Raw genomic sequence first — 56564 nt, forward strand, 5'->3', positions numbered from 1 at the left:
AGTTCACAAAGAACAACATTCTTTCTCAAGCATCTCAAGCAATGTTAGCGCAAGCAAACCAGCAGCCACAAAACGTACTTCAATTATTACGTTAATGAAAAAGCCCCTTTGAGAGGGGCTTTTTTTATTTCATTCAAATGACAGCAAGTGCTTTAGACGAAAGTCAGGAACCGCTTCATGGAAAAAAGCTCGGTTGCCTTCATCGTTCTTTTGATCCCATTGCTTCCACCATTCACCGGTTTCTCCTGAGGTGTCAGCTTGAATCATGTCGTTCAGCTGTTCTAAGTTGATGATTTCTCTCGGTTCTGTTAAGAAAGAATGCATCCGGTGATACGCTTCAAGTCGTTTGGGCTGTTTTGTCACAATGGCGAATTGTACGTAGCGATTTAAAAATTCCTGTACGAACGTCAAGTGGGGGATGGTTGCTTCTCCTTTTAACTCGACACCGTCCCACGCCATATCAGCAATCGCACAAAGCCACCAGCCAAGTTCACTCGCTTGCTGCATTTGTTGTAATGTGTCCTTTTCAAAAGACAGCCGCTCATTTTTTTGTGCTAGTTTGAGCATACGGTCAAGTGTTTCTGCTTCGAGGGCTGCCTTTGTCATGCCCTGTCCATGAATGGGATCTAACGTACACAAGGCATCGCCCATCACCAATAATCCACTTGGCCAATCCTGCATGTGTTCATAGTGATGTCTCACGCAAGAAGGAACTCTAAATCCTTTTGGTTTTGTAAAGGGCGTTAAATGGGTGATGGCTTCTGCTATCGCGGGGTGGGTCAGTGCAGCGGTTTCTGAATCAAATTGATCAGCATCCGTTGTTGGATAATGTGAACCGCCAGCTGCAGAAAGAAGAACAGCCACTAAATCATGATCTACCCGTTCAAACAGTCCTGTTGGGATTTGCTTGTCTGGCTGGCCAACTACGACCATTGATTGCAGGGGTGGGGCCCCTGATGGTATGTGATAATATCTTGTGCTGTAGCCTAGAAACACATGTAACTCATCAGTCTTTGGTAAGGTCCATCCAGCGTCTTTCAGCCATTTTGGCAATTTGGACATTCTTCCAGACGTATCGATCACTAAGTCTGCTTTCATTTTATGAATGCTTCCAGGTTTTACTTGCCGGTCTTTCACAATGAGCCCCATGACCTGATTTGTTCCCTCTTTAAACTGAAGAGAGATGGCTTCATGTTTTTCTAAAAACTGCACACGTTCCTCTTTTACTATTCTTTGCATCAGCACCCACTCTAGCATTGCACGTCTTGTGACGGCGGTTTCTTCTCTATCAGTGAGCGTTAATTCGCCATCTTTTGTGATAAATCGAGAGGTTTGATGCATGGTATTAAATCCGCCCATTGCCAGTAACTCTTTTGTATAACCAGGGAATAGACGTTCAACGATTTGCTTGCCAAGTGGCAGCATTCTATGTGGATGAAAGGCTTGAGGAGTGCCGAGACGATTCTCAGGAGCGTCTGGCAGTTCATCCTTTTCAATCATCAAAACTTGATGATAAAACGTTGATAAAACTTTTGCAGCGAGCATCCCGGTGATACCTCCGCCAATGACGATTGCCCGCTCATATTTCATGGGTTGTGTCACAACATGCGCCTCCAATGAATATACAAAATGGTTACATGACCATTTCATCATATGTCGATTCATTAATTATAGCAAATTTACGTTTGAATATAGAAAGGAAAAGTACTTCTTTTTACTCGTAAATAAGAAGAATTTCTTCTAATCATTATCATTATTTTAAAAAGTAACTATTAATTTAAGAAGAACGACCGATAAACTATATAAGGGGGTAGAGAAATTGGATATACTACAGAGTATTGTGACAGCAGCACCTTATATGATGCAGATTTTAAAAAACGAAGTGACGATGGGTGTCATTGATCGAGAGAAATTCTTGCTGTATTTGCCATCGAAAGATGTTGATTTTCAAATTCGAGCTGGAGAACTTATTAAGCCAGATGATTTAAATATGAAAAAAGCGCTCAGAGGTGAGACATCAAGTATGTTTGTGCCTGAATCGGTTTACGGAATACCGTTAAATGCAATGGGTCTGCCAATTTTTGATGAAAATCAACAAGTTATCGGCGCACTCGCTTTAGGTTTTCCACTTAAAAATCAATTAGAGCTTGAAGCATATATGGAGTCATTAAATGACATCATTCAAAGTATTCAAGAAAAGGTGCATGTGGTGGCGGCACATTCAGAAGAGCTTTCTGCGACAAGTGAGGAAATGACCTTACAAACGCAGCAAACACTTGAAAGCTCGAAAAAAACATCTGATATTACAAAAATGATTAAGGGCATTTCGAAACAAACAAGTTTGCTGGGATTGAATGCGTCAATCGAAGCAGCCAGGGCAGGAAAAGAGGGGGCTGGATTTAGTGTTGTAGCCAGTGAGGTTCAAAAGCTTTCAAGTGAAACTTCACGTGCAACAGAAAATATTGAAAGTTCACTGCAAGGGATTTCCTCTAATATACATACATTACTTGAGAGTATGGACCATATGAAAGGTTCATCATCAGAGCAGGCTTTACTTGTGACAGAGTTTAGTGAAATTGTGGAACGGCTGACGAGCGTAAGTAAAGAAATGAAAGAATTCATGCAGCATGTGATGTCAACGTAAAAAACGAATCCAAGAGGGATTCGTTTTTTTTGATCGCTATTTTCTTTTGTTCCGGTCAAAGCGATAATCGTATGTTTCTCCCTTTACCACATTTAAAAATTCATGCCCAATTTGAACAAGCTGTCCATTTTTCCATTTGATGAGAGGGTCTTTATCAGGGTATTTCCAGTAAATCGTTTTCTTTCGGTGGGTGAGTTTGTTTTCAATTTCTGCTCTAACTGCGTTCTCCTTTAGTTTCCCTCCGCTATGTCGATAGGTGTTGATGATATATGTTCCGTCAGGTGATGTCATCGAGCGGATAAAGGTTCCGTGAGATACGCCTTGAAGAGAAAAGCATTTCCAGTAAATGATGCCAGCGAAGCTAAGGATTAAGATGACAAAGGTGATGGTGGTTTTCTTTTTTAACATGAATTCCTCCAGATGTAGATCACAATATTTCTAATTTATGAGAGAGAATACAAAAAGATTCATATAGTCCAAAAGTTCTATTCATTTCAATTATCGGTCATTTTTTCTCAAAATTCAACAGATAGCCGAAAAGATAAGGAAAATTTAAGGATGTATTAAGTCGATAGGTCATGCGAAATCCCTTTACAAAAGAATTTAAGATCAGTAGACTTATGCTCATATAGAGAAATGGGGAAGATGGAATGACGCAAATCATTGATACATATCAAAGTTATGAAGAGCTTTCCGCTCATGAAAGAGAGGGAATCGACTATCAAATTCTTCACGAGCGGAAAGGAGACCAGCTTTTGGTTTTGTCCCCTCATGCTGGGGGAATTGAATCCGGCGTGAGTGAGCTCATTCATGAAATCGCAAGTGATGATTCTATGTATTTATTTGAAGGCCTTAAAGTGAAAGGCAATCATGTGCTTCACATTACAAGCACACGTTTCAATGAGCCGGTCTGCCTTTCTCTAGTGCATGCCCATCATTACACGTTTGCGCTCCATGGCTACGGGGAAACGGAGGTGCTTCAAACATTAGTGGGCGGGACAGACAGAGAAAAAGCGGCAGAAACAGTGAAACGTTTAACGCTTAATGGATTCCCCGCAGTGCTGCTATCTGAATCTGATCGCTATTCTGGAACACATCCTCACAATATTAATAATCAATGTCTGACTGGAAAAAGTGTACAACTTGAAATCAGTCAGGCGCAAAGAAGAGCATTCTTTCAAGACTTTAGACGGCGCTATCGCCGTGAAACGCAAAATGAGCAATTTTATCGGTACACAAATGTACTCAAGCAAGTATTAAATCTTTATGGATAAACCCTGTCGCCCTATGCAGAAGAGGCTTACGTTTGATAAACAGCTTCTTTTTCCGCGACCTTCTCGGCTTTCATTAAATAAGATGTAAACTCTTGTTGGAAGCGAATGCCTGCTTTCCGCTGTTCGAACAAGGCCAGCCGCTTTTCAGCGAAAGCCCAGGTGACATGAAATGTTTGCGCAATGTGCAAAATGGCTTGCTGCCGAAGGTTTGGAAGCTTCATTTGCATCAGCATAAAGGTCGGCACACAAAAGTGATACATGAATTGTTTAGCCTGAAACTCTTGCAGTTCTCGAAAGAGTTTGTGCATCTTGAAATGATTGCCTGCATGCTTCAGCACATGACAAAGCTCGTGGGCAAAATCCTGCCATTGTTCCTCTGACGATAGAGATCTGTTTAATATAATACTGTAAAGACCTTGATGTTTGATCATCATGCTGCCAGTATCCTCATAGTGGACCCATACATGAAATTCAGAAGCGATCCTTTGCATGTCTCTATAAGCAGGACCGCTTATTTGTAATTTGGCATATAACCGCTTAATCTCTTCTTCTAAATGGGTTAAAAAACCAGTCATTTAAAAACCTCCATGCAAACGTATGTTCTGTTTTTGGCGTAAAAGAAAAGTCCATATAGGACTAAATAGCTAATGAAGCTATTACTTACTTTTAATATCGGCTTATTTTTAACAATTTTAACATAAAATCAAGGAAAAATGGAATTAATTCCTGTTTTTTTCTTCATTTTTGCGTTTTCATTACTAAAAAGAGTGGATTGAATTCAAATTTTACCATAGTCTTATCACTAAAACAAACCCAAGTTGTCTTACGAACGCCACCAATTGATGAGAAAGATCAATTCAATTTAGCAAAAGGGAGTGCAGAACATGGTAGAAATTTATCAAGATTTTATTCCAGTTGGAAACGGGAACCGCCCAGGATACGCCATGACACCGATGTATGTGACGGTGCATAACACAGCAAACACGTCAAAGGGAGCGGATGCGAAAAGTCATGCGGCATATGTGAAACGCCCAACGACAGCGGAAAGCTGGCACTTTACAGTGGATGATCATGAAATCTTTCAGCATCTGCCGTTAAATGAAAATGGCTGGCATGCAGGGGACGGACATGGAAATGGGAACAGAAAGTCGATCGGCATTGAAATTTGTGAAAATGAAGATGGAAATTTCCAGCAAGCGGTCAAACATGCGCAATGGCTCATCCAAAAGCTGCTGAAAGAGCATAATATTCCACTAGCGAATGTGGTCACACATCAGCACTGGTCTGGAAAAGCATGTCCGCGCCTGCTTCTCGCTACATGGGATGAATTTAAAAAAGGAATTGAAACGGCAGGAGACCCTGAGACGGTCATCACGTATGTCGTCAAAAGCGGGGATACGTTAACGAGTATTGCCAAAGCTCATGACGTCACAGTTCAAGATCTTCAGAAGTGGAATAACATTAGCGACCCGAATAAGATTCAAATTGGACAGGTTCTCAAAATTTATCGAAATGATGGAAAAATGATGTATGAGCTGCCAGATGGGATTTTAAAGGTGACTTCGCCTCTAACGAAGGGAGAGCACGTACGCCTCGTCCAAAAAGCGCTTGCTGCTGTTTATTTTTATCCTGATAAATCGGCTGCAGATAAAGGCATCGATGGTGTTTACGGAGAAAAAACGGCGAATGCCGTAGCGCGCTTTCAGCTGGTGAACGGTTTGACAAGTGATGGAATATACGGTCCTAAAACGAAGGAGAAGCTGCTTAAACTGTTAAATCAGTGAGTGTTTCTGTTTGTATGATTGGATGGCTGTTTCACTCTTTTCAATTAAACGCTTAGTATATGGGGACGGCTGATATTCGGCAAACTGAACATATCTCAGTTGTTTGATTTTCTTTTTCATTTTGGCACCTCAATCGTTGCAGCGTATAGTGTATTGTATGCAAGTCTATGTGAAAATGGAAGCAGGACGCGGATTTCGTTCCGCGTCCTTTAGTGTAATCAAGCCTTTTTATTTTTATACTCATCCAGAAGCTGTTCATTCTTTTTAAAAATTCGCTCAGTATGGGGGCTTACCTTATAATCGGCCATACTGATATGGCGTTTTTTCTTTAAAATCTTAAAAGGGTTTTTCTTAGGATTGTTGTTATCCCCTTGAAGTGCGTGGTCCATCTTCATCACCTTCCTCTTCGTCAGGCAAGATTAGGTCATAAATTGTTGTAAGTGATGTCATTAATAAATAGTCGAACTCCGTGACAATCTCATCGGAGGTGAGCTTAATGACAAAATGAGCATCTGCTACAGAAAATGGGATGAGCACCAAATGACCGAAATCATCGTAATATACTTCCTGCCTGTCAAGCTTCGCCTGAATAAGAGCCCGCTGGTCAAGTGTCCGAAGCAGGTCGTCTTTTTGTTCCTGCATATCGTATGGACAAAGCACCGCTTGAATATTCATCTTGTCGGCAAAAGAATAAATCAGCCGCTCAATTCCCTCTATATATGCCTCTACACTTCCATAATATACATGGATCGGTTCATTTTTCAATAGGTATTGGTACGTTTTTAGTTTATTGAGGTAAGAATGAAGCAGATCGTTATTTTGTTCAAGGAGTTGATGGGTGTCGGTTTCCAGCTCATGATTTCCGAGTTTTTTAATATAGGAGCTAAGAAAGATGAAAGTATCAGTTAATGCGAAAAATACGGCAATGATCAAGTAGTGCATCCAATCAGTGAAGATAGAAGAGGGGTCATTTGTCCAGTACACAACAGCACCCGCTACATAAATCCAATACCACGTTTTACGAATGGCAAACATCTTTTCTTTTACTTTTTGTTCAAAGCGCCAAACCGCAAATACATACACAGCAAGAGCACCTAGCAATAACCATACAGTCAATTGAAAAAATAATAGCATGTTCTTCTCTCCCATAGACAGATGAATACTTGTTTATTTCTATGGATATGATTGGAAACCCTGCTTCATGAAAAAATGTCCTGTAGAAGGACGGTTTTAAGTGTGCGGGCAAATAAAAAAAGACCTGTCAGACAGGTCTTTGATATTAGAGAATCGCATTTAACACAAAGTATATAAGAGCTCCTAGAGTTCCTGAAATCGGTAATGTAATCACCCAAGTGACAAGCATACGTTTTGCTGTACCCCAGTTAACCCCTTTGACTCTGTGTGCAGAACCTACACCTAGAATAGAAGATGAGATAACGTGAGTCGTACTAACAGGTAAGTGAATAAACGTCGCACCGAAGATAATAGCTGCACCCGTTAAGTCTGCAGATACTCCGTTTACTGGACGAATTTTCATAATTTTACCGCCGACTGTTTTGATAATCTTCCAGCCGCCGATAGAAGTACCGAGTCCCATTGCAAGCGCACAAGAGAATTGTACCCAGAAAGGAATGTCGTCTGTTGTATGCAAATTACCTGCAATTAAAGCCATCGTAATAATTCCCATCGCTTTTTGCGCATCGTTTGTCCCATGGGTATACGATTGCAGTGCAGCCGTTAAAATTTGAACACGTCGGAATTGTTTATTTGTTTTTGCGAGATTGTTGTTTCTAAATATAATTTTGATAATGGTATACACGATATATCCCAATACGAAAGCTAGGATAGGTGAAAGCAAAAGTGCTTGAATGATTTTAATGAATCCCGAATAGTTTAAAGCGCCAAAACCGGCAGAAGCAATAACCGCACCTGCAATTGATCCGATTAATGCATGTGAAGAACTACTCGGAATCCCGTAATACCAAGTAAGCAAGTTCCATGTGATGGCGGCAATTAAAGCAGCCAAGATCACAACAGAGCCGTTTTGAAGCGTAAATGGATCTGCGATATCTTTTGTAATGGATTTTGCCACACCTGTAAATGTCATTGCTCCTAAGAAGTTCATGAACGCTGCCATGATGATCGCATGTCTAGGCTTTAATGCCTTCGTTGAAACTGAAGTCGCAATGGCATTTGCTGTATCGTGGAACCCGTTAATGAAATCAAAAGCAAGTGCACAAATGACAATAAGTATGGTAAGGATGAGTAATGTGTCCATGTTTAACTAACCCCGTTACGCATTCTTCATAATGATTGTTTCTAGATTGTTGGCAACACTTTGACAGGAATCAGCGATTTCTTCAAGTGTTTCGTAAATTTCTTTGTATTGAATCACTTTAATTGGATCTGTTTCTTTTCCAAACAAGTTCTTTAATGATTTACGATGAAGATTGTCACAATTATGTTCAATCTCTTTGATCTTGATTGCGTGCGGATGAATATCTTTCAAGCGATTTTCAGCTAGTAGATCAATTGTGATTAAAATTTCTTTGGCACACTCTCTGATGTAGTGGCTGAATTTGTCGATATGTTCGTCAGAGCTTGTAATTGAGTAAATTTCTAATGTTGCGGAAAAATGCTCAATTCCATCTAAAACATCATCGAGGCTATTCGTCAATTGAAGAATGTCTTCACGTTCAATCGGTGTAATAAAGGCTTTGTTCAGCTCTTTAATCATGGTATGAACATGATTATCACCTTTTGTCTCATATTCCTTCAATGTGTCAGAAAATTCTTTCAGAGTGGTTTGATTTGTTACTTTATAGCTAACAAAATACTCAGCAGTTTCATCTAAATTTTTAGCAATTTCCGTTAACAAGACGGAAAACTTGTCTTTTTTCCTTTTTAACATGTAAAAACCCTCCATTGTATAAATGAGACAATGCACACATCAAATAATTATATATTCTTTTGTCGAAAAAAAACAGGTGTAGTCGAAAATTTCTTCACTTTTTCTATTTGATCTTATTCTGACCTAAAGATGTGATCTCAACACACCTTTTTCTAAAAGGGGAAAAGCCACGAAAAAAGCGGGCCATATTTGGCGCCGCTTAAAGGCTAAGAAGCTGAATGAATCAGCTTAAACCGTTCACAAACAAGAAGCATATCCTCTTTGAATTCTAAACCGTATGATTGGAGTGCTTCTGTGAAAAATTCTTTATGTTCTCTGTACCAATAGTCATAAGATAAGTCGCCTTCACCCTCTGCTTGTGCAAATGATACGGGGACTTCATTCATTGGCATGACATCTACATGTGTAATTTCAATGATGGCTTTTGGCTCTTCTTGGCTGTCCAAAATGACCGCATATTGTCCGGGTTGTGGAAGCGGCTCCTGTTCCTTTTCATAAAAAAGGTGTCCAGAACAAGTGGCTGTTTTTTTTCCTTGCTTTACAAGATCAAGCAAATGATCAGGATCTGAGCCGAATGCCCACGCCGAAACAAACGCGTCAGCAGGTGCTTTTTCTGATTTCTCTTTCCAATAGTCTTCCCAAAATAATCTGCATTTGTTGTTCAATGCTTTTCCCCCTCTTTGTTGTGTTTATTATACCTTGAAGCTGAATCGTTGGAAATGATGTGTCTTTATTCCTAATGAGTGAGTGCGTCATATGTTTTGAAAAACAATGTTTGATTTGGGAAATGTAGGATGATAGGATGAAAATTTTTGAAATTTTAGAATAATCTATTGTATTCTGGTCAAGAAGTCGGTAAGGTCAAAGTAAGAATATGGAAGGGGTGTTGTTCATGAAACGCATTTCTCTAACTGTTTTGTCCATATGTCTGTTTGTTTTCTCGTTTTTTCTGCCTGTCAGCCAAGTCAATGCGAACGAATCTCATGGGAGTAAAGTAGCTGTTGGTAAAGATGGCATGGTGGCTACTGCTCACCCGCTGGCATCAGAAGTAGGTGCTGATGTATTGAAGAAAGGTGGAAACGCAGTGGATGCTGCTGTTGCCATCCAGTACGCACTGAATGTGACAGAGCCAATGATGTCTGGAATTGGCGGCGGTGGTTTTATGATGGTTTATGATGGAAAGACAAAAGAAACATCCATCATCAATAGTAGAGAACGAGCACCACAGGGCGCAACACCTGACATGTTTTTAACGGATGAGGGAAAAGTCATCCCATTTGCTGAGCGGTCCACACACGGTAATGCGGTTGGTGTCCCAGGGACAGTAAAAGGTCTCGAGGCAGCATTAGATAAGTGGGGAACCCGTTCGATGAAGGAATTGATTGAGCCTTCCATTCAGCTTGCAGAGGATGGATTTGAAATCGATTCTGTTCTGGCAAAAGCCATTGAAGATCATCAAGAAAAGCTGAAAAAAACGGCCGCAGCGCCAATCTTTCTTCCAGATGATCAGCCGCTCAAAGAAGGCGATCTGCTTGTACAGCCAGGTCTTGCGAAAACATTTAAGCTGATTGCAAAAAAAGGAAGCAAAGCATTTTATGAAGGAAAAGTAGCAAAAGCACTTGCAAAGACAGTCCAAGATTTTGGCGGAACGATGACAACTGATGACCTTGGTCGTTATGAGGTCAAGACTGACAAGCCTATCTGGGGGGACTATAAAGGATACCAGCTTGCAAGTATGCCTCCACCAAGCTCAGGCGGTGTGTTTATGCTGCAAATACTCAAAATACTAGATCACTTCAATCTATCACAATATGACCCCAAATCATTCGAAAAATATCAGCTGCTAGCTGAAACAATGCATCTCTCCTATGCTGACCGTGCTGCATATGCAGGCGACCCCGAATTCGTAGATGTTCCACTAAAAGGACTACTAGACGATGATTACATTTCAAAAAGAGCTTCTCTCATTCAATTAGATCAAATGAACAAAAACCCGAAAGAAGGAGATCCATGGGCGTATGAGGATGAAAAAAATCCATCCCCAATTGTCCCGCAGCCAGAAGATAAAACCATTGGCGAGACCACTCATTTTACTGTTGCCGATCAGTGGGGAAATGTCGTGTCATTCACAACAACCATTGAACAGTTATTTGGTACAGGAATTCTTGTTCCGGAATATGGCTTTTTCTTAAATAACGAACTAACAGATTTTGACGCAAGACCAGGCGGAGCAAATGAAGTCCAGCCAAACAAACGTCCATTATCCAGTATGACCCCGACCATCATATTCAAAGATAACGAGCCGGTCATGACTGTGGGCTCACCTGGAGGAACGACCATTATTGCTTCTGTTTCACAAACGATCCTAAACTTGCTTGAATACGACATGGAGCTGCAAGATGCGGTAGAAGAGCCGCGGATTTATACAAACAGTCCAACTTCTTACCGTTACGAAGTAGGTGTTCCCCTTGATGTGAGAACGAAGCTAAATGACATGGGTCACCGTTTTGGCAGTTCACCTATTGATATAGGAAATGTGCAAGCCTTACTCATTGATCGGAAAGCAGGGACATTTACAGGAGTAGCTGACTCCTCAAGAAATGGAACCGCTGTTGGTGTCAATTTAAAGCTATCTGCCGATTAAGACCATTTCCCGGGAAAAGAAGCGCCTCTTCAAGATGGCGTTTCTTTTTTTGTTTAAATGAAAAAACATAGTTGACACCTGTGAATAGTTTGAATAATATATAGACTAACATCAATCATACATAGCTGATCGGACAACCGAAGGCTCTTGGCAATTTGAAGTACAGAACTGTGATGTATTTCAGGTGGCTAAGGGTCTTTTTTGCGTGTGAAACGGCAAGGTTGGTGTCACTATTATTTGATAACGGGGAGCGGGATAACATGAAAAAGTGGAAATGGGTCTCTATCGTGACCATCATATTAGTCTTGGCTGTGACGAGTACTGCATGCTCAAACGCAAACGAAGCTTCAAAGCAAAAGGGAAAGGTTGAGCTGTTAAATGTTTCGTATGATCCTACACGTGAATTGTATCAGGAATACAATCAAGCCTTTCAGACGTATTGGAAAGACAAAACTGGTGAGGATGTCACGATCAAGCAGTCTCACGGTGGATCAGGAAAGCAGGGAAGATCGATTATTGATGGACTCGAGGCAGATGTGGCAACACTGGCTTTAGGGTATGACATTGATGCGATTGCAGATCGCGGACTGCTTTCAAAAGATTGGCAAAAAGAATTTCCAAATCAGTCCACACCGTATACATCGACCATTGTGTTTCTTGTGAAGAAAGGGAATCCCAAAAACATTAAAGATTGGGACGATTTGATTCGGCCAGGTGTGTCCATCATTACGCCAAATCCGAAAACGTCCGGCGGTGCGAGATGGAATTACTTAGCTGCATGGGCCTACGCCGATAAAACATTTCATGGGAATGAAGAAAAAACAAAGGATTTTGTCAAAAAGCTATATGAACATGTCGAAGTCCTTGATTCAGGTGCACGGGGAGCCACAACGACCTTTGTTGAACGCGGACTTGGGGATGTGTTAATTGCATGGGAAAATGAAGCCTATTTAACGCAGCAAGAACTAGGCAAAGACAAATTTGAGATTGTCACCCCATCAATTAGTATTCTAGCGGAGCCGCCTGTTGCGGTTGTTGATCAAAATGTGAAACGTAAAGGAACAGAGAAAGTGGCGAAGGCTTATTTAGATTATTTATATTCTAAAAAAGGGCAGGAAATTGCGGCGAAAAACTATTATCGCCCTAGAAATCAAGAAGTCCTAAACAAATATAAAGACCAGTTTAAAAAGATTGATATGGTGACGATTGATCAAGCGTTTGGCGGGTGGAGAAAAGCGCAGAAAAGATTTTTTGATGATGGCGGCTTATTTGATCAAATATACAGCGGACAAAAATAGGGGGCGATGTGATGAAGAAAACACATGCAGCCGCCAATAAAAGAAAACGTATATTGCCTGGATTTGGTCTGAGCCTTGGGGTGACGCTCGTTTATGTGAGTGCGATTGTCGTCATTCCTTTATCCATGGTATTTATTTGGACGGCTTCATTAGGAGCAGAGGGGATTTGGAAGGTATTTACCGATGCAAGAGTATTGAAGTCGCTTCAGCTGACCGTGACGACTTCCTTTGCAGCTGCTCTCATCAATGCAGGGTTTGGTGTACTGATTGCCTGGGTTCTCGCCAGGTACACATTTCCTGGAAAGAAAATCTTAGATGCTCTCATTGATTTGCCTTTTGCTCTCCCAACCGCTGTTGCGGGTATTGCCCTCACCACCCTTTATTCTCCTAATGGATGGATTGGTCAATTTCTGCATATAAAGGTGGCGTACACACCGATTGGGATTATTTTGGCACTGATTTTTATTGGCATTCCATTCGTTATCCGAACCGTTCAGCCTGTGATAGAGGGGCTGCAGCAGGAAGTGGAAGAGGCTGCGGCGATTCTTGGTGCGACAAGGAGACAGACCTTTTTTCACATACTGCTGCCGGCCTTGTTTCCTGCGGTGATGACTGGATTTTCACTTGCGTTTGCAAGAGCGCTAGGTGAATATGGCTCTGTTGTGTTTATTGCTGGAAATATTCCGTTTAAAACAGAAATTACACCGCTGATGATCATGTCCAAGCTTGAACAATATGATTATCATGGTGCAGCAGCAATTGCATGCTTGATGCTGCTTCTTTCATTTTTCATTCTGTTATTGATTCACGGCATTCAGTGGTATGTTGAGCGGAAAAAACAAGTATACGTGAGGTGAAACCATTGGAGAGAAAGTTTAGTCATCAGCACCATGTTCGGTATAAAAGTCCTGTAACCGAATCTAAAGCAGTGAAAATCCTATTGATTACGGTCGTGTATGCTTTTTTGATTTTATTTTTACTTATACCGCTGATCGCCGTTTTTTCAAAGGCATTTGAGAAAGGGTGGAGTTCATACCTTCTGGCCATCTCACATCCAGATACACTAGCGGCGATCAAATTGACCGTTTTCATTGTCGTCGTCACCTTGCCGCTTCAAATGATCTTTGGGGTGAGTGCTGCATGGCTTATCACAAAATTTAACTTCCGCGGAAAACGTTTGTTAACGACTGTGATTGACCTCCCGTTTGCCGTTTCGCCTGTGATTGCTGGACTTGTATTTGTGCTTTTATTTGGTTCAAACGGGCTTTTAGGACCTTGGCTTATGGCGAATGGATGGAAAGTCATTTATTCTGTACCAGGCATGATCCTAGCCACCATATTCGTTACATTTCCGTTTATTGCTAGAGAATTAATCCCGTTTATGCAGCATGAAGGCATTCATGAGGAGGAAGCATCGCTCACACTTGGTGCAAACGGATGGAAGACTTTTTTCTTTGTGACACTGCCGAATATCAAATGGGCTCTTTTTTACGGTGTCATTTTAGCCGGGGCAAGAGCGATTGGTGAATTTGGTGCCGTGTCGGTTGTATCAGGTCATATTCGAGGCATAACCAATACGATGCCGCTTCATATCGAAATTTTATACAATGAGTACCAATTTCAAGCCGCTTTTGCTGTGGCGTCTCTCATGGCGTTTGTGGCAGTCATTACTTTAATCATTAAGCAAATCATTCAGCAGAGGGATCACCGGCTTGGCAAGCGGTCAACATAAATGGAGGGATCGGCCTTGGGGATTACAGCAAAACAAATATCAAAACAATTTGGCCAGACAAAGGTTTTGCAAAACGTGGATTTATCGATAAGAAATGGTGAATTGATCTCTTTATTAGGACCGTCTGGCTCTGGGAAGACGACGTTATTAAGAATCATTGCAGGTCTTGATTACGCCAATAACGGGCAGATTTTATTCGGAGATCAGGATTACACACACATTCCAGTACGAAAACGGCAGATCGGTTTTGTGTTTCAGCAATATGCGCTTTTTCGAAATATGACGGTTTTTGATAATGTGGCATATGGACTGAAAATTAAACCTAGAGGAGAAAGACTGCCTAAAAAAGACATCAAAGAGCGGGTACATGAGCTTTTAGAGGTTGTTCAGCTTACGAAGTTTGAGCAGCGGTATCCAGAGCAGCTGTCAGGCGGGCAAAAGCAGCGTGTAGCACTGGCGCGCGCACTTGCCGTTCAGCCGAAGGCACTCCTCTTAGATGAACCCTTTGGCGCACTTGATACAAAGGTGAGGAAAGAATTAAGGCATTGGCTGAAAAAAGTTCATCGTGACTTTCAAATGACCACCATTTTTGTGACACATGATCAAGAAGAAGCATTTGATATTGCTGATCGTGTTGTGGTGATGAATGAAGGAAGAATCGAAAAAATTGGCACAAAGGAAGAAATGGCAGTGCAGACAGACAATCTATTTGTATCTGAATTTTTAGATATAGGAAGCCACATTTAACAAGCAGTATAGAAGATTAGAAGGAAGAGACGCGGTGATGACTGCGTCTTTTTTTATTTAAATTTCCCTAGGGACATTGACTTATAATTTTGAATATTATAATATCTTTACAAAGGTAACGGTATTGAACATTTTTTAGAACGCATAATTGTAAGCGCTTTATAAAAGGTTCTATTCTAAAAATGTTCTTTCTTTTGTTACATGTGTTCATATTTATACCAAATGAATGGGGTGGTTGTTTGAACAGCTTGTTTGAGTTAGATGAACAACTGATTAAGCTGCAGTTCGAAGCATCTTCGAGAGAGGAGGTGACCACATATTTAGCAGGGCGGTTAGAAGCTGGAGGGTACATTAAATCGAGCTTTTTACCAGCAGTGCTTGAAAGAGAAAAAACATATCCTACAGGCCTTCCACTTGCAGCCTTTGGGGTAGCGATTCCGCATACAGATCCTGAGCATGTGAACAAACCAGCGATTAGTGTAGCTACTTTAAAGGAACCTGTCATTTTTCATAAGATGGGAAGCCCTGATGAAACAGTGCAAGCCAAAATTGTATTTGTCCTAGCAATCTCTGAGCCTAGCAAACAGCTTGTGATGCTGGAGAAGCTGATGACACTTTTTAGAAAAGAAGAAGTGATGACGAAGCTCTCTTATATGACATCTTATGAAAAAGCGGTTGACGTGCTTCAGCAAGAACTAAACCAATAGTCACTCACGAAATTATGTAAGCGCTTTATCTGAAAAATTCAGGAGGTGGATGTATGATCAAGCAAGCCGTCGATTTTATATTAGACCTTGGACCAACTATTATGCTCCCGATTATTATGACGCTTTTCGGTATGATTTTAAGGCAGGGCTTTAAGAAATCCTTCAGGGCCGGTATTACGATCGGAATTGGATTTGTTGGTGTCAATCTTGTCATTAATTTGCTCGTGAGCGGACTTGGGCCAGCAGCAAAAGCCATGGTTAATTCCCTTGGGCTAAAGCTCGATATTTTGGATGTTGGATGGCCGATTGGAGCTGCCATATCCTTTGGTACACCCGTTGCCCCGCTCATGATTCCTCTTGTGCTTTTATTAAATGTCATCTTATTGTCTGTAAACTTTACGAAAACGCTGAATGTGGATATTTGGAACTTCTGGCATTTGATTTTCGCAGCCTCTGTTACTTACTACGCTTATCATAATATGTTCTTGGCTCTTGCTGTTGGCTTGATCGTCTCTGCGATCACGCTAAAGTTAGCCGATTGGACGGCGCCGACAATCGAACACCATTTCGGATTAAAAGGCGTATCGATGGCTCATGCGGAAACGGTCAACTTCGCCCCGCTCATGTATGCGTCCAACCGCGTCATAGATAAGATTCCTGGTTTAAACAAAATTCATGCTGATCCAGAAACATTGAAGAAACGCTTTGGCATTTTTGGCGAACCGCTTGTGATGGGTCTCATACTTGGTATCATTATTGGTCTTCTCGGCGGCTATGATGCAAAAGGCGTGATGACGCTCGGTATTCAAATGGCGGCAGTTCTTGTCTTAATGCCAAGAATGGTTGCTTTATTAATGGAAGGGCTCATTCCAATCTCTGAGGGCGCTCGTTCTTATATTCAAAAGCGTTTCCCAGGGAAAAATGTCTATATTGGTTTAGATACAGCGATTGTGATTGGTCATCCAGCGAATATGGCGGTAGCCCTTTTAATGGTGCCGATTACGATTTTGCTCGCAGTTGTTCTGCCTTACAATGGCATGCTCCCGTTTGCTGACTTATCGGTTCTGCCATTTACAGTTGTCTGGGCAGTAGCAGCCGCTCGTGGAAATATTATTCGCGGCCTTATTAACAGTATTTTTACATTAATGATTGTCTTCTTTATCGCAACGAACCTTGCTCCGCTTGCGACAACCATGGGGAAAGCAGTCGGCTTTGATTTCCCAGAAGGGGCAAACATGATTTCAGGTATTGATCTTGGTTCTCACGTCATTCCTTGGATCATGGTGAGACTTCTTGATCCGAGCAACCCTTACTTTATTGCAGCCATCATCTGTGCTCTGGCTTATGGGCTTCTATGGTACTGGGTGCGAAATGATATTAAAAAGCAGTATGCAAAAGAAATGGGCTTAGATCAGAAAGAACAATAAATGAGCTGGAGGGATTCTAATGGCGAAGAAAATATTAGTATCATGCGGAACGGCAGTTGCAACATCAACGGTTGTCGCTAAAAAGGTAGAAGAGACGTTAAAGGAAAAAGGATATGATGTCGTGGTGGAACAGTGTAAGGCATCTGAAGTCCCGCAAAAAGCGGAAGGCGCCGATTTAATTGTGACGACAACGCCTGTAAGTGATACAAAAGGGACACCTGTGATTCAAACATTATCCTTTTTAACTGGATTTGGTATTGAAGATGATATCGAGAAAATCATTGATCATATCAAGTAGAGGGCTATTTTCTGAAGGAGCTTTTCCGGCTCCTTCTAGTGATTTGAAAGGAGGAAGTCTTATGCAGCATCATGCTTATAGCCGAACGTCTGCAGTGTTGTCTATTTTTCTTCCGGCTGTGCTCATCTGTCTGTTTTTTCTCTGGTCTCTTTATACGTTATGGTCAGCAGGACCTGACCCGTTAGCTGTGTTAGGCGTTTATACGCTGCCTATTCTCATGCTCTCTAGTATTACAGGACTGAACCAGCCGACAAGCGTCATCATTAGTGAAGATCAACTGAAGATAGGCGCTTTTGGCAGATGGCACACATATGCAGTTTCTGATATTAAAGGAAAGCTTTTTTTAAAGCCTTATCCTCATATCGGGAAAGTCTATGTCAGGGTGGGTCCATCTCGTATATTCGGAGGGCGTTACTGGATATCCAGTGAGATGAGTGAGTACAAGCAGCTTGTTCAAACGTTGCAGGATTTTGCGAAGGGTGATGAAAAGGAGGATGCCGCTACATGAAATCAGCTGTCTTTTATTCTTCAGAGGACATTCGGTATGAGGAGCGGAACCGGCCAGTCATCGGTGATGATGAAGTTTTGTTAAAGCTGCGAGCCTGCGGCTTATGTGGAACGGATATTTACAAAGCAACACATGAGACAGTACCTCCTGGGACAGTGCTGGGGCATGAAATCGCTGGTGATATTGTCGAGACCGGCAAGCACGTGACAAATGTCCAAACGGGAGACAGGGTTTATGTGGCACATCATGTGCCTTGTTTCACCTGTGACTTTTGTCAAAAGGGTTTTTATACGATGTGTCCGCAGTTTACAGCCACAAATGTAGAGCCGGGCGGGTTTTCAGAATATATCCGTGTACCTGCTTTGCATGTCAAGCACACGATGGGCAAGCTTCCAAAAGACGTATCGTATGAGCAAGGGGCGATGGTAGAACCGGTTGCCTGCTGCCTGCACGGGTTTGAACGAGCTCCTGTTCACCCAGGAGATTCCGTTTTGATCCTTGGAGCGGGGCAAATTGGCTGTATTCAATTGCAGCTCGCCAAATATTATTTGGCTGGGAAAGTGATGATAACAGACGTGAATGAGAACAGACTGCTGCAAGCGAGGAGTTTAGGTGCAGACGTCTCCTTTCATCCAGCAGCCGAGCCGGTGGAAAACCGGGTGATGAAAGAAACAGATGGAAAGGGAGCAGACCTCGTCATTATTTCTGTTGGGAGCAGTGCGCTTTTAAAAGAGGCGTTTCAGGCTGTAGCGCGAGGCGGGACGATTTTGGTGTTTGCTCATTTTCCAAAGGGAGATGTGGCCATTCCTGCTGAACGATTTTTTAATGATGAAGTGAAGGTAGTAGGAGCCTATTCCTCGCATCCATATCATTATCGTGAAGCCCTCGAGCTTTTGAAAGCAAAAGTGGTCAACACTGAAAAGATGGTGACGCATCGTTATCCGTTAAGCCAGCTGCTTCAGGCGATAGAATGTGCGAGGCATCCTGAGGGTGAGAGCGTCAAAATCATGATGTATCCAGATGAATGAGTGTATGAGATTAAAAGAGAAAGAGAAGTTCTTTGGAAAAGGGCTTTCCCTTTCTCTTTTTTTCTGATAAAAGATGAAAACGCTTAAAAATGAGAGAGAAATGCTTGACTTCGATGACACTTAAACGTATGATTATTACAAATGTAACACATAAGAACAAATGTAAAGGGGAGAGAAGAAATGCAAAAACAAATCACTTTGCCTGAACAGATTAGCCATGAGAAATTAGCAGATTTATATAAACAAATGTGGTTAGTGAGATATTTTGATGAAAAGGTCGACCAATTTTTTGCAAAAGGACTTATCCATGGCACCACTCATTTATGTGTTGGACAGGAAGCGTCAGCTGTTGGATCGATTGCCGTATTAGAAGATAAAGATAAGATCGTCAGCACACACAGGGGACACGGTCACTGTATTGCAAAAGGGGCCGAGGTTAATAAAATGATGGCTGAATTGTTTGGACGTGAAACCGGCTATTGTAAAGGAAAAGGCGGCTCGATGCATATTGCGGATTTAGAAAAAGGAAATCTTGGGGCAAATGGAATCGTTGGCGGCGGTATCCCGCTGGCAACAGGTGCAGCGCTCACATCTAAAATGAAGCAGGAAGGCTTTGTTGTTCTTTGTTTCTTCGGAGATGGTGCCACAAATGAAGGCAGCTTCCATGAAGCATTAAACCTTGCGTCTATTTGGGATTTACCGGTTGTGTTTATTTGTGAAAACAACCAGTACGGCATGTCTGGCCCTGTGAAAGAAATGATCAACATTGAAGACATTTCAACAAGAGCAGAAAGCTACGGAATGCCAGGAAAAACGGTTGATGGAAATGACATGGTCGAAATTATGAACACAGTAGATGAAGCAGTCAGCCGTGCGAGAGCGGGAGAAGGCCCATCACTCATTGAAATGAAAACATACCGCTGGAAGGGTCACTCGAAGAGTGATGCGAAAAAATACCGTACACGTGAAGAAGAGACAGAGTGGAGACAAAAAGACGGCATCAAACGCTTTAAGTCTCTTTTGATTGAACTGAATGTTTTGACAGAAGAGCAGGCAGCAAGCTTACAGGAAGAAGCAAAGCAGGAAATTGAAGCGTCTGTCGAATTCGCCAAAAACAGTAAAGAACCGTCAATTGACACACTATTAGAGGATGTATACGCCTAATTAGGAGGGGAATCACGTGACAAAAACAACAGTGAGAGAGATTTCGTATTTAGAAGCCGTTCGAGAGGCAATGAGTCAGGAAATGAGAGAAAACCAAGATGTCTTCATTTTAGGTGAAGATATCGGCGTATATGGAGGTGCTTTTGGGGTCACGCGCGGCATGATTGAAGAATTCGGTCCAGAGCGCGTTCGCAATACACCTATCTCAGAGGCTGCCATCGCAGGTGGGGCAGTCGGAGCGGCTTTAACTGGTATGCGGCCGATTTTAGAACTTCAATTCTCTGACTTTATCACAATCGCAATGGATCAGCTTGTGAACCAAGCAGCCAAAACGCGATACATGTTTGGCGGAAAAGGAAAGGTGCCGCTTGTCGTAAGAACACCAGCAGGATCAGGAACGGGTGCAGCGGCGCAGCACTCCCAAAGCTTAGAAGCGTGGATGGCGCATATTCCAGGACTTAAAGTGGTTCAGCCTTCAACAGCCTATGATGCAAAAGGACTTTTAAAAGCGGCGATGGATGATGACAACCCTGTCATTTTCTACGAGCACAAGCTTTTATATAAAACAATCGGTGAAGTGCCTGAAGAGCAATATTCCATTCCTCTAGGGAAAGCAGATGTGAAAAGAAGCGGGAAAGACGTCACGATTGTAGCAACAGCGATAATGGTACACAAAGCGTTAGAAGCGGCGAAGGAACTAGAAGCTGAGGGAATCGATGTTGAAATCATTGACCCAAGAACACTCGTCCCATTAGATGAAGAAACGATTATCGAATCTGTGAAGAAAACAGGTAAATGCATCGTCGTTCATGAAGCGGTAAAACGAGGCGGCTATGGCGGAGAGATTGCAAGTATGATAGCGGAAAGTGAAGCCTTTGACTACTTAGATGCTCCAATTAAACGACTTGGCGGTCTTGCGGTCCCAATACCATACAACCCGACGCTGGAAAAAGCGGTCATTCCACAAGTGCCAGATATTATTGAAGCAGCAAAAGAGCTTGTGCGCTCTTAAGTAAAGGGGAGAAGATCATGCCAAAAGAGATATTTATGCCGAAGCTGAGCAGTACGATGGAAGTCGGCACCTTGCTTCAATGGTTTAAAGAAGAAGGAGATTCGGTTGAAATCGGTGAGCCTCTTTTTGAAATTATGACAGACAAGATCAATATTGAGGTGGAAGCCTATGATGATGGTATTTTTCTAAAGAAATATTATGAAGCCGATGATCAAATTCCAGTTAATGCTGTCATTGGATACATCGGAGAGGCAAATGAACAGGTGCCAAGCGAACCGCCAGCACAATCAGATGAAGATTCACCAGACAGCAGCGAATCGTCTTCATCAGAAGCGGCTTCATCCAGTTCTACTGAAGCCCCAAAAACACCTAATGAAAAAGTACGTGCCACACCTGCGGCGAGAAAAACGGCAAAAGATCATCATGTAGCGATTCATGAGGTATCTGGCACAGGACCTAAAGGCAGAGTTCAAAAGCGTGACGTCGAGGCGGCCGTCCACTCTAGTGAGAAAGATCAGCGCGTGTCACCGCTTGCAGAAAAAGTGGCTGCTCGTGAAGGAATCAATTTAGCGAATGTTGCTGGATCTGGTGCACACGGAAAAATTATGAAGAGTGATGTAACGGCAGCAGCTGCACAAACAGTAGAGTCTTCTCCAGCGAAAACACAAAAACTAGCTGGCATGAGAAAAGTGATTGCTGACCGCATGTCACAAAGTGCCTTTACAGCACCACACGTGACATTAACAAGTGAAATCGATATGACAAAAGCGAAAGAAGTACGCAAACAGCTATTGCCAGCGATTGAAAAAGAGACAGGCTACAGACTGTCGTTCACAGAAATTATCATTCATGCGGTCAGCAACGTACTCACACGCCACCCGCATATCAATATGACGTTTGAACAAAATGAGCTCCATTTCCATGATGATGTGCACATTGGTCTCGCTGTCGCTGTAAAAGATGGCTTAATGGTTCCAGTCATTTCTCATGCGAACCAAAAAGGGTTAAAACAGCTGACAAAAGAGGCGAAAGAAATCGGCCGAAACGCACGTGACCAAAAACTGCTGCCAGACCAGCTGAAAGGGTCCACTTTTACCATTAGTAACTTAGGGATGTATGCCATTGATACCTTTACCCCGATTATTAATCAGCCGGAAGTGGCGATCTTAGGGGTTGGGCGCATTCAAGAAAAACCTGTTGTAGTAGATGGAGAAATTCAGGTGCGGCCGATGATGGGCGTTAGTTTATCGTTTGATCACCGAGTGGTAGATGGCGCACCAGCGGCTGCCTTTTTAACAGATCTTAAAAAAGTGCTTGAACAACCATTTGAATTGCTAATGTAGGAGATGAATCGGATGACGAAAACGTATGATCTGACAGTCATTGGCGGAGGGCCTGGCGGGTATACTGCCGCCCTTCAAGCAGCTGAGCGTGGACGGAAGGTCGCATTGATTGAAGAGGATTTTCTAGGCGGTACTTGTTTAAATCGAGGCTGTATTCCTTCAAAGACGCTGCTCAAACATGCAGAAGTCATTGAATCAATTGAGAAGGCGAAAAGCTGGGGAATTGAAACAGGTGATTTGGTCCTTTCCTTCGATAAAATGAGAAAGCGCAAAGATGACGTCATTGAAAAGCTCAGAGGCGGAATTGCCTTTTTATTAAAGCAAGGAAAGATTGATGTATATAACGGCAGAGGTACAGCTGTTACAAAGCACCGGATTGAGATTGAAAAGCAAGATGGGGCAGAATCGATCGAAACGAAAGAACTCATCATTGCTACTGGATCTTCACCTGCCATTCCGCCAATACCGGGCCTTAAAGACATTCAATTTGACACAAGTGATACAATCTTTGACATTCCAGATATTCCGGCTTCTGTCGTCATCATTGGCGGCGGTGTCATTGGACTTGAGCTGGCTTGTATCTTCCAGAGTCTTCAATCAAAAGTCACGATTATCGAAGCGGCTCCGTCTATTATTCCGCAAGAGGATGAGGAAGCATCTAAGCTGCTAGAAAGAGAATTAAAGAAAAAAGGCATCCATATCGCGAAAAAAACCACTGTGACAGAGGTGACGGAAAGCGAAGGAATCAAAGCGGTTCATGCATCAGACGATAAAGGAGAGACGCATATCTTTACGGCTGAAAGACTGCTTGTTTGTGTAGGAAGAAGACCTAGCGTTTCTGCTGTCAGCCAGCTTGACCTTCAGTTGGATGGTCCTTTTATCAAGGTGAACGACAAGATGCAGACAAGCGTGGAAGGTGTCTATGCAGTTGGGGATGTCGCTGGCGGCTATCAGCTTGCTCACGCAGCGATGGCAGAGGCCGCTGTTGCGGTCAGTAATATTTGCGGTGTGTCTGAAAAAATAAATGCTGATATCATGCCTAGATGTATTTATACATTACCAGAGGTAGCAAGTGTTGGTCTAACTGAAAAAGAGGCAAAAGCCAAAGGACTTAACGTGCGGGCAGAACGATTTGATTTAGCAGCAAGTGGTAAAGCACTAGCGGCAGGCGAGCAAACAGGTTTTATTAAATTGGTATACGATACAGCCTATGGTGAAGTGATTGGCGCGACGATGGTTGGCCCGCACGTCACAGAGATGATTTCAGAAGCTTCCTCCTTTATGTATTTAGAAGGAACAGCAGAAGAGATGGCGAAAATGATTCATCCGCATCCGACCATCTCAGAAGGTTTTTACGAAGCAGCACTTGATATCGTGAGTAAGCTGAGAAAATAAATGCCAAACAAGGGATAGGGAGGAGATGCATGTGCACGTCCAGCTTCATCAGAAAGCGGCACTTGTGACAGGTAGCACAGATGGATTTGGAGAAGCCATCTGCCTGGCTTTAGCCCGGGCAGGTGCACATGTTTTTTTACACACGTTTCATGATGAATCAAAGGCTAAAACCATTTGTGAAGACATTCAAAAAATGGGCGGTCAAGCGAGTATCATTCAGAACCCGCTGGAAACGCCGCGTGATGCCACACAGATGCTGAGGCAAGTGATTGATACATGCGGTAAACTGGATATTTTGGTCAATCAAGCTGAACAAGGAGCGGACGCAGAGCTTGATGACGTGAGCCCAGATGAGTGGGTGGATGAAGTGGAATCGGCTGTGAATACCGTCTTTCTTTCCAGTCAGGCTGCCGTATGGCATATGGTTGATCAGAAGCAAGGCTGCATCATTAATATATCGTCATCAGGCAGTATCACAGGGGATGGCGGGATCTCACATGCTACATCAAATTCTATGCTGAATGCCATGACAAAAGGGTTAGCAAGAGAATTTAAAGACAAAGGTATCCGGGTGCTTGCGCTGCTGCCGCCGCCTCTCGATTTGGTTCCTGATACAGAGCAAATCAAGGAGACTGTGGCCCATATGACGGTGTTTCTCAGTACATCCTATGGTGCATTTACAGATGGCGCGGCGATTATGCTTGATGGGGGTGAGAGTGCTGGCTAATGTTCAAAAACCAGTTCTCATCGTTGGCGGAGCCCAAGGGATCGGAAAAGAAATTGCTGAGCGGTTTTTAAAAGAAGGGCACCAAGTCGCCGTGTCAGATATAGACGAAAAGGGACTTTCGCTCTTAAAGACACAGTATCCTCAGCTACTGATATTTCAAGCTGACGTTTCATCGTGGGAAAGTGTTCAGCAAATGATATCAGCAGCTGAAAGGGAGCTGGGCGGTATTGCTCACCTTGTGTATTCAGCAGGAATGACAAAATCACTGCCTTTTTTAGAAGTCGATTTTTCACTTTGGAAAAAGACACTTGCTGTGAACTTATATGGTCTTTACTATTGCATCAAAGCGCTGGCACCCTATATGTGTGAGCGGGAGGAAGGCAGTGTTGTCATTATTGGATCGGGATCGGCAATCACCGGATCAGGCGGCGGTATTCAATATTATGCATCAAAAGCAGGGGCTTTTGGATTGATGCGTTCGCTCGTAAAAGAACTAGGCTCGCATCATATACGCATCAATGTGATTGCCCCCCGCGTAATTGAATCTCAAATGCTTGATACGCTCTATCCTACTGTAGAGGAGAAACGGCAGCTGCAATCACTCATTCCCATCGGAAGATTAGGAAAGCCTGAGGATATTGCAGGACTCACTTTATTTCTCACACGTGGCGAGGGGAGTTATTTGCACGGACAAATTATCCTGTTAGACGGAGGGAGAACGTATCAGCCGAAATATACTGAGGGAAAAAGAGCGGAGAGTTAATCGCTCTTTTTGTCATTTTCATAACAATTGTTCCAATTGGAAACGAATGTTTGGTATACTGGTAATCATAGTATATTAAAAGGATGATGTCACATGCTGAATTGGGAAGAAAGACGACAGCTCGTCAAAGTTGCTCATCTTTATTATACAGACGGGTGGACGCAGCAGGAAATTGCAAAAAAGCTCAATGTCTCAAGACCAGTCATTTCAAAGCTCTTACAAAAAGCGAAAGATGTGGGAATCGTTGAAGTGTACATTAAAGACGAAAGCATTCATACGGTGGAACTTGAAAAGCAGCTAGAAACAACCTTTCAATTAACAGATGCGGTCGTGGTCCCAAGTGTCGGGACAATGTCTGAGATGGTGAAGCGGGCAGTCGGTCAAGCAGGCGCCTATTATTTGTCTAAAAACATGAAAAATGCGGAGAAAATCGGCATTTCATGGGGGACGACGCTTGCTGAGCTTGTAAAAGAATATCCGTTTGAACGAAGAAACGATGTGAAGGTCATTCCTTTAGAGGGTGGAATGGGCAGGCAGGCGGTCGACATTCATGCCAATCAGCTGGCATATGAGCTGGCAAAGAAAATGAACGGCACGTGTTCCTATTTATATGCCCCTGCGATTTTAGAAACAGAAGAATTAAAAGAACGGCTTATGGCGATGCAGGACATAGAAGCTGTGCTTGAAGAAGGCAGAAATGTGGATATTGCCCTCATCGGTATTGGCAACCCGCATAAAGGGTCAACTTTAAAAACAGTCGGTTATTTAAAAGAAGAGGACTTATCTGGTTTAAGGCAATCAGGGGCTGTCGGTGATATTGGCTTTCGTTTCTTTGATGGAGAAGGAAAACCTGTCCAAGATGAACTAAATCAAAAGGTCATTGGCTTATCGCTGGAACAATTAAAGAGCGTCAAAACGGTCATCGCTGTTGTAGAAGGAACCCATAAAGCTGAGAGCATTTTAGGGGCTTTAAATGGCGGCTTCATCCAAGTACTGGTGACAGACGAACTAACGGCGGCAGCCATTTTAAAGGAAGCATCCGTTCAATAAAAGACTGGCAGCGTTCGAATGGTATAACAAGAGCAACATCAAACGAGAAAGGAGCTGTGTATCTTGAAGCAAACCGAAATGGAAGCAAACCTACACTGTACTCGGTGCCAAGAAGAGACCCTCCACAGCATCGTTTATGTGAATGATCAGATGAAAAGCGTTGAGTGTACAGAGTGTCATCAAAAGATCAGTGTGCAAGTCGACATCATGAAGGAATTTTACAAGGAAGTATACGAGAAAATAGCGACAAAGCCAAAGCGGATCACGCAGGAATATAAGTCGAACCTGAATGGATTTATCTCAAGACTCCCAATCCGCGTGCTTAGTAAGCCATACCGGCTCATGAGATATTTAAACGAATCATACAAAGTGATCAAACAATATAAAAAATGAAGCAGAGACCGTTTAGCACTCTGCTTCAGCCTGTAGGCAAGTCAGTCCTCCGCTCCGATACTCGTCTTTCCTAGACTGCAAAGGTTTCTATTACGCTGAGAAGAAGGAAAAAAAGCAGAGCACCGTTTAGTGCTCTGCTTTTTTTTGTGTTTTTTTCATATAATAATAAATAGGCAGTCCAGCCATCCCGATCAGCATGGAGATCAGGCAGCTTTTCCAATCGGTGATCATGGTGCTGATTAAAACGAATAATGAACCGATAATCGCAATGATCGGTGTCAGCGGGTAAAGTGGTACACTGTAAGCACGCTTCATTCCGCTGTTTTGTTTTCTCAGCTTAAAGACGGCGAAAAAGGCCATCACATAAAAGATGTAGATCATGAAAATCGAGACCTCAGACAGCTTCTCCGGATTACTGACGATCATAAACACAATGGCGATCAAAATTTGCACAAATACAGCGATCCAAGGTGTTTTAAACGTTGGGTGAATCCGCGAAATCGCGTTGGCGAAAGGAATCTGCTTTCGTTCTGCCATCGCAAAAATCACACGTGGGAATGAAAGAACCTTTCCGTTCAAACAGCCAAAGATGCTGATGATGATCCCAATACTAATGATTTTCCCGCCAATTGGCCCAAAGAGCATGGTAGCAGCAGTGCTTGTCGCATTTTCACCTAACTGGACGATTTGATCAGCTGGCAGCACGTGCAAAAGTGCGACATTAATAAAGAGATAACAAGCCGTCACGATTAAAATTCCGCCTGCCATCGCGCGAGGAAGCAGTTTCTCAGGGTTTTTCATTTCACCCCCAAGCGCCGCAAGTAAAATCCAGCCATCATAAGCAAACAGCGTAGCCAAAATCGCTGCACCGAAGTTCATTTGAGCGATGCTATCGTTGACAGCCATCAAAATATTTTCGTTTCCTTTCCATAAGCCAAACACAATAATAGCGGCAATCGGGACAAGCTTTCCAATGGTGGTCAGCCCTTGAACAAAACCGCCGTATTTTGTTCCCATGATGTTGATGATACATAAAAATAAAACGGTGATAATGCCGATCGTTGTAGACCATAAAGTCGAAAGAGAAAATAGATTGGCTAATAATGAACCAAAATAAAGACCAAGTGCACCAATGATGGCGGGTCCGTAAATAATAATCTGCACCCAGCCGCATAAGTAGCCCCAAAATTCACCATACACTTCTTCAAGATAGGCGTACAAACCGCCGGTTCTCGGGATTTGTGTACCAATTTCAGCGACAGTCAGTCCGCCTGCAAGGGTTAAGATGCCACCTAGCAGCCAAGCGAATAAGGCGATGTCTGAGCTTCCTGAATAGGAAAGGACGTTGCCTGGCTTCATAAAGACGCCGGACCCGATAATCGTCCCGATGACAAGAGATAGGGCGAAAAATAAGCCGATGTCCTGTTTTAACGCTGGTTGTTCTTTGTTCATTACACACGACCTCCTGCATCACTTTCGTACGTTACTGTGACATGTATTTTGTTCATTGTAATACGATTTTAGGAAAACAAGAATTAAAAAAATTTTCTGATTTTCGTATTTGTATTTGAAAGTGTTCGTTTATTGGAGATATTAGGGTGAATGTTGCGTTAAAAACGAACTATAAAAGATTATTTTTGATTTAATGTTAATTTAATGACCGGAAACCGAACATCCAGTTAACGTGCAGCCAAATGGTTGACTTTTCTTGAAAAATGAACTATTTTATTCATAAGGATATTATCTCGAATTCGAGATAATTTAAAATAGGAGTGAAAATAATGAAAATCAATGGGATTCACCACGTATCTGCGTTAACAGCCAATGCTCAGAAAAATGTTAATTTCTACCGCCAAATCCTTGGCTTAAAACTTGTAAAGAAAACAGTCAATCAGGATGACCCGTCTATGTATCACTTGTTTTATGGAGATGAGGTCGCTTCACCAGGAACGGAGCTAACATTCTTTGAAATTCCAATGCTTGCCCGCCGTTTGAAAGGGACGAATGCGATCACAAGCACAGGCCTTCTCGTTTCTTCTGAAGAGGCACTCACGTTTTGGGAAAAGCGGTTTGAAGATAAAGGCGTGCAGCAAGAAACAGCTTCCTTGAGAGGCGGAAGACCTGCTTTGCGTTTTAAAGACCCAGAAGGGCAGCAGCTGTTTTTAACAGTAGAACCGAATGCAAAAGAGCAAGGCTCACCGCCAGTGCATGATGATATTCCGGCAGAGTTTGCGATTAGAGGTTTAGGTCCAGTTGAATTAACCGTTGCAGAAGCTGACAAGACGATCCGTGTTTTAACGGACATCCTTGGCTTCACTGAAAGAGCACGTGAACAATCAAATGATGGTGAGATCGTGACCATTTTTGAGTCAGGAAATGGGGGTGCTGGAACAGAAATTCATGTGATCGAAAAAACAGAAGGGCCTTCTGAACGTTCCGGCAGAGGAAGTGTGCATCACGTCGCATTTCGTGTGAAGGATGCAGAGGAGCTTGAAAAATGGTATGAAAAAATCTCAAAAGCAGGCTTCACGAACTCTGGTGTTGTAGAACGTTTTTACTTTAAAGCTCTTTACTTTAGAGAGCCAAATGGTATTTTATTTGAAATTTCAACAGATGGCCCTGGATTTACAGTCGATGAAGGGGTGGATGAGCTTGGCGATCAATTAGCCCTTCCGCCGTTCCTAGAGCATAAACGAGCAGAAATTGAACAAAGATTAACGCCAATTCAGTCGTCATAAAAAAACAGCTCATCAACTGAGCTGTTTTTTTATTAGGAACTGACCTGCTTAGATTCAGATTGTGTTAATGTGACCTGCTTTGTTTCTTGTTTTCCGTTTCGAATGAGGGTGATGCTCACGGTGTCTCCTACTTTTGCATTCGTGTATAGCTCATGACGTAATTCACTGCCAGTTTTGATTTGTTTCCCATTGATGCCGGTAATGACATCCTCTGACTTTAAGCCAGCTTTGGCGGCAGGTGAACCTGCGGCGATATCTTTGACATACACGCCTTGATTGAGCTGACTGGTTTTGAGTCCGAGAGTTTCTTTTTGATACACATTTGGAACTTGTTCGAGATCCAGCATGCTGATGCCGATATATGGACGTTCAATTTTTCCTTTTGCGAGAAGCTGATCAGCGATTGGTTTGACATCATTGATTGGCAGTGCGAACCCAATGCCTTCAACACCTGTTTCAGAGATTTTCATACTCGTGATCCCCACAACCTTTCCGTCTGTCGTCAGAAGCGGGCCTCCGCTGTTTCCTGGGTTAATGGCTGCATCTGTTTGAATAACATTAATGCTGCTTTCGCCTGCTGATGTGTTCATAGAGACTGTTCGGTCGACGCCGCTGACAATTCCTTGTGTCACCGTTCTTGAAAGATCTTCACCAAGCGGGTTTCCGATCGCAATGACGGTTTCTCCAGCACGCAGTGAGGAGGAATTGCCTAATGCCGCAACCTTCGTCACATGATTGCTGCTAATTTCCACAACGGCTAAGTCAGTGAGCGGATCAGCTCCAACCAGTTTTCCTTCAATGGTTTTGCTATCGTGTAAGGATACGGTTAGTTTATTTGCCCCGTCAATGACGTGGTTGTTTGTTAAGACATAGGCTTTATTGCCTGATTTTTTGAAAATCACTCCTGAGCCTGTACCGGTTTCTTCCTCTTGACTGCTTTTGTTTTGCTGTGATTCATCGAAAGGCGTATTGAAATCGCCAAAGCTCGTGTCTGTTTGAGTTTGTGCTTGGTAGTTTGTAATGCCGACAATAGCTGGTGATACATTTTCGACCATACTGGAGATGCTGCTTGATGAATTTGATGTTTGGACGGCTGTTGTTTTTGACGAATTCGTGTGATTTGTCGATACTGCTTCAGTTTTCGCTGCCGAATCATTTGCAGTGCTGTCTGATGAATGCTGAGCATATGGCGAAAGAACGTAGACACCTAAAGCTAATGTACCGCCTACAACACCGCTGACAAATGGCTTAAACCAGCCGTTTGGCTTTTTCTGTTTTTGAGGTTGTTCAATTGTTTGTTTGTCATCTTTGTGCTGTGTCATTTCAATCACTCTCTTTCAATGATTTTTTCATGTATGTGTTTGGGTGTTTTACCGTATGTGGTGGGGACTGACTTTATCGTATGAAAAAAGTGTGGGATAAAAATGAAAACATTGTGGGAAATTGTTAAAATAAGTAGTGAATCTAAGCAAGATAGAGGAGATTAAACTGTGGAGACAATTGGAATCATTGGATATGGAAGTATGGCTGATATGATGGTGCAAAAGTGGCTGGAAAATGGGGTGCTGGATGCTCATCAAATCATGATCCATACAAGAAGTGAAACGGAGCGCCTTCATCAGCTCAAAGAAAAGCACCAAGAAGTCAACATTTGTTCATTAGACGAACTTTCTGCGTCATGTGATATATTGTTTGTCTGCGTGCCGCCGCTTGCAGTACTTGATGTTCTGGATCAGCTGCCTTCTCAAGCGAGAGCGGTACATATTGTGTCAGTAGCAGCAGCTGTGACATTAGAAAAGTTACAGGCGCATACAACACAGCCAGTGTCTAGATACATCCCAACACTCACGTCAGCTGTTGGGACGGGCGTATCACTTGTTGCGCATGGTGCAGCAGCAGGAAGCGAGGAAAAGGAGCGTTTGCACCGTCTGCTTTCAGCTTTTAGCATCGTCAGGGAAGTAGGGGAAGACCGGTTTGATGCGGCGAGCAATTTGACAAGCTCATCTCCTGGTTTTATCGCTGCTCTTTTTGAAGAAATGGCGAAAGCGGCTGTGAGAAATAGTGATCTTTCCTTAGAGGAAGCGAATGAATTTTTAACGTATGCCCTTTTAGGTACTGGCCAGATCCTCGTAGAGCGAGGCCTAACCTTTGCTGAAACTGTCGATAGAGTGGCGACAAAAGGGGGAATTACAGGAGAAGGTGCTGAGGTCATTCAACAGCAGGCACCTCAGATGTTTGATGATTTATTTACACAAACCATGAAGAAATATGAACAGCTGAAATCGCAGATCAACGAAGCGGATAAACACCACTAAAGGCATAGTTAGTGGTGTTTTATTTGTTAAAAAAATCCTTTCTAAAAAAGCCTTTTGACCTGTATTATCTGAGTCTAAACTCCTTATTTTCGGACATTGTATTGAAAAATCAATCAAGTTCTCATATAATTTTTTAGAAAATTTAGAAAAATATACACAAATTTTATGTTTAATTAAAGGGGGATGGGAATGAAGCTCTATGTATCTGTCGATATGGAGGGGATTACTGGTCTAGCTGATCATACATTTGTTGATTCGCGCCAGCATAACTATGAGCGGGGCAGACGCATTATGACAGGTGAAGTGAATGCTTGTGTAGAAGCGCTTCTTCAGCATGGTGCCACCGACATTTTGGTGAATGACAGTCATTCTAAAATGAATAATCTTTTGATCGAAGAACTGCATGAAGAGGCAGTTCTCATATCAGGTGACGTAAAGCCTTATTCAATGGTGCAAGGATTGGATCAAACCTATGATGCAGCTGTTTTCTTAGGTTATCATGCAAGGGCATCAATGAAAGGTGTGATGTCGCACAGTATGATTTTTGGTGTCAGACATTTTTACATAAATGATCATCCAATTGGGGAAATGGGCTTTAATGCGTATGTTGCAGGCTACTATGGTGTGCCGGTGATTCTTGTTTGCGGGGATGATCAAGCAGCACGTGAGGCAGAAAAGCTGATGCCTGGTGTGAAAACAGTGGCAGTGAAAGAAACCATCTCAAGATCTGCTGTGAAATGCTTACCTCCTGCCAAAGTGAATAAACAAATCTCGCAGCAAGTGGAAGCCGCGATGAAACAGATTGATCAAATGAAGCCGCTGACGCCTCCTGATCAGCCGCTGCTTAAGATTGAGTTTGCCAATTATGGACAAGCTGAATGGGCGAATTTAATGCCGGGTACTGCCATCATAGAAGGAACAACGACGGTGACGTACCAAGCAGACAATATATTAGAAGCCTATCAAGCGATGCTTGTCATGACAGAGCTTGCCGCACGTACAACATTTTGTTAAGTGAGGGGGAGACAGCAGATGGCCAGCTTTTTGTTCAAGCGTTTTATTGCGATGATTGCTACGATCTTAACGATTACGACTTTAACGTTTATTTTAATGAAGGTCATCCCAGGATCGCCTTTCAATGAAGAACGAAATACAAACGAAACCGTCCAGCGAAACCTCGAAAGCTACTATCACTTAGACGAACCACTCTATGTTCAATATGTCATCTATTTAAAATCCATTGTTACCTTTGATTTTGGTCCTTCCATTAAAAAGCCTTCTGAAAGTGTCAATGATCTATTGGCGAGAGGCTTCCCAGTCTCATTAGAACTTGGTCTTATCTCGATATTGATTGCTGTCATCTCTGGCATCCTGCTAGGGGTCATGGCTGCCCTCCGGCATAATGGTTTAATTGATTACATCGCCATGACCATTGCAGTTTTCGGTATATCCATTCCAAACTTTATCTTTGCTACCCTATTAATTCAGCAGCTTGCTGTCAATTTGAAGCTCTTTCCTACAGCGATGTGGACAAGTCCAATGCATATGGTGCTGCCTACAATCGCCCTTGCTGTCGGCCCAATGGCCATTATCGCCAGGTTAACGAGATCGAGCATGATTGAAGTGCTGTCACAAGACTATATCCGTACGGCCAAAGCAAAAGGGCTTTCTCCCTTTAAAATTGTATTTAAGCATGCGCTTCGGAATGCACTTTTACCCGTTGTAACCATTCTTGGAACACTTGTCGCAAGTATTTTAACAGGAAGTTTTGTCATTGAAAAAATCTTTGCTATTCCTGGGATGGGAAAATACTTTGTCGAGAGTATTAACAACCGTGATTATCCTGTCATCATGGGAACCACTGTTTTTTACAGCATTATTTTAATCACACTTCTCTTCATTGTCGATGTGGCGTATCGTCTCCTTGATCCGAGGATTCAGCTGCATCAGAAAGGAGGAAAGGCATGAGTATACACCTTCAGCATGATCCACCGAACAGGCATCCTGAAGTGCCAGACGAATGGTTTTCTCCACGAGAGCAAAAGAAAACAGAAGCCCATGCCATTAAAAGACCCTCTCTTTCCTATTGGGCTGATACATGGAGGCGGCTGAAGCAAAATAAGCTTGCGATGTTTAGCCTATCGGTTCTGATTTTTCTTTTTGTCATGGCAGTCTTAGGCCCATTGCTTGCACCAAATAGTGTGACAGAGCAGCGTCTTTCGATGCAAAATCTGCCGCCCTCGGCTGCTCACTGGTTTGGAACAGATGAGCTTGGACGAGATGTGTTCACACGCACTTGGTACGGAGCCCGTATTTCATTATTTGTGGGTGTCATGGCAGCCCTGATTGATTTTGCCATCGGTGTGATTTATGGGGGCATAGCGGGCTATAAGGGAGGCAAATACGACCATGTCATGATGAGAATTGTCGAGGTGCTCTACGGACTTCCTTATTTACTCGTCGTCATTTTATTGATGGTGCTCATGGGGCCAGGGCTTGTCACCATTATTGTAGCGCTCACTGTCACCGGATGGATTGGAATGGCAAGAATTGTGAGAGGTCAGGTTCTTCAGCTGAAAAGCCAGGAATATGTGCTTGCCTCAAAAACCTTTGGTGCCAAAAGCCTGCGGATCATTCGCCGCAACCTGCTGCCGAATACGATGGGGCCGATTATCGTCCAAATGACCCTGACTGTACCGACCGCGATATTTGCTGAAGCGTTCCTAAGCTTTCTCGGTTTAGGTATTCAAGCCCCGTTTGCAAGCTGGGGCGTGATGGCTAATGACGCTTTGCCGACTGTGCTGTCAGATAATGGACATTGGTGGCGTTTATTTTTCCCTGCATTTTTTATTTCACTCACGATGTTTTGCTTTAACAATTTAGGTGATGGCTTGCAAGATGCGCTTGATCCAAAGATGAAGAGGTGAAGCGCTTTGAAAAAAGTTCTACAAATTATCGATCTGCACGTCAGTTTTCGGACATACGGCGGTTCAGTTCAAGCAGTACGCGGAGTGAATGTCGATGTATATGAAAAAGAAACCCTCGCCATTGTGGGAGAATCAGGCTGCGGAAAAAGTGTGACATCACAAAGCATTATGAGGCTTCTGCCTGCATACAGCGCGCAAGTCGATCAGGGAGAAATCTGGTTTCAAGACCGCAACTTGCTGTCATTATCTGAAAAAGAAATGCGCGCCATACGAGGCGTGGATATTTCGATGATCTTCCAAGATCCGATGACAGCACTCAACCCAACCTTGACAATAGGAGATCAGCTGATGGAGGCGGCGAAGGAGCATCAAAAGCTGACGAAAAAAGAAGTGAAAGAAGCCGCCATACAGATGCTTGATTTGGTTGGTATTCCGCAGCCAAAGGAGAGACTAAAGCAATATCCGCACCAATTCAGCGGGGGAATGAGGCAGCGGCTCATGATTGCCATGGCACTGATTTGTGAGCCAAAGGTGCTGATCGCAGATGAACCGACGACCGCGCTGGATGTGACCATACAGGCACAAATTTTAGAGCTGTTTAAAGAGATTCAGAGGAAAACAGGGGTTACCATTATCTTAATCACACACGACTTAGGGGTCGTAGCCCAAGTTGCCGACCGGGTAGCGGTCATGTACGGAGGGAAAATGGTTGAAACTGGAACAAGGCAGGATATTTTTTACAGTCCGCAGCATCCTTATACAAAAGGGCTCCTGCAATCCGTTCCAAGACTTGATATGAAAGATGAACTGATTCCGATTGAAGGAAGCCCGCCTGATTTATTTGCACCGCCAAAGGGCTGTCCGTATACCGATCGCTGCCCGGCTGCCATGAAAGTGTGTGATCATATCATGCCGCACGAAACGCAGCGGTCACCTACTCATACAGTGCATTGCTGGCTTCAGGATGAGCGAGCGAACCAAGCGATGTTATCTGCAACACAAAGGGGGAGTTTTTGATGAGGAAAAAAGGGTGGATCATCAGTATTTGTTTGTTTATCATCATACTGCTCGCTGGATGTACAGCCAATGAGCAAGCAGGTAAAGGATCATCAAGCAATAAGGATGAAAAGAAAGTATTAACCTTAAATAACGAAAACGAACCGACGTCATTTGACCCGCCGATTGGTTTTAATAATGTATCGTGGCAAGGTCTGAATAACTTAATGGAGGGATTAACAAGACTGAACGAAAAGCACGAACCATCTCCTGCAATGGCGGAAAAATGGGAGATTTCAGAGGATGGAAAAACATACACATTTCATTTAAGAGACGGCATCAAGTGGTCGAATGGTGACCCAGTGAAAGCGAGTGACTTTGAATATGCGTGGAAGCGTCTGCTTGATCCGAAAACAGGCTCATCTGCATCCTTCTTAGCATACATGATTGAAGGCGGAGAGGCATTTAACAGCGGAAAAGGAAAGAAAGAGGATGTAAAAGTCAGTGCTGAAAATGACAAAACGCTAAAGGTCACACTGGCATACCCGCAGAAATCGTTCTTAAATATGACCGCAAACCCTGCCTTTTTCCCTGTCAATGAGAAGGTAGCAGAGAAGGATCCAAACTGGGCAAAGGATGCCAAAACCTTTGTTGGGAATGGACCGTTTCAGCTGACACAATGGAAGCATGATGAGAGCTTCACTATGGAAAAAAGTGAGACGTATTGGGACAAAAAAACAGTCAAGCTGGATCAGGTAAAGTGGCTGATGATCAGTGATCGAAACACTGATTATCAAATGTATCAATCGGGAGATTTGGACACTGCCTTTGTCCCAGCAGAACAAAGTGAAAATTTGCTGAAAAATAAAGACGTACAAATTGAAGATCAGGCCGGACTGTTCTTTTATCGTCTGAATGTGAACATGGAACCTTTTCAAAATAAGAACATTCGCAAAGCCTTTCAAATGGCGATCAACCCGCAAGATATCGTGGATTATGTCACGAAGAATAAAGAGAAGCCTGCCCGCGCCTTCGTTTCACCGGGGATTTTAGATTCAAAGGGTGATGATTTCAGAGAAGCTGGCGGCGATCTTGTCAAACAAGATACGAGTGAAGCTGCGAAGCTATTAGAAAAAGGGCTGAAAGAAGAAAACTATTCAAAGCTGCCGCCCGTCACATTAACATATAGCACAAAGCCTGAGAATAAGAAAAAAGCTGAAGCCATCCAGCAGCAATTAAAAGAAGCGCTGGGTGTGGACGTGAAGCTTGCAAACATGGAAGCCAATGTATTTGCAGAAGATCAAAAGGCGCTGAAATTCCAATTCTCGCAAAGTTCATTTTTAGCAGACTATGCAGATCCGATCAATTTCCTAGAGAGCTTCCAAACAGGGAATGCGATGAACCGGACTGGATGGTCAAACGACACCTATGATCAGCTGATTAAAAAGGCAAGCCAGGAAGCAGATGAACAAAAAAGAAACAGCATCCTTCATGATGCAGAGGCACTTCTCATTGAAGAAGCACCGATCATTCCAATTCATTTTTATAACCAAGTGCATTTGCAAAAAGAGGGCGTGAAGGGAATTGTCCGCCACCCTGTTGGGTATATCGATTTGAAATGGGCACAAGTAGATGGAGAGTAATTGAAGGAAAAGAGGAACACGGACGCTTTGAACAAAAGCGTCTCAGCGCGCGGACAAACCCTCGCATTCTTTGTCAGTCCTGCGCTCGGTACTCACGAATGTCAAATTCGCTCCGCTCCGATGCTCGTCCTTCCTAGGGCTGCAAAGGTTTTCAGGTCACGCTGAATAGAAGACAAAGGGCTAAAATAAAGATCATTTTAGCTCTTTGTCAACAATATGGGACGCTTTGAACAAAAGCGTCTGTTCCTTTATTTGTTCATGTTATGGAGAAGATGCCCATAGATTGTAAGAAATAAAGAGAAAGAGGGGATTGGCATGAACCAGCTGCCAGCGGCGCTTCAAACAGGGGATACGGTGGGGGTTATCGCACCAGCAAGCCCGCCTGATGAATTGAAATTAGCAAAAGGGATTGCCTTTTTAGAAAGCCTTGGGCTGAAGGTGAAAAAAGGGAAGTATCTTGATTCCCGGTACGGATATTTAGCAGGTCGTGATCATGAAAGAGTGGAAGATCTTCATGGCATGTTTCAAGATCCAGAAGTCAAAGCGGTTATTTGTGCCTGCGGAGGGTACGGAACTGGAAGACTTGCGGAAGTCATTGACTATGATCTCATTCGCCGGAATCCAAAAATCTTTTGGGGTTATAGTGACATTACGTTTTTACATACGGCCATCCAGCAGCAGACGGGTCTTGTGACTTTTCATGGTCCAATGCTTTCCTCTGATGTGGGACTTGAAGAGGTCCATCCGTATACGAAGGATACCTTTTTGCAGCTGTTCACGCCGAAGGCCTTTACGTATTCGCATCACTTGTCACCTCTTCATACCTTCTACCCCGGCACCGCTTCAGGGGACATCATAGGAGGGAATCTTGCCCTCATCGTGACAACACTTGGCACACCTTTTGAAATTGATACGAAGGGAAAGCTGTTGTTCATTGAAGATATTGACGAAGAGCCTTATAAAATCGATCGCATGATGCAGCATCTCACCTCTGCTGGAAAATTGGATGATGCGGCTGGATTCATCATTGGCGATTTTCATCAATGTGAACCAAAAAAGAAAGACCAGTCCTTAACGTTGGAACAGCTATGGGAAACCTATATTGTGCCGCAAAAGAAACCTGCACTTGGCGGCTTTCGGATCGGTCATTCATCACCGAACTTTGCCATTCCGATGGGCGTGCAGGCTGCACTAGATGCGGCAGGGAAGAAACTGCACATTTCTCCAGGCGTTGCAGCGAAAGAGGCGATTAAATGAAAATTGTGGATGTTCGTACATGCAGAACGAGTGTACCGCTAAAAAAGCCTTTCAAAACCGCTTTAAGAACGGTGTATGACGCAGCATCTCTGATCGTCATCATCACATATGATCAAGGTGACGTCAGCTACGGAGAGGCAGTTCCCACATCGGTGATTACAGGAGAAACGCTGGAAAGCATCGACTATGCCATCTGTGAAGTGATCAGACCCATTTTGCTCGGGGCTTCCTTGGCAGAGTATGAACAAATCTTTTCTGCTATGAACCGCGTGCTCGCAAGCAACACAAGCGCAAAGGCTGCAATCGATATGGCCATTTATGATGGCTTAGCAAAGCAGGCAGGACTTCCGCTTTATCAATACCTTGGCGGATATCGTCATCAGCTCGAAACCGACTATACGGTCAGTGTAAACCGGCCGCTTGAGATGGCGGAAGATGCGAAGCAATACGCAGCCGAAGGCTTTCAGACGTTAAAGGTTAAAGTAGGAAAAGATGATATACACACGGATATTCAGCGGATCAAGCGGATTCGAGAAAAAGTCGGTCCGGATATTCAGATCAGGCTCGACGCCAATCAGGGCTGGACGTGGAAGGAAGCGATCACAGCCATTCGAAAAATGGAAGCGCTGAATATTGAACTAGTAGAACAGCCAGTGCCGAAAGAAGATATTGAAGGGCTGCGCCGTGTGACAGAAGCAACTGAAACACTGATTATGGCAGACGAAAGCATTTTCAGTTTTCATGATGCCATTAGGGTGCTTGAAACGAGAAGCTGCGATCTGATCAATTTAAAATTAATGAAATCAGGCGGCATAAAAGAAGCATTAAAAATCAATGCCCTAGCCGAAGCATACGGTGTTCAGTGCATGGTTGGCAGTATGATTGAGTCAAAGCTTGGCATTACAGCTGCGGCACATTTCGCCGCAAGCCAGCCGAATATCACCCGCTGCGATTTTGATGCCCCGCTTATGCTGAAAGAGGACTTGATAGACGGAGGAATCGTGTACAAAGGAAAAGACATATTTTTACCGCTGCATCATGGGTTAGGCATTCAAGGGGTGAAAGGAGTCTCATGATGATATACGAATCAAAGGTTCCAGTCGCTAACGTATGGACAGCGCCGCATTCGCCGAGAGAAATCGATCAGAAGGTACTTCAGGACTCCATCAACATCAAAGAGTGGATTGACCAGCAAACATATGAAGAAAAGCTGGCTTTATGTGAAGAAAATTTGATTCAATCTCAAATACTGCTCGGCGAACGAGTGATTGGATTAGAAGAGACAGATGGCTGGATAAAAGTCGTCATACCGCAGCAGGCCAGCCGGAAACATCCAGAAGGCTATCCAGGCTATATACCTGCTGAGCAATTAAACCAAGTAACTGAGGGAAGTGCGTCAGCTGTATCTCTTATCGTTTGTCAGAAAAAAGCCACGCTATATCAAAACGGGGAACCAGATATGGAGATTAGTTTTTTAACAGAGCTGGCAGCAGCCAAAGAAACTGATGATCAATTTCATGTTGTCACCCCAGTAGGAATAAGAGAAATCAACAAAGCGGATGTACGCCCAGGCTCACATGCTTTCTCTCTGATAGGCAAAGATGTCGTAGACGCAGGAAAACAATTTATAGGCCTTTCGTATTTATGGGGAGGCATGAGCAGCTTTGGCTATGATTGTTCAGGCTTTGCTTACAGCATGTACAAAGCGTGCGGATATCTTTTGCCGAGAGATGCAAGTGACCAAGCTGTTCAAGGAACGCCGGTTACATCAAGCCATTTAGAACAAGGCGACTTGCTGTTTTTTGCAAATGAAAACGGAAAAGGAGCGGTCCGCCATGTAGGGATCTACGCTGGGAACGGGATGATGCTTCATTCGCCCAAAACTGGCAGACAAATTGAGCTTCTCTCCCTTTCTGGCACTTCATATGAAAAGGAATGGGCAGGTGCAAGGCGGTATTTACCAAGCGAGAGGAGGAGCGATCATGACAGTTGAACCACTCTTACAAGTAAACAACCTTAAAAAACATTTTCATCTATCGAAAGGGAGAACCTTAAAAGCGCTGGATGGTGTCTCTTTTCAGCTGAAACAAGGAGAAACCTTTGGTCTCGTTGGTGAGTCTGGCTGCGGCAAATCCACACTTGGAAAAGTGCTCATGCGTCTTTATGAACCTACAGATGGTGAAGCCTTATATGAAGGGAAAAGTCTTCACCACCTTTCTAAAAAAGAATCATTTGATTTCAACCGGCAAATGCAAATGGTCTTTCAAGATCCGTATTCCTCGTTAAATCCAAGACTGTCAGTAAAAGATATTATGCTGGAGCCAATGGAGATTCATCAGCTTTATGGCAGTCAAAAGAAAAGGATTGCCCGCGTGAAAGATCTGCTTGAAGCGGTAGGATTAAGCTATGATTTTGCTACCCGCTATCCGCACGAATTTAGCGGGGGACAGAGGCAGAGAATCGGCATTGCAAGAGCACTTGCCTTAGCGCCAAAATTTATTGTGGCAGATGAGCCGATTTCTGCACTAGACGTCTCCGTCCAAGCGCAGGTCGTGAACCTGCTGAAAAAACTGCAAAAAGAGGAAGGATTAACTTTTCTTTTTATTGCACATGACTTGTCCATGGTGAAATATATTAGTGACCGGATCGGTGTCATGTATTTAGGTCATCTCGTCGAATTGACGACGAGTGATGCATTATATCAAACACCGCTTCACCCATATACACAAGCCTTGCTGTCTGCCATCCCCATTCCAGATCCTGACGTAGAGGACAAGCGCAAAAGGTTTATTTTAAAAGGAGAAATTCCAAGTCCAGTGAACCCGCCAAGCGGCTGTGTATTTCGAACACGATGTCCTGCCGCGATGGATGTGTGTGCTGAAAAAAAGCCGACATTACAAGCGGTGGAAGAAGGACATGAAGTCGCCTGTCATTTATACAATAGAAAATAGGACAAGCCCGATAAAAAGCCAGCAAGTAGACAAACTGTTCTACATGCTGGCTTTTTTAGTGGATGAACGCCGAATAGGCAATGTACAGCATCTGAAAGAGCCGCCAGATTTAATAATTTCCGAAAAGTCCACTTTAATAACGGTGTACCCGTGAGCGGTTAATAAAGCATTTGTTTCTTGGTTGCTGGGCAAGCTGATCACTTTTTTCTGACCAATGGATAAAACATTTGGTCCAAGTGTGAATTGCTCTTGTTCGCTGATTTCAATCAAATCATAATACGTTTTGAGCAGCTGGAGATCCTTTTGCTTGAACGCTTCAGGATAAATGATTATCTCGTCATGAGACAGAATATTCATCACACAATCAAGATGCAAAATGTGAGGAGGAAGGTGAATCGGAATGATGTCATGATCCGGCAGTTCCTTTTTTAGCTGGTAGATAGCGGCTGAACTAGTTCTTTTGCTCGTGCCAACAAACACACGCTTCTGATCCACAAGCACATCGCCGCCTTCAATCGTTCCGTCTGTCAAAGTGACAGCTGACCACCCTTTTGCGTGTGCCCATTCTTTTAGGTATTGTTCTTCCCCTTGCCGAACCGGAGCGGCCATACTTGAAACAAACAGTGTCTGTCCAATCGTAAACCCAATATCCCGAGTGAAGACTTGCTCAGGGAAGCGTTCATTCGCCGGGAGCAGGATAGGCCGTACTTGATGATCTTTAAGGGTTTGGATCAATTGCTTATGCTGAGCGACTGCTTTCATTTGAGAAATATTTTCTTTCGCAAAATGTTTCTGGGTTTCGTTAATAATTTGTTTGATTTCCATATAAATAGGACTGCATAAAAGAACTTCTTCTAAATCGTCGTATTCACTCATGCATTGCGGCATTTTGTATAATTGCTCTGCTCTCATAGAATCCATCAAATGGCCTCCTTGTTCATTCATAGTTCTATTATTCCTTCTTCTAGCCATGGTTGAAACATTTCCGAAAGAAAATCTCTCACATAAGACTAAAGCAAAAAGTTTAGACAAACCTAAAAGAATAGTGTTTAATAAAAGTCGTTCCGCATCCACGAAAACAGCAAGAAGGAGCTATGATGATGAGTGAAGAAAATTTCAAATACTGCAAGGAATCGAAAGTTGTTAAAACCAGCAGAGTATTCCCTCTCGATACGAATAACCACCAAACGTTATTTGGCGGGAAATTAATGAGTTATATAGATGACATTGCCTCCATCTCGGCAGCAAGACACAGCCGCAGTGAAACGGTCACAGCTTCAATGGATTCTGTTGACTTTTTAGAGCCGATTGGACAAAAGGAGTCAGTATGCTTGGAATCCTATGTCACATGGGTGGGCACGTCTTCTATGGAAGTGTTCGTCAAAGTCATTAAAGAAAACTTGATGTCTGGAGAGCGCAGACTCGCAGCGACTTCATTTCTGACATTTGTCTCATTAGATGAAAACGGAAAGCCTAAACGAGTCCCGCAGGTGATGCCGGAAACAGAGGAAGAAATCATGCTTCATCAAACAGCGAAGCAGCGGGCAGAGGAAAGAAAAAGCCGCCGAAAGCATAGTAAGGCGCTTGCTGACGCACTTGGGACAGATAAACCTTGGGCGTAAAAATCACCCTTTAAGCGGTGATTTTTTTCTGTACCAGTATCTTGCATGGCAAGATAGTGTATGATAAGATAAAGCTATCTTGTGATGCAAGGTACTGGAATCGGAGGAACAATCATGACAACATCCACACAAATGCTAAAAGGAATTTTAGAAGGCTGTCTGCTGTCGATTATTTCTGAGGGCGAAATTTATGGGTATGAAATGACGAAGAAGCTCGCGCATTATGGGTTTGATCAAATTAGTGAAGGCAGTATCTATCCGATTTTGTTGCGTATGCAAAAGGAACAGCTGGTGACCACCGTTACAAAAGCGTCAGCGAGCGGTCCGAAAAGGAAATACTATACGCTCACACAAGCGGGAGAACAAGCGCTCACAGAGTTTATTGACCGCTGGAATGAGCTTTCAAAAAATGTAAACCGCTTATTACAAAAAGGGAAGTGAGATTATGGTATCAAAAGAAACAAGACACATTCTACTAGAGCTGCAACTTTATCTCATATCAAAGGGAAAAAATCAGGATGAAATCGATGAGCTGATGGATGAACTGACAGCACATGCGGTTGAGGCTGAAAAAGACGGCAAAACAGGTGAGGATGTGTTCGGAGGAGATCCGCGGAGCTATGCTGATGAACTGGCAAAAGAGCTGTCAGAAAACCATAAAGACTGGGTGCCATTCGTCAGTGCTTTCTTAATTGGATCGCTTTTTTATATGATCTTATCAGATGCAATCAGCCAAAACTTATCCTATTCTTGGTTTGCTTTAATTGGATATCCGCTCGTTTTAGTGGCCAATGTCATCATGATCATTGTGATGTTTAGAGCGTCTGCCTTTCAAACAAGCAGCCGGGTATTTCTTTACTTTTGGATGTTAGGAATCTTTCAGCTGACAGCGATGGTGACAATCAAACTATTGGATCAAAAGGTCGGCACACCACTACTTGTCCTTACTTCTGGCCAGAGGTGGGGCGTCATTCTGCTCATGCTGCTATGCATCGTTGTATTCAATGCAATCTTAAAGGCGAATGTCGTTTCATTGATTCCGATTATCTTTTTCGGACCGCAGCTCATCTTCGAATGGATTGGCTGGACGTCACCAAGTGTGATTTTGCTGCAAAGTCTGCTATCTATTGTGATTTTAATAGGGCTTATGCTCATTGTCCTGCGCCGGGCAAATAAGAAAAATGAAAATATGAATGTAAACTGAGCACATCTCATACGATGTGCTTTTCTTTTTCTAAAAAAATGTAGAAATGGAATTGTGTTTTTCATTACAATGGGGAGAGGACAAAAATGAAAAGGGGTTCTGTTTTTGGATATCGTATGGGGATATGTACTCGTTTTTGTATTGGCTGCTTTGCCTTTTTTTGAGGTGATTGGTGTCGTTCCATTCGCAATCTTAAGTGGGCTGCACCCTGTGACAACGGCTGTAATTGGATTCATCGGCAACTTTCTCACAGTTTTGCTTCTCATTGTGTTTGTGGACCGGTTTAAAGCATGGTGGTTAAAGAGAAAAGAAGAGAAAGGTGATGAGAAAGGAGAGAAAAAGCAGCTGCGGGCTAGAAAAATTTGGGAACGATACGGTCTGCCTGGATTAGCGCTCATTGGTCCTTTTATCATCGGCAGTCATTTAGCGGCCTTGATGTGCATGAGCTTTGGAACGAAAAGAAAGCAAGTCGCGGTGTGGATGACCGTCAGTTTAATGATGTGGACAGCGCTGGCTGCAAGTTTAACCGGTGCGGGCTTCCATTACTTTGCCCCAGATTCAAATGGGTTGTTCGGAGATATTTTTAGCAAGTAAAAAAGGGGGGATTATCAATGTCATATCAAACAAGAACAGTACTAGAAACAGAGCGCCTGAAACTGAGAACGATGAATGAACATGATGCGTCATTTTTATATGACGAGCTGTTCCAAGATGAAGAAGTGATGAAGTATTATCCTTCTTTGAAGGATGAACAGCAGACAAAAGAGTGGATTGCATGGAATCAAAAAAATGACCGCATGTACCACACTTCGCTATGGATCATTGAAGATAAAGAAACAAATGAACGACTTGGACAAAGCGGAATTGTCCTGCAAAACATTGAAGGACAAACCGAGCTTGAGATTGGCTATATGCTAAAGAAAGCGGTATGGGGGAATGGCTATGCTGCTGAGGCTGCAAAAGGCTGCCTTACCTATGGATTTGAAGAAATGAAGGTCAGACGAATGGTCAGCCTAATTCGTCCTGAGAATGAAGCGTCGGTGAAGGTCGCTTTAAAAATGGGCATGAAACAAGAAAAAACCATTTCAAAATGGGACCAAATCATTGATGTATACAGCATCACCCGTAACGGAGAAAACGGCTCGCTTACCGATTAAGCAGAGCCGTTTTTTTATGCATGCTGTTCTAACTGAAGCAAATATTTCTTCCGTTCAATCCCCCCGCCGTAGCCTCCAAGCTCACCACTTGTTTGAATCACGCGGTGGCAGGGAATGATAATCGCCAATTGATTCGCACCATTTGCATTACCAACGGCACGAACCAAATGCGGATCACCCAGTTTCGCGGCTAGATCACGATAGGATCTCGTTTCGCCTGCTGGAATGAGTGAAAGCTGCTCCCACACCTTCATTTGAAAAGGGGTGCCATGTAAGGAAAGCTGTACAGTAAACTTGGTCAGCTTTTTCTCAAAATATAAGGCCAATTCCTTTGCTAATTGCTGATGGACGTTTGTTTCTCCAACTAAAATGCGGGCATGATGCTTCTTTCTTAATGTTTCAATTTCTTTTTCGAGTCCCCGCCTGTCCATAAACTCCAGTAAATACACATGTGTGGCATCTGTCACACTCATCATGCGCCCGATCGGTGTGGAAATAAAATTAGCATAAAGAATGTGAATCTGCGCTTTTTTAGGGGGATTTCCCATGATTTTCGTAAATGCATCATTGAAGGCGCTTGAAGATTCATAGCCGAAAGTGACCTGCTGATCGATTACTTTTTTTCCGTTCAAAATTTCTTTAAAGGCAAGTCCCATTCGGCGTGATCTTGCATATTGAACAAAGGTCATGCCGTATATGTCTTTAAACTTTCTTCGAGCTGTGGCAGAGTGAATCCCTAATTGGCGGAAGTCCTCTTCCTTCCAGCGTTTCTCAGGATTTTTTTCTACTGCTGAAACGAGTGTTTTGACTTCTTCAGGAATGCTGTTCGGGTATGTTAATGGTGTGCAGCGCTTGCAAGGGCGATACCCTGCCAGCAGTGCTTCCTCCGCTGTAAAGAAAAACTCACAGTTTTCAAATTTTGGCTTTCTAGCCGTACATGTGGCATGACAGAAGATGCCGGTTGTCTTAATACAGGCAAAGAATGTGCCGTCATATTGCGGATTCTTGTCAACAAGTGCTTGATAAAATTCATGTTTTTGTTCATCGGTCATCATCATATGAAGCCACCTCTTAATTTTTTATAAAATGTTTTTCAGCATTATTTGGAGTACAACGGATGATCTGTAAATGCATCATCCTAAAGTTGAACGTTCATCACATCAATCTGATTTCATTATATCAGCGGTGTGATCGTTGCTGTACCCGGAATAGATCCTTCTCCCTCGTATAACAATCAAGCATCATTCTCCTTCTTTTCTCATTTTTCACTTCCTGTTTTAGTTCATATATTTTAGCTGCTTCTGTTTCATTTCTTCATAAAATGCTTCAACTTCTTGTTCGTAAAGTACGGTCTCCATGTCCTTGTATTTACGCTTGATCGTCAATGTCATAAAAAATAAATGAATTATCATATACGCTCGTTTCCCTTCAGTTCGCAGCATGTGAAACAGCCCGCAGATCTTCTTTATCAGTTGACCTGTTTCTAACCCTTAGTATACGGCGGTCCCATAAAATTTCTTTCGAAAAATGAACAAGTATATTTGCGTGTGGCAAGCAAAGCGGTAGACCGGTATTTCGGGGTGTGATACAATTTTGACACACAGAATCTGCTTTAAGTCAGATCTGCTTATTAAGAATTGGTTTTCTAGGGTTCCGTGCGGGTGGCGCAGTCTGGACCGAGAGAAAACACATAAGGTCTACAAAATAGACCGTATGTACACGGAGGGATAAAAGCCCGGGAGATTTGATCAAACGATCGATTTCCGGGCTTTTTTTGTTGGTTGGAATCGTTCAGAAAGGAAGGGATTAGATGAAATGGGGAAATGTCTTTATTGCGGCGATCTTTGAAGTCGGCTGGGTGATGGGGTTGAAATATGCTGACTCTTTATTGGAGTGGGCCGCAACCATCGTTTGTATTGTCGTCAGCTTTTATTTACTCCTGAAAGCCACGACTGTACTGCCAGTTGGCACACTTTACGCCGTTTTCACCGGACTTGGGACAGCAGGTACTGTCATAGTAGGTATGGTAATGGGTGAGCCGGTACAGCTAGTGAAATTACTTTTAATCATGGTGCTTTTAAGCGGTGTATTAGGGCTCAAACTGACCACGAGTGAAAAGAAAGGGGAGACTGAATCATGAGCTGGCTTTTACTCATTGGTGCAGGCATTTTAGAAATGCTTTGTGTCACCATGATGAATCAATTCCAGAAAGACCGGCATGTCAAATGGATTTTATTCATTGCAGCTGGATTTTCGTTGTCCTTTCTCATGCTCTCTCTTGCGATGAATACAATTCCGATGGGAACGGCATACGCCATTTGGACTGGCATTGGAGCTGCTGGAGGAGCCATTGTCGGCATGCTGTTTTACGGTGAGTCGAAGGACGCAAAACGTATTTTCTTTATCGCACTGATTTTATCTGCGGCGGTCGGGTTAAAAATTATTGAATAAGAAAAGGCTGGCATCTGTTTGCCAGCCTCACCATGTAGACAAACCCTCGCATTCTTTGTCAGGGCTGCAAAGGTTTTCTATCATGCGTTAAAAGTAGAAAAAGGGCTCAAATAAAAATCATTTGAGCCCTTTTTTGTTACATCGAATGATGATTGGAATCGTTTTCATTTTTGCGGTAAAGCTGACTCACTAGAAGAAAACAGACACCAAATGTGAGTAAAGGAATGAGTCTCTCACCGGCTATAAAAAGATAAATACCTGTGATCAGACATACGATGCCGAGCCAAAAGCTCACTTTACCAAACAAAGTCATGCTTTTCATCTCCATCACTCCTTTTGTGATAAAAGGTCTACTCATATTATATCACGCTAGGTAAAGAATTGAATGAATATTCAATAAAAAATGGCCTCTTCATTGCTTTTTCTCTTTCCAGTCCAGTATAATATTTCATTAGAATGAAAACGTAAATGAGGTCATGATACATGAGAACATTGATTACAGAGAAACTTGAATTACACAGACAAAAGCACGAGCAAAAAGGCAGATTACTTGTCAGCTGCCCGGATCAGCCTGGTATTGTATCAGCTGTTTCTTCCTTTTTATTTGAGCACGGAGCGAACATCATTGAATCCAGCCAATACACAACCGATCATGAAAGCGGCCGGTTCTTTTTAAGAATTGAATTTGATTGGAAAGACATCTCGGCGAATATGGATCAATTGAAAAATAGTTTTGAGCCAATCGCAGCATCATTTCAAATGACGTGGAGCATGTCGCGTGCAAGTGAGCTGAAAAAGCTGGCAATCTTTGTCTCAAAAGAGCTTCATTGTCTGCATGAGCTTCTATGGGAATGGCAAAGCGGAAATTTAATGGCTGAAATCGCAGTTGTGATCAGCAATCATGAAACGGCAAAAGATACAGTAGAAGCACTCGGAATTCCATTCCATTTTGTAAAGGCGAATAAAGATATTCGCAAAGAAGCTGAAAAAGAGCAGCTCGCCTTATTAGAAAAGTACGACATTGATGCGGTTGTGCTTGCCAGATACATGCAAATTTTAACGCCTGGATTCATTGAAGAGCATCCGAACAAAATCATTAATATTCATCATTCCTTCCTGCCAGCATTTATTGGTGCAAACCCCTACAAGCGGGCATATGAGCGGGGAGTCAAATTAATTGGTGCGACTTCTCATTATGTCACCAATGATTTAGATGAAGGACCGATCATTGAACAGGATATTGAGCGTGTAGATCACCGGGATGATGCGGAGGCCCTGAAAAATATTGGCCGGACAATTGAGCGCAGTGTGCTTGCACGTGCTGTCAAATGGCACCTTGAAGATCGCATTATTGTTCATGAGAATAAAACGATTGTCTTTAATTGACCGCTTGACTTTTCTTTAGCAATTGGTGATAATATAAAAAAATTAACGAGCGTTGAAAAGGAATAGTAAGCAGGAACTGATGCGTAAAGAGAGCAAATGATGTGCTGAAACATTTGCCGCAGACAGCTGCTGAACCTGCCCTTTGAGCCTTAGAGGAAAAATCTAAGCGCGTGCCTGGCGTTACAGGAGTTGAGTGGAATAAGCAGATCGCATGCTTATTCAATGAAGGTGGTACCACGGAAAATCCCTTTTCGTCCTTTACATAAGGAGAAAAAGGGATTTTTTTGTGCCTAAAGGTATAGCGGAGGGAATCAAGGATGAAAAAGCAAAGGATCGTCATAAAAATTGGCAGCAGTTCATTAACAGAGCAAAAAGGAGCCATTGATGAACAAAAGATGCGGGATCATGTAAGAGCCATCGCAAAGCTCAAAGAAGCAGGTCATGAAATCATTTTAATTTCGTCAGGAGCCGTTGCAGCAGGATTTGGCAGCTTAGGCTATCCATCAAGACCTGTGACCTTAAAGGGGAAACAGGCAGCTGCCGCCGTTGGTCAGGGCTTGTTAATGCAGAAATATACAGAGCTTTTTTCACAGTTTCACATGACACCTGCTCAAATGCTTTTAACACGTAATGACTTTTCAGATCGAACAAGATATCGAAATGCTTACGCAACGATGATGGAGCTGCTGGAAAGAAAGATTTTGCCGATCATAAATGAAAATGATTCAGTCTCCATCGAGGAGCTTACCTTTGGGGATAATGACATGCTGTCAGCTCTTGTCAGTGGATTAATCCATGCAGACCAATTGATTATATTAACAGACATCAATGGCATTTATGATGCAAATCCAAATGAGCATCCTGAGGCGAAGCGGTTTGATGTCCTGACCCACATTTCAGAAGAATTGTTTTCATATGCAAAGAGCACCGGTTCAAAGGTTGGAACAGGCGGAATGAAATCGAAGCTGTCTGCTGCACAAACGGCACTTTCACTTGGCGTGAAAGTCTTCATTGGCACAGGCACTGGGGAAGACAAACTGCTTCGCATTCTTGCGGGGCAAGGCGATGGAACGTATATCGGTGAACAGGATTTATCAGCCGTGAACAACCGTCGTCAATGGATTCAATTCCACTCACCGGTCTCTGGAAAGATCATGATTGATGCAGGAGCAGAAGCGGCGATTTTGCATAATGGCAGAAGCCTTCTTCCGGCAGGAGTCATTGATGTCGCTGGTGACTTTTCTAAAGGAGAAGTCGTAGAAGTCGTCGGTCCAAACGGATTAGTTGGTAAGGGACAAACCTTGTACGCCTCCGATGAGCTTCTCGGCATTAAAGGAATGCGAAGTGACGAGCTTTCAAAAGAGAAGCCTGAGGTCATACACCGAGATCACTGGGTACAGCATGTACAAAACTGAGGAGGGAATACGATGAATGAAGTTCTTGAAAAAGCAAAAAAAGCAAGTGCAGCCAAAGATCAGCTGCTTCTAAAAACGACGGAACAAAAAAATGCTGCCCTGCACGCCATCGCGAGTGCACTAAAAGCATCTTCAGCTTATTTAATAGAGGAGAACCTAAAGGATGTTCAGGCTGCTGAGGAAAAGCAGTTCACGCCATCTGTCATTGACCGGATCACACTCACGGAAGAGAGAATTGAAGCCATTGCAGACGCGACCCTTCAACTCATTCAGCTAAAAGACCCAATTGGTGAAACGTTAGAAACCATTCAAAAAGAAAACGGCCTGCTCATCGAAAAGGTCCGTGTACCGCTTGGAACGGTTGGAATGATTTATGAAGCAAGACCAAACGTGACAGTCGATGCTGCGACCCTTTGCTTGAAAACTGGAAATGCTGTGATTCTGCGCGGAAGCTCATCTGCTATTCATAGTAATAAGGCAATTGTAAAGGTGATTCATGAAGCGCTTCATACGACGGATATTCCAGTAGACAGTGTGCAATTGATTGAAGATACTGGCCGTGAAACGGCGAAAACGCTGTTCACCTTAAATGAATACCTGGATGTCCTCATTCCGCGCGGCGGGAAGAATTTAATTGATCTTGTCGTGAGAGAGTCAACTGTGCCGGTGCTTGAGACAGGTGCAGGAAATTGTCATATCTATATTGATGAAACAGCAAAAAACGAAATGGCTGAGCGGATTGTGCTGAATGCCAAAACCCAGAGACCATCTGTTTGTAATGCGATCGAGAGCATTGTCATTCATGAAACATGGGCAAAAACATACGGTGCTTCGTTATTTGAAGCCCTTCAATCAAATGGGGTAGAAATACGCGGTGATGAAGCCGTTTGCGCGCTTGCTCCTAGTGCTGCATTAGCGACAGCAGAGGACTATGCAACGGAGTTTTTAGCACCGATCGTCAGTATTAAAATTGTAGAAAACATAGAACAAGCGATTCAGCATATTCAAACATATAGCTCTAAGCACTCTGAAGCGATCATTACGGAAAGCGATGAGCATGCAGCCCTTTTCTTAACAGCTGTCGATGCTGCCGCTGTTTATCATAATGCCTCTACTCGTTTCACAGATGGCTTTGAGTTTGGCTATGGAGCGGAAATAGGAATTAGTACACAAAAACTTCATGCAAGAGGGCCAATGGGTCTGCCAGCCTTAACGTCTGAAAAATTTGTCATTCGTGGTCAAGGACAAATAAGAGAATAACGAATTTAAAAGAGAGTCTTGTGACAACAGGCTCTCTTTTTCCTTTCATTTTTGTATTTCTCCGGTCAAGTATGATAAAATATGGTAATGTTTTATATTTTGAGAAGATTGGAGAAGGCAACGTATGGCGAAAATCATTCCCTCTTCGGATATTGGAGTGAAAATCAACAAGTGGTATGAATTAATCCGCAGATTTGATTCAGAACAAGCAGAACAGTTAAAACAGGAAATTCGCACCTCTCTTGATTCAATGGAAGAAGATCAGAATTTGCTTCTCTATTTTTCTTTAATGGAATTTAGGCATGAAGTCATGCTCGATTATTTAAAGCCATTAAAGGAAGGAAAGCTTCGCGCCAACTTTTCCGAGCTTTCGAAAGAAATAGATGAGCATCAAACGCATGTCACAGGCATGCTTGAATACTACTATCATTTTTTTAGAGGCATGTATGAATTCGGGCGGAGGGAGTATATTGCTGCCATATCGTCTTATCAAAAGGCAGAGCACAAGCTTTCTTTTGTATCAGATGATATTGAACGTGCGGAATTTCATTTTAAAATGTCAGAAATATATTATCACATGAAACAAACACATATCTCGATGCACCATGCCAAACTAGCGCTGGATGTTTATGTTCAGCATGAACTGTATGCGCTTCGCACAATTCAGTGTGAATTTATTGTGGCAGGTAACTACGATGATATGAGAAGGCATGAAAAAGCATTACCACATCTCGAAAGAGCACTTGCGAGATCAAGAGAGTTTCAGAATGTGCGTTTTATTGCCTCCTCTTTGTTTAATATGGGCAACAGTTATTACCGAATGGGAGACTTGACCCGCGCACTCGAATTAATGAAAGAATCCATCTCGTTATTTGATCAAAATCAATCCGATCATCTTCGTCGATCTATAGACCCTCTTTATACAGCCGCTCAGATATTATACAAACAAGGAAAACACGAAGAAGCATTACACTACAGAGAAGAATGTATGAAGCGAGCAGAAGCTCTTCAAGATGACATTCATCTTCAGAAAACCATATTTCTAGAAGCATTGTATTTAAGACAAGATGCTGAGCATATCAAACGAATTTTCCATTTTTTAGAGTCTGTCTATGCATATCCAGATATAGAGGAGCTGGCATTAGATACCGCAAAGTATTATAATGAAATGGGGGATTATGAAAAATCTTCCATGTTCTATGGGGAAGCGGAACATGCTCGAATCTATATTCAGAGAGGGGATTGTTTATATGAATTTTAAAAAATGGGCAGTCGTCTGTACAAGCATCACCATTATGGCATTGTGGCTGGCAGCAGCAAATGCCGACCCAGATAACAGAAACCATACGCTGGAACAACCGAATCCGCAGCATGACACGATCTAAAGCCCTTGTTAAAGGGCTTTTTTTACTGCCTAAACACCATTCTGCGGGACATGCTCATAAAAAGGAAACGAGGAGGAAAACTTAAAAAAGAGTATTTATTGATTGACTCTACAATTTAAATTGTGTACAATTCAATTGTAGGAAATATTATTGGAGAGAAAGAGGGTTATATTCATGTCAGACGTTTTATTTACAGCAACGGTATCAGCTGTCGGAGGAAGAGAAGGTAAGGTTGTTTCAACAGATGGTGTACTTGAGCATGAGGTAGCAATGCCTGGAACACCAAGAGCAAAAAAAATTGAAAAAGCAACAAATCCAGAGCAATTATTCGCAGCAGGCTACTCTGCATGTTTTGATTCAGCCCTTCAAATGGTAGCAAGACAAGAGCGTATCCGTTTTGAAAGTGAAGTAACAGCACATGTCAGCTTATTAAAAGACAGTTCAGATGGCGGCTTCAAACTAGGTGTTCAATTAGAAGTAAAGGGAACTGGAATTGAGCAGTCTGCATTAGAAGAACTTGTTCATAAAGCGCACGGCGTATGCCCATATTCAAAAGCAACTCAAGGAAACATCGAAGTAGAACTAGTAGCTGTCGCACAATAATAGATATCAATAAAAGGCTGAGGGAACATTCCCTCAGCCTTTTGATTGTGTTAAATTTTGCAAAAGCTCATGTAAAGAGGCACGCAGTGTTTTTAGCTCTTCTTCCGATCTTCCTGTCCCAGTCAGCATGTGAGACGGAATCGCAGTGGCTTTTTCTTTTAGCTGCTCTCCATATTCCGTTAAACGAATTTGCACAGACCGCTCATCCTCTTTCGAACGTTCTCGGATAATGAGTCCGTTTTGCTCCATTCGTTTCAGCATGGGCGTGAGTGTACCGGAGTCTAAATAGAGAAGCTCTCCCATCGTTTTCACATTTAATGTTCCATGCTCCCACAATAAAAGCAGTGCCAAATATTGCGGATACGTAATGTTTAATTCTTCTAACAACGGTTTATACTGCTTCGTCATCTCTCGTGAACTTGCATATAACAAGAAACAAAGCTGATTTTCCAGCTTCATATGTTCAAATTCATTTGTCATGTCAGTCACCAACTATTTTTTGTCATACTTATCATTGTATAAGATTTTCTTCTTTTTTAAAATAAATACAGACGAAAAATGAAAAATTCTTCAATGTGCCATCAATGTTTGAGAAATGAAGAGAACGTGAAAAGGATGAATAGATGAAGGAGGAGATGAAGATGAAACCATTATTCACAGCAAAAGTAAAGGCGCAGCATGGAAGAGCTGGACATGTTCGTTCAGAGGATGGTGTGCTCGATCATAACATTGTCATGCCTAACGCTAAGAAAGATGGAGAGACTGGTACAAACCCAGAGCAATTATTTGCAGCAGGCTATGCAGCTTGTTTCGGAGGAGCACTTGAGCAGGTAGCGAAGAAGCAAGGGATAGAAATAGAATCGGAAGTAGAAGGACATGTCAGTCTTTTAAAAGATGAAAGTGACGGCGGTTTTAAGCTTGGCGTAAAGCTGATTGTATCTGCGAAAGGTCATGATCATGACAAAGTGAAAGAGCTTGTCCATGCTGCACATGAATTCTGTCCATATTCAAAAGCAACAAGAGGGAACATTGAAGTAGAGCTTGAAGTGGCTGAATAAAAAAGTTTTCTATCACGCTGAAAAGAGAAACACCTGCTGATGAGCAGGTGTTTCTTTTTTAATATTCTTTCTTTTGTTCGTATGCTTCCCATGCTTCAAATGGCGCAAGGGTTTTTTGAGGTGTCAGCTTGTAAAATGGTATATTTCTTGATTCGTATTCTTTGTTGATTTCTTCATAAATAAATGAGTCATCAAAACCAGAATCCGCTGCATCCTGATGCCCAGCGGCAAAATACACAGCTTTTGGTCTAGCCCAGTAAATAGCGCCAAGGCACATCGGACAAGGCTCGCAGCTTGTGTATAGAGTGCAGTCTTCTAATTGGTATGTATTCAGCGTCTGGCACGCCTTTCGAATGGCTGTGACTTCAGCATGTGCGGTTGGATCATTTGCTGTTGTCACGTTGTTGCTGCCCTCTGCAATAATCTGACCATCCTTGACAATGACTGCTCCAAAAGGGCCGCCAGTACCACTATTGACTCCTTCTACTGCAAGATCAATTGCTCGTTGTAAAAAATCTTCGTGATTCATTGTCTTCCTCCCTTTGTTCGACTGACTTCTCTAGTATAAACGAATCATGCTAGAAAAGAAATCATCATAGCAGGAGATCGAACAGGCCAAATTACGCATAAAAAACCCCTGCCGCGTTCAGCAGGGGAGGGACATTCAATTATGCATGCTGCGCCAGCTTTTTACGAGCGACTTCAGCAGCTGTGACCATGTTTTTCAAAGCAGCAATGGTTTCAGGCTCTTGTCTAGTTTTTAGACCACAATCCGGATTCACCCAGAAGCGATCTGTCGGACAAACGTTCAGCGCATCATCAATGATTTCGCTCATTTCTTCAACAGATGGAACGCGCGGGCTATGGATGTCATAAACGCCTAGTCCAAGTCCTTTCAAATACGGGTGTTTTTCTAAGTAATCGAGGAATCCGCCATGACTGCGTGAATGTTCAATTGTAATCACGTCAGCATCCAAGTCTTCGATTGTATCGACAATATCCTCGAAGTTACTGTAGCACATATGTGTATGAATTTGTGTTTCATTTTGAACGGATGATGTAGATAAACGGAATGACTCTGCTGCCCAGTTTAAATATTCTGCCCAATCACTTTCTTTGAGCGGAAGACCTTCTCTTAGCGCAGGCTCATCCACTTGGATCACTTGAATACCAGCTGCTTCTAAAGCTTCTACCTCTTTACGCAAAGCGAAAGCAATTTGGAAAGCAATGTCTTTGCGAGAGATATCCGTTCTTGGGAAAGACCAGTTTAAGATGGTAACAGGTCCTGTCAGCATGCCCTTGACTTTTTTCTCTGTTAAACTTTGTGCGTATACCGTCTCTTTCACT

At 42.9% G+C, this 56564-nt stretch carries 65 protein-coding genes, 1 riboswitch and 1 other annotated feature (1 of these 67 running past the window's edge); of the genes, 47 read left to right on the forward strand and 18 right to left on the reverse strand.

The genetic code is table 11. The features are described 5' to 3' along the window. Positions 1–95 (forward strand): flagellin (locus tag BA81_RS19185; RefSeq protein WP_282707039.1); only part of this gene is annotated, 95 nt, incomplete at its 5' end. A 34-nt stretch (positions 96–129) separates the two neighbouring features. Here the strand turns inward: BA81_RS19185 and BA81_RS07860 are convergent. Further along, entirely contained in the window at positions 130–1602 is a 1473-nt protein-coding gene (locus BA81_RS07860) for an NAD(P)/FAD-dependent oxidoreductase (RefSeq protein WP_051627335.1), read from the reverse strand. A 217-nt stretch (positions 1603–1819) separates the two neighbouring features. Between BA81_RS07860 and BA81_RS07865 the strand changes: the two genes are divergently transcribed. Next, positions 1820–2644: a methyl-accepting chemotaxis protein gene (locus BA81_RS07865; protein ID WP_034281469.1), complete on the forward strand. Its 825-nt coding sequence runs from the start codon at positions 1820–1822 to the stop codon at positions 2642–2644. Positions 2645–2680: 36 nt separating this feature from the next. Here BA81_RS07865 and BA81_RS07870 read toward each other — a convergent pair whose 3' ends face one another. After that, positions 2681–3052: a DUF5412 domain-containing protein gene (locus BA81_RS07870; RefSeq protein WP_024426772.1), complete on the reverse strand. Its 372-nt coding sequence runs from the start codon at positions 3050–3052 to the stop codon at positions 2681–2683. 242 nt (positions 3053–3294) lie between these two features. On the opposite strand from BA81_RS07870, the gene BA81_RS07875 reads away from it, so the two are divergent. Then, positions 3295–3918, forward strand: a complete 624-nt coding sequence (locus BA81_RS07875) for a poly-gamma-glutamate hydrolase family protein (protein ID WP_024424964.1) — start codon at positions 3295–3297, stop codon at positions 3916–3918. A 26-nt stretch (positions 3919–3944) separates the two neighbouring features. Here BA81_RS07875 and BA81_RS07880 read toward each other — a convergent pair whose 3' ends face one another. Continuing rightward, complete coding sequence (locus BA81_RS07880; RefSeq protein WP_024424963.1) at positions 3945–4493, reverse strand: ImmA/IrrE family metallo-endopeptidase; 549 nt, start codon at positions 4491–4493, stop codon at positions 3945–3947. A gap of 309 nt (positions 4494–4802) precedes the next feature. On the opposite strand from BA81_RS07880, the gene BA81_RS07885 reads away from it, so the two are divergent. After that, on the forward strand, positions 4803–5702 hold the full coding sequence (locus BA81_RS07885; RefSeq protein WP_034281470.1) for an N-acetylmuramoyl-L-alanine amidase: 900 nt from the start codon (positions 4803–4805) through the stop codon (positions 5700–5702). Here the strand turns inward: BA81_RS07885 and BA81_RS19840 are convergent. From BA81_RS19840 to BA81_RS07910, 6 genes are all read right to left on the reverse strand, one after another. Then, entirely contained in the window at positions 5691–5822 is a 132-nt protein-coding gene (locus tag BA81_RS19840; protein ID WP_120207232.1) for a type II toxin-antitoxin system SpoIISB family antitoxin, read from the reverse strand. The two genes, BA81_RS07885 and BA81_RS19840, sit on opposite strands and share 12 nt — an antisense overlap. A 98-nt stretch (positions 5823–5920) precedes the next feature. After that, the gene (locus BA81_RS07890; RefSeq protein ID WP_024424961.1) at positions 5921–6091 is read right to left on the reverse strand and encodes a type II toxin-antitoxin system SpoIISB family antitoxin; all 171 of its coding nucleotides are present in this window, start codon (positions 6089–6091) and stop codon (positions 5921–5923) included. Beyond that, complete coding sequence (locus BA81_RS07895; protein WP_034281471.1) at positions 6066–6836, reverse strand: type II toxin-antitoxin system SpoIISA family toxin; 771 nt, start codon at positions 6834–6836, stop codon at positions 6066–6068. Before BA81_RS07895 ends, BA81_RS07890 begins: the two co-directional genes overlap by 26 nt. A gap of 145 nt (positions 6837–6981) precedes the next feature. Beyond that, positions 6982–7980 (reverse strand): inorganic phosphate transporter, encoded by a 999-nt coding sequence (locus BA81_RS07900; RefSeq protein ID WP_017359158.1) that lies wholly within the window; start codon positions 7978–7980, stop codon positions 6982–6984. Positions 7981–7995: 15 nt separating this feature from the next. After that, the gene (locus BA81_RS07905; RefSeq protein WP_024426775.1) at positions 7996–8613 is read right to left on the reverse strand and encodes a DUF47 domain-containing protein; all 618 of its coding nucleotides are present in this window, start codon (positions 8611–8613) and stop codon (positions 7996–7998) included. Between the two features lie 206 nt (positions 8614–8819). Further along, complete coding sequence (locus tag BA81_RS07910; RefSeq protein ID WP_024424958.1) at positions 8820–9278, reverse strand: ASCH domain-containing protein; 459 nt, start codon at positions 9276–9278, stop codon at positions 8820–8822. A 227-nt stretch (positions 9279–9505) separates the two neighbouring features. On the opposite strand from BA81_RS07910, the gene ggt reads away from it, so the two are divergent. From ggt to BA81_RS08000, 18 genes are all read left to right on the forward strand, one after another. Further along, positions 9506–11257: a gamma-glutamyltransferase gene (gene ggt, locus BA81_RS07915; protein WP_034281472.1), complete on the forward strand. Its 1752-nt coding sequence runs from the start codon at positions 9506–9508 to the stop codon at positions 11255–11257. A gap of 260 nt (positions 11258–11517) precedes the next feature. Further along, positions 11518–12555, forward strand: a complete 1038-nt coding sequence (locus BA81_RS07920; protein ID WP_034281473.1) for a sulfate ABC transporter substrate-binding protein — start codon at positions 11518–11520, stop codon at positions 12553–12555. Between the two features lie 11 nt (positions 12556–12566). Continuing rightward, positions 12567–13412 carry a sulfate ABC transporter permease subunit CysT gene (gene cysT, locus BA81_RS07925; protein ID WP_034281474.1) on the forward strand — a complete coding sequence of 282 codons (846 nt, stop codon included), beginning with the start codon at positions 12567–12569 and terminating at the stop codon, positions 13410–13412. Positions 13413–13417: 5 nt separating this feature from the next. Then, complete coding sequence (cysW, locus tag BA81_RS07930) at positions 13418–14287, forward strand: sulfate ABC transporter permease subunit CysW (protein WP_034281475.1); 870 nt, start codon at positions 13418–13420, stop codon at positions 14285–14287. Positions 14288–14302: 15 nt separating this feature from the next. Further along, entirely contained in the window at positions 14303–15034 is a 732-nt protein-coding gene (locus BA81_RS07935) for a sulfate/molybdate ABC transporter ATP-binding protein (protein ID WP_051627336.1), read from the forward strand. 239 nt (positions 15035–15273) lie between these two features. After that, the gene (locus tag BA81_RS07940; protein WP_034281476.1) at positions 15274–15741 is read left to right on the forward strand and encodes a PTS sugar transporter subunit IIA; all 468 of its coding nucleotides are present in this window, start codon (positions 15274–15276) and stop codon (positions 15739–15741) included. 53 nt (positions 15742–15794) lie between these two features. Then, on the forward strand, positions 15795–17168 hold the full coding sequence (locus tag BA81_RS07945) for a PTS galactitol transporter subunit IIC (protein ID WP_034281477.1): 1374 nt from the start codon (positions 15795–15797) through the stop codon (positions 17166–17168). A gap of 19 nt (positions 17169–17187) precedes the next feature. Then, positions 17188–17466, forward strand: coding sequence for a PTS sugar transporter subunit IIB (locus tag BA81_RS07950; RefSeq protein ID WP_003212259.1), 279 nt, complete (start codon positions 17188–17190; stop codon positions 17464–17466). Between the two features lie 61 nt (positions 17467–17527). Next, positions 17528–17974, forward strand: a complete 447-nt coding sequence (locus tag BA81_RS07955) for a hypothetical protein (RefSeq protein WP_034281478.1) — start codon at positions 17528–17530, stop codon at positions 17972–17974. Then, positions 17971–19002, forward strand: a complete 1032-nt coding sequence (locus BA81_RS07960; RefSeq protein WP_034281479.1) for an alcohol dehydrogenase catalytic domain-containing protein — start codon at positions 17971–17973, stop codon at positions 19000–19002. Before BA81_RS07955 ends, BA81_RS07960 begins: the two co-directional genes overlap by 4 nt. 180 nt (positions 19003–19182) lie before the next feature. Continuing rightward, positions 19183–20166 carry a pyruvate dehydrogenase (acetyl-transferring) E1 component subunit alpha gene (pdhA, locus tag BA81_RS07965; protein WP_024424949.1) on the forward strand — a complete coding sequence of 328 codons (984 nt, stop codon included), beginning with the start codon at positions 19183–19185 and terminating at the stop codon, positions 20164–20166. A 31-nt stretch (positions 20167–20197) separates the two neighbouring features. Then, positions 20198–21178 (forward strand): alpha-ketoacid dehydrogenase subunit beta, encoded by a 981-nt coding sequence (locus tag BA81_RS07970; RefSeq protein WP_034281944.1) that lies wholly within the window; start codon positions 20198–20200, stop codon positions 21176–21178. A gap of 17 nt (positions 21179–21195) precedes the next feature. Then, positions 21196–22521: a dihydrolipoamide acetyltransferase family protein gene (locus BA81_RS07975; protein ID WP_034281480.1), complete on the forward strand. Its 1326-nt coding sequence runs from the start codon at positions 21196–21198 to the stop codon at positions 22519–22521. A gap of 12 nt (positions 22522–22533) precedes the next feature. Then, positions 22534–23916, forward strand: a complete 1383-nt coding sequence (gene lpdA, locus BA81_RS07980; protein ID WP_024426784.1) for a dihydrolipoyl dehydrogenase — start codon at positions 22534–22536, stop codon at positions 23914–23916. A gap of 25 nt (positions 23917–23941) precedes the next feature. Continuing rightward, positions 23942–24643 (forward strand): SDR family NAD(P)-dependent oxidoreductase, encoded by a 702-nt coding sequence (locus BA81_RS07985; RefSeq protein ID WP_227001714.1) that lies wholly within the window; start codon positions 23942–23944, stop codon positions 24641–24643. After that, a complete protein-coding gene (locus BA81_RS07990) occupies positions 24621–25406 on the forward strand; it encodes an SDR family NAD(P)-dependent oxidoreductase (protein WP_034281482.1) in 786 nt (261 codons plus the stop codon). Before BA81_RS07985 ends, BA81_RS07990 begins: the two co-directional genes overlap by 23 nt. A gap of 93 nt (positions 25407–25499) precedes the next feature. Continuing rightward, the gene (locus BA81_RS07995; RefSeq protein WP_024424944.1) at positions 25500–26456 is read left to right on the forward strand and encodes a sugar-binding transcriptional regulator; all 957 of its coding nucleotides are present in this window, start codon (positions 25500–25502) and stop codon (positions 26454–26456) included. A 63-nt stretch (positions 26457–26519) separates the two neighbouring features. Then, positions 26520–26849 carry a bh protein gene (locus tag BA81_RS08000; RefSeq protein ID WP_034281483.1) on the forward strand — a complete coding sequence of 110 codons (330 nt, stop codon included), beginning with the start codon at positions 26520–26522 and terminating at the stop codon, positions 26847–26849. A 126-nt stretch (positions 26850–26975) separates the two neighbouring features. On the opposite strand, the gene BA81_RS08005 is transcribed toward BA81_RS08000, so the two are convergent. Further along, positions 26976–28301, reverse strand: coding sequence for an APC family permease (locus BA81_RS08005; RefSeq protein ID WP_034281484.1), 1326 nt, complete (start codon positions 28299–28301; stop codon positions 26976–26978). Positions 28302–28630: 329 nt separating this feature from the next. Between BA81_RS08005 and BA81_RS08010 the strand changes: the two genes are divergently transcribed. Further along, positions 28631–29587, forward strand: coding sequence for a ring-cleaving dioxygenase (locus BA81_RS08010; protein ID WP_034281485.1), 957 nt, complete (start codon positions 28631–28633; stop codon positions 29585–29587). A 32-nt stretch (positions 29588–29619) separates the two neighbouring features. Here BA81_RS08010 and BA81_RS08015 read toward each other — a convergent pair whose 3' ends face one another. Beyond that, a complete protein-coding gene (locus BA81_RS08015; protein WP_034281486.1) occupies positions 29620–30909 on the reverse strand; it encodes a S1C family serine protease in 1290 nt (429 codons plus the stop codon). Positions 30910–31077: 168 nt separating this feature from the next. On the opposite strand from BA81_RS08015, the gene proG reads away from it, so the two are divergent. From proG to BA81_RS08065, 10 genes are all read left to right on the forward strand, one after another. Beyond that, positions 31078–31902: a pyrroline-5-carboxylate reductase ProG gene (gene proG / locus BA81_RS08020; protein WP_034281487.1), complete on the forward strand. Its 825-nt coding sequence runs from the start codon at positions 31078–31080 to the stop codon at positions 31900–31902. A 189-nt stretch (positions 31903–32091) separates the two neighbouring features. Then, positions 32092–32916, forward strand: a complete 825-nt coding sequence (locus BA81_RS08025) for a M55 family metallopeptidase (protein ID WP_034281488.1) — start codon at positions 32092–32094, stop codon at positions 32914–32916. Positions 32917–32934: 18 nt separating this feature from the next. Continuing rightward, on the forward strand, positions 32935–33870 hold the full coding sequence (locus BA81_RS08030; protein ID WP_034281489.1) for an ABC transporter permease: 936 nt from the start codon (positions 32935–32937) through the stop codon (positions 33868–33870). After that, positions 33867–34829, forward strand: a complete 963-nt coding sequence (locus tag BA81_RS08035) for an ABC transporter permease (protein WP_034281490.1) — start codon at positions 33867–33869, stop codon at positions 34827–34829. Before BA81_RS08030 ends, BA81_RS08035 begins: the two co-directional genes overlap by 4 nt. Before the next feature lie 6 nt (positions 34830–34835). Beyond that, on the forward strand, positions 34836–35846 hold the full coding sequence (locus BA81_RS08040; RefSeq protein WP_034281491.1) for an ABC transporter ATP-binding protein: 1011 nt from the start codon (positions 34836–34838) through the stop codon (positions 35844–35846). Continuing rightward, a complete protein-coding gene (locus BA81_RS08045) occupies positions 35846–37468 on the forward strand; it encodes a peptide ABC transporter substrate-binding protein (RefSeq protein WP_034281492.1) in 1623 nt (540 codons plus the stop codon). Before BA81_RS08040 ends, BA81_RS08045 begins: the two co-directional genes overlap by 1 nt. Before the next feature lie 315 nt (positions 37469–37783). Further along, on the forward strand, positions 37784–38725 hold the full coding sequence (locus BA81_RS08050) for a S66 peptidase family protein (RefSeq protein WP_034281493.1): 942 nt from the start codon (positions 37784–37786) through the stop codon (positions 38723–38725). After that, entirely contained in the window at positions 38722–39801 is a 1080-nt protein-coding gene (locus tag BA81_RS08055) for a mandelate racemase/muconate lactonizing enzyme family protein (RefSeq protein WP_034281494.1), read from the forward strand. Before BA81_RS08050 ends, BA81_RS08055 begins: the two co-directional genes overlap by 4 nt. Next, positions 39801–40718 (forward strand): C40 family peptidase, encoded by a 918-nt coding sequence (locus BA81_RS08060; RefSeq protein ID WP_034281495.1) that lies wholly within the window; start codon positions 39801–39803, stop codon positions 40716–40718. Before BA81_RS08055 ends, BA81_RS08060 begins: the two co-directional genes overlap by 1 nt. Next, positions 40708–41676, forward strand: coding sequence for an ABC transporter ATP-binding protein (locus tag BA81_RS08065; protein ID WP_034281496.1), 969 nt, complete (start codon positions 40708–40710; stop codon positions 41674–41676). The genes BA81_RS08060 and BA81_RS08065 overlap by 11 nt, the downstream gene beginning before the upstream one ends. Positions 41677–41715: 39 nt before the next feature. Here BA81_RS08065 and BA81_RS08070 read toward each other — a convergent pair whose 3' ends face one another. Beyond that, complete coding sequence (locus tag BA81_RS08070; protein WP_034281497.1) at positions 41716–42597, reverse strand: dimethylarginine dimethylaminohydrolase family protein; 882 nt, start codon at positions 42595–42597, stop codon at positions 41716–41718. A 179-nt stretch (positions 42598–42776) separates the two neighbouring features. On the opposite strand from BA81_RS08070, the gene BA81_RS08075 reads away from it, so the two are divergent. The 5 genes from BA81_RS08075 (at position 42777) to BA81_RS08095 (ending at position 45659) form a co-directional block, all read left to right on the forward strand. Next, positions 42777–43298, forward strand: coding sequence for an acyl-CoA thioesterase (locus BA81_RS08075; protein WP_008346212.1), 522 nt, complete (start codon positions 42777–42779; stop codon positions 43296–43298). A gap of 114 nt (positions 43299–43412) precedes the next feature. Beyond that, a complete protein-coding gene (locus tag BA81_RS08080; protein WP_034281498.1) occupies positions 43413–43739 on the forward strand; it encodes a PadR family transcriptional regulator in 327 nt (108 codons plus the stop codon). Between the two features lie 4 nt (positions 43740–43743). Next, positions 43744–44502 carry an HAAS domain-containing protein gene (locus BA81_RS08085; protein ID WP_034281499.1) on the forward strand — a complete coding sequence of 253 codons (759 nt, stop codon included), beginning with the start codon at positions 43744–43746 and terminating at the stop codon, positions 44500–44502. A 105-nt stretch (positions 44503–44607) separates the two neighbouring features. Next, the gene (locus BA81_RS08090) at positions 44608–45096 is read left to right on the forward strand and encodes a small multi-drug export protein (RefSeq protein ID WP_025092307.1); all 489 of its coding nucleotides are present in this window, start codon (positions 44608–44610) and stop codon (positions 45094–45096) included. A 17-nt stretch (positions 45097–45113) separates the two neighbouring features. After that, positions 45114–45659, forward strand: a complete 546-nt coding sequence (locus tag BA81_RS08095) for a GNAT family N-acetyltransferase (protein WP_034281500.1) — start codon at positions 45114–45116, stop codon at positions 45657–45659. A gap of 14 nt (positions 45660–45673) precedes the next feature. On the opposite strand, the gene BA81_RS08100 is transcribed toward BA81_RS08095, so the two are convergent. Together BA81_RS08100 and BA81_RS19190 are read right to left on the reverse strand one after the other, a co-directional pair. Further along, positions 45674–46717, reverse strand: a complete 1044-nt coding sequence (locus BA81_RS08100; RefSeq protein WP_034281501.1) for a bifunctional transcriptional activator/DNA repair enzyme AdaA — start codon at positions 46715–46717, stop codon at positions 45674–45676. A 219-nt stretch (positions 46718–46936) separates the two neighbouring features. Continuing rightward, positions 46937–47071: a YrzI family small protein gene (locus BA81_RS19190; protein ID WP_080701185.1), complete on the reverse strand. Its 135-nt coding sequence runs from the start codon at positions 47069–47071 to the stop codon at positions 46937–46939. Between the two features lie 222 nt (positions 47072–47293). Next, positions 47294–47403, forward strand: a riboswitch (guanidine-I (ykkC/yxkD leader). Positions 47404–47469: 66 nt separating this feature from the next. Here BA81_RS19190 and BA81_RS08105 point away from each other — a divergent pair. Both BA81_RS08105 and BA81_RS08110 read left to right on the forward strand, forming a co-directional pair. Beyond that, on the forward strand, positions 47470–47799 hold the full coding sequence (locus BA81_RS08105; RefSeq protein WP_034281502.1) for a DMT family transporter: 330 nt from the start codon (positions 47470–47472) through the stop codon (positions 47797–47799). After that, positions 47796–48110 carry a DMT family transporter gene (locus BA81_RS08110; RefSeq protein ID WP_024424636.1) on the forward strand — a complete coding sequence of 105 codons (315 nt, stop codon included), beginning with the start codon at positions 47796–47798 and terminating at the stop codon, positions 48108–48110. The genes BA81_RS08105 and BA81_RS08110 overlap by 4 nt, the downstream gene beginning before the upstream one ends. 136 nt (positions 48111–48246) lie before the next feature. Here BA81_RS08110 and BA81_RS08115 read toward each other — a convergent pair whose 3' ends face one another. After that, positions 48247–48432, reverse strand: coding sequence for a hypothetical protein (locus BA81_RS08115; RefSeq protein WP_034281503.1), 186 nt, complete (start codon positions 48430–48432; stop codon positions 48247–48249). A 161-nt stretch (positions 48433–48593) separates the two neighbouring features. On the opposite strand from BA81_RS08115, the gene purU reads away from it, so the two are divergent. The 6 genes from purU to BA81_RS08145 all read left to right on the forward strand — a co-directional run bounded on the left by purU (position 48594) and on the right by BA81_RS08145 (position 54159). Next, positions 48594–49496, forward strand: a complete 903-nt coding sequence (purU, locus tag BA81_RS08120; RefSeq protein ID WP_034281504.1) for a formyltetrahydrofolate deformylase — start codon at positions 48594–48596, stop codon at positions 49494–49496. A 43-nt stretch (positions 49497–49539) separates the two neighbouring features. Then, positions 49540–49758 (forward strand) — a binding site (T-box leader). A gap of 55 nt (positions 49759–49813) precedes the next feature. Then, entirely contained in the window at positions 49814–50911 is a 1098-nt protein-coding gene (gene proB / locus BA81_RS08125) for a glutamate 5-kinase (protein WP_034281505.1), read from the forward strand. 12 nt (positions 50912–50923) lie between these two features. Further along, entirely contained in the window at positions 50924–52171 is a 1248-nt protein-coding gene (locus BA81_RS08130; protein WP_034281506.1) for a glutamate-5-semialdehyde dehydrogenase, read from the forward strand. 124 nt (positions 52172–52295) lie between these two features. Beyond that, positions 52296–53432: a Rap family tetratricopeptide repeat protein gene (locus BA81_RS08135; protein WP_034281507.1), complete on the forward strand. Its 1137-nt coding sequence runs from the start codon at positions 52296–52298 to the stop codon at positions 53430–53432. Continuing rightward, the gene (locus BA81_RS08140; protein WP_024424642.1) at positions 53422–53556 is read left to right on the forward strand and encodes a hypothetical protein; all 135 of its coding nucleotides are present in this window, start codon (positions 53422–53424) and stop codon (positions 53554–53556) included. Before BA81_RS08135 ends, BA81_RS08140 begins: the two co-directional genes overlap by 11 nt. Before the next feature lie 174 nt (positions 53557–53730). Continuing rightward, positions 53731–54159 (forward strand): organic hydroperoxide resistance protein, encoded by a 429-nt coding sequence (locus BA81_RS08145; protein WP_034281508.1) that lies wholly within the window; start codon positions 53731–53733, stop codon positions 54157–54159. A 33-nt stretch (positions 54160–54192) separates the two neighbouring features. On the opposite strand, the gene BA81_RS08150 is transcribed toward BA81_RS08145, so the two are convergent. Then, a complete protein-coding gene (locus BA81_RS08150) occupies positions 54193–54639 on the reverse strand; it encodes a MarR family winged helix-turn-helix transcriptional regulator (protein WP_024424644.1) in 447 nt (148 codons plus the stop codon). A gap of 161 nt (positions 54640–54800) precedes the next feature. Between BA81_RS08150 and ohrB the strand changes: the two genes are divergently transcribed. Next, a complete protein-coding gene (ohrB, locus tag BA81_RS08155; RefSeq protein ID WP_034281509.1) occupies positions 54801–55217 on the forward strand; it encodes an organic hydroperoxide resistance protein OhrB in 417 nt (138 codons plus the stop codon). 58 nt (positions 55218–55275) lie between these two features. Here the strand turns inward: ohrB and guaD are convergent, their stop codons facing one another. Both guaD and metE read right to left on the reverse strand, forming a co-directional pair. Next, the gene (gene guaD, locus BA81_RS08160; RefSeq protein WP_034281510.1) at positions 55276–55746 is read right to left on the reverse strand and encodes a guanine deaminase; all 471 of its coding nucleotides are present in this window, start codon (positions 55744–55746) and stop codon (positions 55276–55278) included. Between the two features lie 139 nt (positions 55747–55885). After that, positions 55886–56564: the 3' portion of a 5-methyltetrahydropteroyltriglutamate--homocysteine S-methyltransferase gene (gene metE, locus BA81_RS08165; protein WP_034281511.1), read on the reverse strand. Its footprint extends 1610 nt past the window's final position; the window shows 679 of its 2289 coding nt (coding positions 1611–2289); its start codon lies beyond the right edge, outside the window; its stop codon occupies positions 55886–55888.

Source organism: Bacillus safensis FO-36b (assembly GCF_000691165.1).
Lineage (GTDB): Bacteria > Bacillota > Bacilli > Bacillales > Bacillaceae > Bacillus > Bacillus safensis.

Coding starts and splice junctions, on each gene's coding strand:
- BA81_RS08015 (WP_034281486.1), bottom strand. CDS start 30,909: ATGACACAGCACAAAGATGACAAACAAACAATTGAACAACCTCAAAAA.
- ohrB (WP_034281509.1), top strand. CDS start 54,801: ATGAAACCATTATTCACAGCAAAAGTAAAGGCGCAGCATGGAAGAGCT.
- BA81_RS08110 (WP_024424636.1), top strand. CDS start 47,796: ATGAGCTGGCTTTTACTCATTGGTGCAGGCATTTTAGAAATGCTTTGT.
- ggt (WP_034281472.1), top strand. CDS start 9,506: ATGAAACGCATTTCTCTAACTGTTTTGTCCATATGTCTGTTTGTTTTC.
- guaD (WP_034281510.1), bottom strand. CDS start 55,746: ATGAATCACGAAGATTTTTTACAACGAGCAATTGATCTTGCAGTAGAA.
- BA81_RS07870 (WP_024426772.1), bottom strand. CDS start 3,052: ATGTTAAAAAAGAAAACCACCATCACCTTTGTCATCTTAATCCTTAGC.
- BA81_RS08115 (WP_034281503.1), bottom strand. CDS start 48,432: ATGAAAAGCATGACTTTGTTTGGTAAAGTGAGCTTTTGGCTCGGCATC.
- BA81_RS08100 (WP_034281501.1), bottom strand. CDS start 46,717: ATGATGATGACCGATGAACAAAAACATGAATTTTATCAAGCACTTGTT.
- BA81_RS08055 (WP_034281494.1), top strand. CDS start 38,722: ATGAAAATTGTGGATGTTCGTACATGCAGAACGAGTGTACCGCTAAAA.
- BA81_RS07995 (WP_024424944.1), top strand. CDS start 25,500: ATGCTGAATTGGGAAGAAAGACGACAGCTCGTCAAAGTTGCTCATCTT.
- BA81_RS08025 (WP_034281488.1), top strand. CDS start 32,092: ATGAAGCTCTATGTATCTGTCGATATGGAGGGGATTACTGGTCTAGCT.
- pdhA (WP_024424949.1), top strand. CDS start 19,183: ATGCAAAAACAAATCACTTTGCCTGAACAGATTAGCCATGAGAAATTA.
- BA81_RS07960 (WP_034281479.1), top strand. CDS start 17,971: ATGAAATCAGCTGTCTTTTATTCTTCAGAGGACATTCGGTATGAGGAG.
- purU (WP_034281504.1), top strand. CDS start 48,594: ATGAGAACATTGATTACAGAGAAACTTGAATTACACAGACAAAAGCAC.
- cysT (WP_034281474.1), top strand. CDS start 12,567: ATGAAGAAAACACATGCAGCCGCCAATAAAAGAAAACGTATATTGCCT.
- BA81_RS07880 (WP_024424963.1), bottom strand. CDS start 4,493: ATGACTGGTTTTTTAACCCATTTAGAAGAAGAGATTAAGCGGTTATAT.
- BA81_RS08035 (WP_034281490.1), top strand. CDS start 33,867: ATGAGTATACACCTTCAGCATGATCCACCGAACAGGCATCCTGAAGTG.
- BA81_RS08045 (WP_034281492.1), top strand. CDS start 35,846: ATGAGGAAAAAAGGGTGGATCATCAGTATTTGTTTGTTTATCATCATA.
- BA81_RS07950 (WP_003212259.1), top strand. CDS start 17,188: ATGGCGAAGAAAATATTAGTATCATGCGGAACGGCAGTTGCAACATCA.
- BA81_RS07955 (WP_034281478.1), top strand. CDS start 17,528: ATGCAGCATCATGCTTATAGCCGAACGTCTGCAGTGTTGTCTATTTTT.
- BA81_RS08095 (WP_034281500.1), top strand. CDS start 45,114: ATGTCATATCAAACAAGAACAGTACTAGAAACAGAGCGCCTGAAACTG.
- BA81_RS07985 (WP_227001714.1), top strand. CDS start 23,942: ATGCATGTGCACGTCCAGCTTCATCAGAAAGCGGCACTTGTGACAGGT.
- BA81_RS08145 (WP_034281508.1), top strand. CDS start 53,731: ATGTCAGACGTTTTATTTACAGCAACGGTATCAGCTGTCGGAGGAAGA.
- BA81_RS08060 (WP_034281495.1), top strand. CDS start 39,801: ATGATATACGAATCAAAGGTTCCAGTCGCTAACGTATGGACAGCGCCG.
- BA81_RS08070 (WP_034281497.1), bottom strand. CDS start 42,597: ATGGATTCTATGAGAGCAGAGCAATTATACAAAATGCCGCAATGCATG.
- BA81_RS08080 (WP_034281498.1), top strand. CDS start 43,413: ATGACAACATCCACACAAATGCTAAAAGGAATTTTAGAAGGCTGTCTG.
- proB (WP_034281505.1), top strand. CDS start 49,814: ATGAAAAAGCAAAGGATCGTCATAAAAATTGGCAGCAGTTCATTAACA.
- lpdA (WP_024426784.1), top strand. CDS start 22,534: ATGACGAAAACGTATGATCTGACAGTCATTGGCGGAGGGCCTGGCGGG.
- BA81_RS08150 (WP_024424644.1), bottom strand. CDS start 54,639: ATGACAAATGAATTTGAACATATGAAGCTGGAAAATCAGCTTTGTTTC.
- BA81_RS08130 (WP_034281506.1), top strand. CDS start 50,924: ATGAATGAAGTTCTTGAAAAAGCAAAAAAAGCAAGTGCAGCCAAAGAT.
- BA81_RS07895 (WP_034281471.1), bottom strand. CDS start 6,836: ATGCTATTATTTTTTCAATTGACTGTATGGTTATTGCTAGGTGCTCTT.
- BA81_RS08140 (WP_024424642.1), top strand. CDS start 53,422: ATGAATTTTAAAAAATGGGCAGTCGTCTGTACAAGCATCACCATTATG.
- BA81_RS19190 (WP_080701185.1), bottom strand. CDS start 47,071: ATGATAATTCATTTATTTTTTATGACATTGACGATCAAGCGTAAATAC.
- BA81_RS08050 (WP_034281493.1), top strand. CDS start 37,784: ATGAACCAGCTGCCAGCGGCGCTTCAAACAGGGGATACGGTGGGGGTT.
- BA81_RS07875 (WP_024424964.1), top strand. CDS start 3,295: ATGACGCAAATCATTGATACATATCAAAGTTATGAAGAGCTTTCCGCT.
- BA81_RS08075 (WP_008346212.1), top strand. CDS start 42,777: ATGAGTGAAGAAAATTTCAAATACTGCAAGGAATCGAAAGTTGTTAAA.
- BA81_RS07920 (WP_034281473.1), top strand. CDS start 11,518: ATGAAAAAGTGGAAATGGGTCTCTATCGTGACCATCATATTAGTCTTG.
- BA81_RS08030 (WP_034281489.1), top strand. CDS start 32,935: ATGGCCAGCTTTTTGTTCAAGCGTTTTATTGCGATGATTGCTACGATC.
- BA81_RS07900 (WP_017359158.1), bottom strand. CDS start 7,980: ATGGACACATTACTCATCCTTACCATACTTATTGTCATTTGTGCACTT.
- BA81_RS07890 (WP_024424961.1), bottom strand. CDS start 6,091: ATGGACCACGCACTTCAAGGGGATAACAACAATCCTAAGAAAAACCCT.
- BA81_RS08085 (WP_034281499.1), top strand. CDS start 43,744: ATGGTATCAAAAGAAACAAGACACATTCTACTAGAGCTGCAACTTTAT.
- BA81_RS08010 (WP_034281485.1), top strand. CDS start 28,631: ATGAAAATCAATGGGATTCACCACGTATCTGCGTTAACAGCCAATGCT.
- BA81_RS07945 (WP_034281477.1), top strand. CDS start 15,795: ATGATCAAGCAAGCCGTCGATTTTATATTAGACCTTGGACCAACTATT.
- BA81_RS08065 (WP_034281496.1), top strand. CDS start 40,708: ATGACAGTTGAACCACTCTTACAAGTAAACAACCTTAAAAAACATTTT.
- BA81_RS08105 (WP_034281502.1), top strand. CDS start 47,470: ATGAAATGGGGAAATGTCTTTATTGCGGCGATCTTTGAAGTCGGCTGG.
- BA81_RS19840 (WP_120207232.1), bottom strand. CDS start 5,822: ATGAAAAAGAAAATCAAACAACTGAGATATGTTCAGTTTGCCGAATAT.
- BA81_RS07885 (WP_034281470.1), top strand. CDS start 4,803: ATGGTAGAAATTTATCAAGATTTTATTCCAGTTGGAAACGGGAACCGC.
- BA81_RS07990 (WP_034281482.1), top strand. CDS start 24,621: ATGGGGGTGAGAGTGCTGGCTAATGTTCAAAAACCAGTTCTCATCGTT.
- BA81_RS08135 (WP_034281507.1), top strand. CDS start 52,296: ATGGCGAAAATCATTCCCTCTTCGGATATTGGAGTGAAAATCAACAAG.
- BA81_RS08005 (WP_034281484.1), bottom strand. CDS start 28,301: ATGAACAAAGAACAACCAGCGTTAAAACAGGACATCGGCTTATTTTTC.
- BA81_RS07905 (WP_024426775.1), bottom strand. CDS start 8,613: ATGTTAAAAAGGAAAAAAGACAAGTTTTCCGTCTTGTTAACGGAAATT.
- BA81_RS07975 (WP_034281480.1), top strand. CDS start 21,196: ATGCCAAAAGAGATATTTATGCCGAAGCTGAGCAGTACGATGGAAGTC.